This window comes from Streptomyces sp. NPDC001843, from assembly GCF_042891955.1.
Classification (GTDB): Bacteria; Actinomycetota; Actinomycetes; order Streptomycetales; family Streptomycetaceae; genus Streptomyces.
The window spans coordinates 112,313-169,983 of record NZ_JBIATQ010000016.1 but is presented as its reverse complement, the minus strand read 5'-3'; the positions used below and the strand labels follow the sequence as shown (position 1 = coordinate 169,983).

The following is a 57,671-nucleotide window of genomic DNA, read 5'->3' as shown; positions in this document are numbered from 1 at the left end:
TTTCTTGGTGGTGGGGGCGGACATGAGGCTCACCTCGCCGCGAAGAGGGATGATTGCGGACCGTTCGTTACCGACCAGTGCTACTGGATCGTTGGTACCCGAAACGGGCCGTCCCCACCAGTCCTGGCGCGTCCGTTCGGCCCATACCCGTGCCGCGCGGCTCCGCCGGTTCGACGAGTTGGGCCGGCCCCCGCGGGAGGGGTGCAGGGCGTACGTCTCCTCGCCCCCGCCGCCCCTACCCTTCCCGACCCCCAGGGGCTCCGCCCCTTCAACCCCACCGGGGGCACGCCCCCGAGCCCCCGCGGGGCTCCGCCCCTGCACCCCGTCGATGCTGCCGCACCCCGGACCTACGCGAGGCTCCGCCCCCTGCACCCCACCGGAGCCACCACACCCCGGACTCCCGCAGGTCTCCGCTCCTACAACCCCACCAGCCCCCCGAGGCCGAGCCCCCGCACCCCACCGGGGTGTGGTCCGCGGGGTTGCATCCGGGGTTCTTGCAGGGGGACGGTGCGTGTACCGCCCCCGGGAGGGGCCGCTCGGACGGAAGGTTGCCGTCACTGCTGCCCGCATGCCTGCCCGCGTCGGGCCACAAATCGGTGTCGAAGCGCTTCGACGGACTATGGACACCCACTCCCGCTGGAGCTACTGTCGATACACCCTCACTCGCCCTTGTCAACCACGCGCACTGTCGAAGCGCTTCACAAAGCTTGGAGAGCTGGATGGTCACCCTCGCCGAGGTCGCCCAGCACGCCGGAGTCTCGGCGAGCACGGTGAGCTATGTCCTCAGCGGCAAGCGGTCCATCTCCGCCACCACCCGGCAGCGGGTCGAGCAGAGCATCCGGGAGCTCGGGTACCACCCGAACGCGGGCGCCCGCGCCCTGGCCAGCAGCAGGTCGAACATCATCGCGCTGATGATCCCGCTGCGCACCGACATGTACGTACCGGTGATGATGGAGATCGCCATCGCGGTGGCGACCACCGCCCGCACCCACGGCTACGACGTCCTGCTGCTCACCGGCGAGGAGGGCCCCGACGCGGTGCGCCGGGTCACCGGCAGCGGGCTGGCCGACGCGATGATCCTGATGGACGTCGAGCTGGACGACGAGCGGCTGCCGCTGCTGCGCCAGACCGACCAGCCCTGCGTCCTCATCGGGCTGCCCGCCGACACCTCCGGCCTGACCTGCGTCGACCTGGACTTCGCGGCGACCGGCGCGCTGTGCGTGGAGCATCTGGCGAAGCTCGGCCACCGTGATGTCGCGGTCATCGGCGAGGCCCCCGCGGTCTACGAACGGCACACCGGTTTCGCCGAGCGCACCCTCGACGGCCTGCGCACCCGCGCCCGGGAGCTGGGCGTGCGGATACTGCACCGCCCGTGCGAGGGCGGGTACGACGCGATGGCCGTCACCCTCGCCCGCATCCTCGACGAGCGCCCGGGCACCACCGGGTTCGTGGTGCAGAACGAGTCCGCCGTCGAGCCGCTGCTCGCCCTGCTGCGCCAGCAGGGCCGGGCGGTGCCCGAGGACGTGTCGGTGGTCGGGATCTGCCCGGAGCAGGTCGCCGTCCAGGCCTCGGTGCGCCTGACGTCGGTCGCCATCCCCGCCCAGGAGATGGGCCGGTACGCCGTGGAGCACCTGGTGGCCAAGCTCGACGGCCGCGGCAGCGACGAAGTCGTGCTGATCGCACCCGAGTTGACCCCCCGGGCCAGCTCCGGCCCGGCGCCGTCCGGTTCCTGATCCACCGGACTTCCCCCACAACGTCCCGCGAGCCCAGGCACCCCCATGCCCGCATGCCCGTCGGCATGCCCGTCCGCATCCCAGGAGCCAGCCCTGTGAACCAGCCTGCCGAAAACCAGCCTGCCGCAGCGCGTCCCAAGGTCAGCCTCGCGCAGTCCTCCCCCACCGTCGGCACGTTCCGCGAGCGGGACGGGGCGCTGGAGTGGAGCGGCCGCCAGGAGACGGTGCGCATCGAGCCCTGGGGCCCGGACGCGGTCCGGGTCCGCGCCCGGCTCGGCGGCCCCGTGCTCGACGCCCTGCCGGGCGCCCTGCTCTCGACGCCACCCGCCGCCGAGAGCACCGTGAAGATCGGGGACGGGGAGGCCCGCCTGACGGTCGGCGCGCTGACCGTGGAGGTCGACGCCGAGGGCCTGATCCGGTTCCTGCGTACGGACGACCTGTCCGAGCTGCTGGCCGAGGAGCGCGCCCACTTCTGGTGGCCGGGCTCCCGCCTGTACACGGCGGTCGGCAACGGCCACCACCGCCTCGAGCAGCGCTTCGCCGCGTACGGGGACGAGAAGCTGTTCGGCCTGGGCCAGCACCAGCACGGCCGCCTCGACCAGAAGGGCCTGGTCCTCGATCTGGTGCAGCGCAACGCCGAGGTCGGCATCCCGGTGCTGGCCTCCAGCCGCGGCTACACGCTGCTGTGGAACAACCCGGCGATCGGCCGGGTGGAGCTGGCGCACAACGGCACCCGCTGGGTGGCGGACTCCGCCCGCCAGATCGACTACTGGATCACCGCGGGCACCCCGGCCGACGGCCAGCGCCGCTACAGCGCGGTGACCGGCCGCACCCCGATGCTGCCCGAGTGGGCGGCGGGCTTCTGGCAGTGCAAGCTGCGCTACCGCACCCAGGGTGAACTCCTCGCCGTGGCACGCGAGTACAAGCGCCGGGGCCTGCCGCTGTCGGCGATCGTCTGCGACTTCTTCCACTGGACCCACCTGGGCGAGTGGAAGTTCGACCCGAAGGAGTGGCCTGACCCGGCGGCGATGGTCCGTGAACTGGAGGAGATGGGCGTCAAACTGGTGGTGTCCGTGTGGCCGTCGGTGTCCCCGCTGTCGGAGAACCACCCGGTGATGGAGCAGCGCGGCTACTTCATCGGCACCCAGTACGGTCCGATGGCGCACGCCGACTGGCCGGACAAGGAGGTCGCCTCCACCGTCCAGGTTGCCTTCTACGACGCCACCAACCCCGAGGCCCGGGAGTTCGTCTGGTCCCGCGTGAAGGAGAACTACCTGGATCCCTACGGCATCACGGCCTTCTGGCTGGACGCCTGCGAGCCCGAGCTGAAGCCGGGCTTCGCGGAGAACCTGCGCTACTGGGCGGGCCCCGGCCTGGAGGTCGGCAACATCTACCCGGCCGAGAACGCCCGCGCCTTCCACGAGGGTCTGCTGGCGTCCGGCGAGGACGAGGTGATCACCCTCAACCGCTCGGCGTGGGCGGGCAGTCAGCGGTACGGCGCCGCCCTGTGGTCCGGTGACATCGGCACCGACTTCCCGACCCTGCGCCGTCAGATCGCGGCCGGTCTCAACACCGCGCTGTCCGGCATCCCCTGGTGGAACACCGACATCGGCGGCTTCCACGGCGGCGACCCTGACGACCCGGCGTACCGCGAGGTCATGGTCCGCTGGTTCCAGTTCGGAGCGCTGTCCCCGCTGATGCGCCTGCACGGGTTCCGCGACCCGGGCATGGAGCTGGGGCCGGAGATGACCGGCGGCCCGAACGAGGTGTGGTCGTACGGGGAGGAGGCCGGCGCGATCCTGGAGCGGTACCTGCGGCTGCGCGAGCGCCTGAAGCCGTACGTCCTGCGGGTCATGAGGGAGGCCCACGAGGAGGGGCTGCCGGTGATGCGGCCGCTGTTCCTGGAGTTCCCGGACGACCGGACGGCCTGGTCGGTGGACGACGCCTACCTCTTCGGCCGGGACCTGCTCGTCGCCCCGGTGCTGACGGCCGGCGCCACCTCCCGCACGACGTACCTCCCGGCGGGCACCCGCTGGACGGACGCGTGGACCGGTGAGTCTTACGACGGCGGTACGACCGTGACGGTCGACGCCCCCCTGGACCGCATCCCGCTGTTCCTGCGGGACGGGGCGACACTGCCCATCGTGGAGCAGGAGCAGGAGCAGGAGCAGACGCAGGAGTAGCGGCCCCGGGCGGAATTGTCTCAACTCCGCTGGGTCGCACGGCGGTTACCGGGGGTAGGTTCGCTGCCCCCGGTCCCACGTGACAGGAGTCCGCCCCCATGTCCTCCGGTCCCCTCGCCCTCGGCCTGGCCAATCTGCTGCTCCGGCCCGGCGCCCGTTCCCGCCGTACGCCCGACCGCGCGTTCGACCGACTGCTGGCCGAGGCCGGGCAGGCGGACGGCGACGAGCAGTTCGTCGACGACTTCCGGTTCCTGCTGCGATGTTGGGCGGACGCCGAGGACCTCACACCGGTGGGCTGGCTGTCCGCTCGGGGACACGTCGGCAGACACCTCGCCGCCCGGGCCCGGATCCGGCGGCTGATCGCCGAGAACCCGGCGATCGAGGAGGAGCCGATCCAACGGCCGGTGTTCGTCGTGGGTCTGCCCCGTACCGCCACCACGCTCACCCACGGCGTGCTGTCGCTCTCGGGCGAACACCGCTGCCCGCTGCTCTGGGAACTGCTCGCGCCCGGCCTGTACCGGGGGCCCGGCGAGCGGGAGCGGGCGATCACGGCGGCACGCCGGCTGGTGGGCTCCATCGACCTGTTCGCGCCGCACTTCCGCGACATCCACCGGCTGCTCCCCGAGGGCCCCGAGGAGTGCACCTTCGCCCTGCCGCACACCGTGATGCCGCTGTCCCAGGCGCGTGTCCCCGGGTATCTGGCCTGGCACGGCGCACGGGACTTCGTGCCCGACTACCGCCACCTCAAGCAGGTCTACCAGGTGCTCCAGTACGGGCGTCCCCGCCGCCGCTGGGTTGTGAAGTCGCCCCTGCACCTGGAGAACCTGGACGCGCTGCGCACGGTCTTCCCGGACGCCACGATCGTGTGGACGCACCGCGACCCGGAGACCGTCGTGGCGTCGTTCTGCAGCCTGGTGGAACACGGCATGGCCGTCAGCACCAGCCCTGTCGACCTGCACTGGATCGGCGCGACCTGGCTGGAGCTGCTGAGCCGCAGCGCGGCCCGCGGCCTCGCCTCCCGTGCCGCCATCCCTCCAGAGGCCCTGGTGGACGTGCCCTACGCATGGCTCGCCGGCGATCCGGCCACGGGCGCCCCCAAGCTCTACGCGGCCGTCGGTGCCTCGTGGACCGACTCCGAGGCGGCCCGGCTGCCCGCGGTCACCGCCCGCCCCAGGAGCGCCCGACCGCACCGGTACGACCTCGCCCGGTACGGTCTGACCCGCGACGACGTCGCGGCGGCCTTCGCGGACTACGACGCCCTCCGGGCGGAGGTCGACCGTGCCTGAGGGATCAGCTGCTGCTGACACTCTCGCTGTTGGTGGTGAAGTTCAGGCCACCGGACGAGGACGTGATCTCGAAGCCGAACTGCAGGTCACCTATGGTGACGTTGCCGAACCAGCCCTTGGTGTCCTTGATCCACTTGAGGATCGGCAGGATGTTGACGGTGCCGGAGGACGAGTTGGACGTCCGGACGAACGAGAAGACGTCGTTGGCCGTGTTGTTGCCCTTGTAGACGTTCCAGGTGGAGCCGCCGAGGGTCACGGTGCCCTGCGAGGTGCCGAGCGGGCCGACGGCTCCGGTCTTGTTGACCCAGAGCATGATCTCGTAGGCGTGGTTGGTGTCCCAGATGTCGTAGGAGGTGTTGTACGAACCGGACGACGGGACGGTGACGTTGTAGCTGCTGGTCAGCGAGGACAGGGAGGTGATCGACTTGTTGATCACCTTCTTGGCGTTCGGGTAGGACTTGATGCCGCCCGTGTTCGGGTGGTTGGCCCAGACGCCCCAGTTGGTGCCGGAGTTGGCCCAGATGCACTGGCTGCCCGCACCCGAACCCCAGATGTCGTTGTAGAGCGTGTAGCCGTTCAGGCTGGTGTTGCCGTACTGCTCGCAGGAGTTCCAGACGGCGGCCGAGGCGGGGGCGGAGGCGAGGCCGACGGTGGCGCCGAGGGCGAGGACGGGGGCCAGCAGGGCCTTGGCGGCCCTGCTCAGCGTGCGTGTTGCCATGGTGTCCCTTCCATGGGTGGGGGGAGGTTGGTTACCGCGCCCCCAGGGTGAGGACGCGGTCTTCTCCGGCGACCAGGTCGAGCGGCCGAGCGCTGGAGGAAGTCCTGAGTTCGATGCGGTGGGTGCGGGTGGGGCGCACCACCGCGGTGGCCGTTTCGCGGTTCCATGTGAGGTCGAGCTCGGCTCCGAACCGTGTGCGGACGCCCCGGAGTTCTCCCTCGGGACAGGCCGCCGGGAGCGCGGGAAGCAGGACGAGCCGGTCGGGGGTCGACTGCACGAGCATCTCGATCAGTACGGCGGGCAGGGTGTGTGCGGCGTCCGCGTTGTAGACGTGGCGGTTCGGGTAGTGCGCGCTCATCAGGGAGGCGTGGAAGAAGTCGCCCTCCAGCACGGCGGCGAGCGCGCGGGCGACGCGTTCGCCGTCGCGGAGCCGGGCCGCGATCAGGGCGTGGTGGAGATGGCCGTGGGCGGAGTCGTTCTCGGCGCCGCGCAGTTCGAGGGCGCGGTGGGCGGCGTCCGCCAGCCGCGGGGTGTCGTAGGGGGTGATCTCGTCGAGGGGCCAGACGCCGTAGAGGTGGCTGAGGTGGCGGTGGTCGTAGCTGTCGTCCAGGCCCGGCCAGGCCCATTCGGCGAGGGCGCCGTCGGTGTTGATCCGGTGGGGCGGGAGACGTTCGGCGAGGGCGTGCCAGCGGTCGGCGTCGGGTGATCCCCGGTGGTAGTCGGCCGCCGTCAGCAGGGCGTGCCGGGCCGCCGAGAGGTCCATGGCCGCGTTGATCGCGCCCCAGCTCGCGTTCGCCGGCCGGTTCTCGGGCGAGTAGGAGGGGACGACGACGAGCCGGCCGTCGTCGTCGGTGCGGGTGAGGAAGTCCTCGTAGAAGCCGGCGACTTCGGCGAGGACGGCCGCGGTGCGCGGGTCGCGTTCGCCTCGGATCTCGTCGTGGTCGACGAGGGGTTTGAGCAGCCAGTCGGCGCCGGCGGTCCACAGGTGCAGCGGGTACTCGCGGTCGAAGTGGTACGTCAGCCCGGACTCGCCGTCGGTGTGCGCGGGGGCGACGGCACCGCGGGCGCCGAAGACGGCCCTGGCGTTCTCCCGCCAGTCGGGCAGTTGCCGCTGGATGAGGCCGGCCAGCGCTTCCGTCACCTCCGGCAGAGCGGCGGACGGTGCGCAGGCGGTCTGGAGGTTGACGTTGGCGTCGTTGGTGAACGCCCCGGACCAGGCGGTGTCCCAGTCGCCGGTCCACAGTCCGGTGAGCCGGGGCGGGTTCATGCCGGAGGCGGACAGCAGGTGGTAACGGCCGGCCGCGAACAGCCGCTCGAGGAGGGCGGTGCTGCCCGGCCGCCTGAGCAGCTCCGAGCCGGGCAGCGCGCGTTCGGCGGGGTCGGCGGCGAGGTCGAGGGTGACGCGGTCGTAGGCGGTGCGGTGCAGGGGGAGGTGGCGGGCCAGGAGGGCGTCGTAGGTCTGCCCGCCCCACACGTCCCTGAGCTCCTGGGCCTCGGCCGCGGTGTCCGGCTCCCCCGTGTGGCGGTGGACCCGGGTGAGGAGCAGGACCGATGCGGCGCCCGTGACCCGCACGCCGGTCGGGGCGAGGGCCGTCGTGCCGCCCGTGACGGCGACGAGGGCCAGTCCCGTGTAGGCCCGGTCGCTGTCCGGGTAGCGGACGCGCAGGGTGAGCAGGGCGCCCTCGGCGGTGAGGAGGGCGCCGTCGTCGACGACCAGTCCGGCGGGCGCGTTCGGCAGCCGCGGGTCCAGGCTGATGTCGAGGGTGCCGCCGGGCGCCGTGACGCACTGGACGACGAGGTCGTCGGCGCGGGAGACGAAGACACGGCTGGTCCGGTCCGCGTGGACGGCCGTCGTCTCGCCGGTGGTGAAGTCCACGGAGCGCCGGTAACCGGTGCGGTCGTCGGCGTGCTCGTCGGTGGTCCGCAGCCGGGTCTGGAAGGCGGGATGGAAGGGCTGCACCCATAGCAGTGGGCGGCCGTCGGTGAAGTCCTCCGCCGCGGTGAGGTCACCGGCGAGCAACCTGTCCCGCAGGGCGGGGAGTTCCGCGGCGAGCCGGGGCGGGCGGGCGTGTTCGCTCCCGTTGGGGCGGACCAGGGTGTGATGGGTGACGACGACCCGGTCGTCGTCCAGGTCGCCGAACACAAGAGCGCCGTGGTGGCCGTTGCCGCTGAGGAAGCCGTCCTCCCAGCGGGCGGCCGGGAGGGGTTCCCAGGTTCCGTGCACGGGTTCGTGGGTCATGGTCGCAGCACCGCCGTTCCGTAGCGTCCGAGTGTGATCCGGTCGCTGATCGTCCCACCACTGAGCAGGTCGTGGTGGGTGCCGGGCACCTCGACGCTCACCGGGTCACGCCGGTGGTTGAGCAGGAACAGCAACTCGCCGCGCCGCACGGCCTCCACCCCTTCGGGCAGACCGTCGAGGACCGGGCGGACCCCTGCCTCGGCCGTGATCCGGGCGAGCAGGGCGCGCAGCGCCTCTGGCTCCGGCAGCGTGGAGACGTACCAGGCACGGCCCCTGCGCAGTACGGCTGGCAGTCCGTCGAGTTCGCCGCCCTGGTACGGAATCGTCTCTTCGGCGGTGCCGGCGGCCTCGATCTCCTCCGACCACAGCGTTCCGCGGAAGCCCTCGCACTCGACGCTCTCCCCCGCGTCCAGCGGCCACCACTCGTGCAGCGTGCGGATGCCGAACAGTTCGCGCAGCCGGGCGTCCATGCCGCCGGGGCGCACCCGGTCGTCCTCGTCGGCGACCGCGGTGTGGAAGCCGCAGACGAGGGTGCCGCCGCCGCGGACGTAGGCGAGGAGGTTGTCGATGGCCGCGTCGTTGAGGAGGTACAGCTGCGGCAGAGCGACGCACTTGTAGCCGGACAGGTCGTGCTCGGGGTGGGCGAAGTCCGTGGTGAGGCCGGACTCCCACAGGGCGCGGTGCCAGGCGTGCAGGACGGCCGGGTGGTCGACCTCACAGGACGGCCGGCCGTCCTGGGCGACGGCCCACCAGGCGTGCCAGTCGTGCAGGATCGCGACGTCCGCCCGGATGGCGGTGCCGGACACGTACTCGCCGATGCGGGCGAGGTCGGCGCCGAGTCGCTTGACCTCCTGGAAGGTACGGCCCTCCTCCCCCGCGTGGCTGATCATCCCGGAGTGGAACTTCTCCGCGCCCTGCCGGGACTGGCGCCACTGGAAGTAGCAGACGGCGTCCGCGCCCCGGGCGACGGCCTGCAGGGACCAGAGCCGGTTGAGTCCCCTGGGCTTGGGGTGGTTCACGCCCCGCCAGTTGACCGGTCCCGCCGCCTGCTCCATGAGCATCCAGGGGCCGCGGGCCTGCGAGCGGGTCATGTCCTGCACCAGCGCGCCGTGCTGGGCGCCGAGCGGGTCGCGCGGGTCGGGGTAGAGGTCGACGGAGACGACGTCCTCCTCCTCGGCCCAGCGCCAGGCGTCCTGCCCGAACCACAGCGGCATGAAGTTGGTGGTGACCGGGATGTGCGGGCTGTGCCGGCGGACGATGTCCCGCTCGGCGACATAGCACTCCAGGAGCATGTCGGAGGTGAAGCGCCGGAAGTCCAGCACCTGGGCGGGATTCTTCATGTAGTGGGGCTGCCGGGCCGGCAGGACGCCGTCCCAGCTGTCGTAGCCCTGACTCCAGAAGGCCGTGCCCCAGGCGGTGTTGAGCGCGTCGAGCGTGCCGTACTTCTCCCGCAGCCAGCGGCGGAAGGCCGCCGCCGCCTCGTCGCCGTGGTCGATGGTGCAGTACTCGTTGTTGATGTGCCACATCCTGAGGGCCGGGTGGCCGCCGTAGCGGGCGGCCAGGTCCTCGGCGATCGCGGCGGCGTAGCGGCGGTAGGTGGCGCTGGAGTGCGAGAAGTGCTGGCGGCCGCCCCACCACTCGGTGCGGCCGTCCTCGGTGCGGGGCAGGGTGTCGGGGTGCAGCCGGCCCATCCAGGGCGGGGGCGAGGACGTGGGGGTGGCGAGGACGACGCCGATGCCGCTGTCGTGCATCAGGTCCATCAGTGTGTCCAGCCACCCGAACTCCCTTGCTCCCGGGTGCGGTTCGAGCTTCGCCCAGGAGAAGACACCGAGGGTCACGGAGTTGACCCCGGCGTCCTTCATCAGGCGGATGTCCTCGTGCCAGGTCTCCTCCGGCCACTGTTCCGGGTTGTAGTCGCCGCCGAAGAGGATCCGCCCTCCGGTGACGGCACCGAGGTCCGGCATCAGGCCGGCTCCCCGTACTGGATGCCGCGCCCGTTCGTGGCCAGGTAGACGCGGCCGTGGACGCGCGGGTCACCGGTGATGGCGTCGCCGGTGAAGCCCCACTGGTGGGCGTCGTCGTTGATCCGTACCCATGTCTTCGCCTCGTCGTCGGAGCGCAGGACCGCGGTGCTGTCGCCGGTGGCGCCGACCTGGTAGATCGCCGGGTAGCCGGCATCGTCGGCGGCCTTGCCGAACCCGAGGACGTACGAGGCCCGGCAACTGCCGACCTTGGTGAAGGCGGCGCCGCCGTCGGTGGAGCGGTAGAGCCCGTTCCCCTTGGTGCTCAGCCACAGGTCACCGGAGCGTCCGGGCGCGGCGGCCAGCTTGAACTGGCTGTCCCCGGACGGAAGTCCGGCGGCGCCCCTGCTGAACGTAAGGCCGCTGTCGGAGCTGGTGTACACCGTGCCCGTGTCGGTGTCGAACGTGTAGAAGCGCGTCGGGTCGGCTGGGTCGGCGACCGGTGTGGCGCCCTTGGGAAAGGTGGAGATCTCGGCCCAGGTCGCACCGTTGTCCGTCGAGCGCTGCGCCGGGTACTTGGTGCCGTCCCAGTGCACGAAGGTCCACAGCAGCACGCTGCCGTCGGCGTTGACGGCGATCGGTCCCGGAGCGTCCTTGGCGATGGCGGGCTGGGCCGCGAAGGGGGCCCAGGTCTTCCCGCCGTCGTCGGAGAAGGCGCCGTTGCCGTGGTCGCCCCAGCCCGTGCGGACGACGTACGACGGCTTCCGCGCGGCCTGCGCGAGCCCGGTCGCCGTCCCGAACACAGGATTGGTCGCCATGCCGCGCGACGGGGACGCGGTGAGCCGCTCGTGGTACAGCACGCCGATGTCCCCCGACCCGCTGATCAGATGCGCCGTCCCGGTCGGCGGCGAGATCAGCTGGCGCACGGACGTCTCCTCCAGACCGCGGGTCCGCGGCGCCCAGTGCTTCAGGTCGCGGGTGCCGTAGAGGGCGGCGCCGGTGCCGTACACGACGTGCTTCGAGTCGTACGGGTCGACGGCGACCGCCTGGATCCACCAGCCGAACTTCGGCTCGTCCGCGCCGAACGTCAGGAAAGGGGTCTCGGAGACGTCGAGGACGGCCCTGTCCTTGAGGGACTCCCAGGTACGGCCGCCGTCCGTGGTGCGGAACAGGGTGTCCACGGCCGACCAGCGGTTGTTGGTGGAGACCACGACGGTGCCGGCACGGCGGGCGTCGACGGCGACCCCGCCGTAGCCGAAGGTGTCCGCACCCTGGGGCTTCACCGGGGTGACCTCGGTCCACGTGTCTTTGGTGGTGTCCAGCTTGTGCACGCCGCCGTCGGTCTGCCCGTTGGGTCCGGGGGCGTCGGCGTACGTCACGTACAGCTCACGGGCGTGCCGGTCGTACGCGGCCCGGATCGGCACGCCGGCGGACGTGCCGGAGGGCTGTCCGGGGACCGCCTCCCAGGCCGTGCCGTTGGTCGTGCGGTACAGGCTGGCGGTGGTGCCGCCGCCGTCACCCCAGCCGGCGTAGACGGCCCGCCCCGCGGCGACCAGGAAGGTGACGCCCTGCCCGGAGGGGATCGGGGTCGCCGGGAAGCCCCCGGCCGCCGCCCAAGTGGCGCCCCGGTCCGCCGACTTGAGCAGTCCGTCGTGCCGGGTGCCCAGCCACAGGGTGTCGCTGTCGCGTGGGTCGACGAGCAGCCGCTCGCCCGCTCCCCTGCCGTCCTCGTTGGCGCCCAGCTTCACCGACAGGTCGGTGCGGGTCCAGGTGGCACCGCGGTCCTCGGAACGCAGGACGGCGCCGTTGCCCGCCCAGGACTGGGTGTAGGTGCCGAGGGCGAGGTACAGCCGGTCGGGGTGTGCGGGGTCCACCGCCATGGCCTCGACGCCGAGCAGGTTCCAGTCGTCCCAGCCGATGTGGTCGATGAGCGGGATCCAGCGGGAGCGGCGGTCGTCCCAGCGGTAGGCGCCGCCGATGTCGGTACGGGCGTAGGCGAGGCCGCGGACGGTGGGGTGGAAGAGGACGCCGGTGATGAATCCGGTGCCGCCTATCACTGCGTTGCGCCAGCGGTATGCGGGCCGCTTGGCTTCGGCGGCGTGGGCGTGGAGGGGCAGGGCGGTCATCGCTGCGGCGGCTGCCGTTCCGGCCAGTACGGCTCGGCGGCTGAGGGGGGAGGCGGGCATGGCGGGACCTCGTTGTGTTCGTTGGGCGGGTGGATGCTGGGGCGGGGGGGGGACGCGCAGCCCGGCGCTTACGGGGTGCCGCTGCGCCCACCCGTGCAGCCCTGGGGGTCCCCCCAGGCCCTTGAGGCACTGGGGGAGGCACGACTGCCCGCAGCTGAGGCATGCGCGGCAAGCGCAACGCCCAAGGGGCGCGGGGCGGTGTCGATTTGCGGCTCCGCCGCGTGGGCGCGACCAGCCACGACGGCGCTGTGGACAACACCCGGCGCGAACTAGCCCTTCACGGCCCCCGTCAGCATGCCCTTCTTGAAGTGCTTCTGGACGAAGGGCGACAGGACAGCGACAGGCAGCAGCGCCATCACCATGACCGCCATCTGGACGGCCAGCCCCGACAACTGGCCGGTCCTGATGGCCTGGCCGAGACCGACCGGCTGCTGCTGCCGCTGCACGAGCTGGATCATGACGTTCTGCAACGGCATCTTGTCCTGGTCGTTCAGGTAGATCGAGGCGTTGAACCAGGCGCTCCAGTACCCGACGGCGTAGAACAGCGTGATCACCGCGACGACGGCGCGCGACAGCGGCATGACGATCTGCCAGAGGATCCGGAAGTCACCGGCGCCGTCGATGCGCGCGCTGTCGGTGAGTTCCGGCGAGATCCCCATGAAGAAGCCGCGCAGCACCAGGATGTTGAAGACGCTCACCGCGCTCGGCAGGATCAGCGCGAGGTAGTTGTCCGACAGGCCGAGGGACTGCACCAGGAGATAGGTGGGGATGAGCCCGGCGCTGAAGAACATGGTCGCCATCAGCGTCATCAGGATCCAGCGGTGGGCGAGCGAGCCGCTGCGGGACAGGCCGTAGGCGCACAGGACGGACACCGTCATCGAGAACAGCGTGCCGACCAGGGTGACGAGGATGCTGACGACCGTGGCCCGGGTGACCTGACCGCCGCTGAGCAACTCCTTGTAGGCGATGAAGGTGATGCCCTTGGGCACGATCACCAGGCCGCCCGCCTCGTCGATGGTCTTCCGCGAGGAGAGGCTGGTGACAACCACGATCCACAGCGGGAAGAGGACCGCGAGGCAGGCGAACGACAGGGCCAGGCCCTTGCCCGCGAGGCCGGCCTTCGAGGGCTCTTCCTCCCACGCCGGGCGTTCGGGCGCTGCCCACCGGTGCGGCCTGCTCGCCGGTTCGTCGATGACGCTGGTCACTTCTTGTACACCCCCTGCTCGCCCATGAGATGGGCCACCTTGTTCGCGGTGAGGACCAGGCCGATGCTGACCACGCCCTTGATGAGACCGGCGGCGGCCGCGTAGCCGAAGTCCTGGTTGCGCACGCCGTTCCACCACACGAAGGTGTCGAGGATCTCCCCGGCGTCCGGTCCGACGGCGTCGCGTTGCAGCAGGATCTGTTCGAACCCGACGGTCAGGGCGTCACCGACGCGCAGCACGAGGAGCAGGGCGATCACCGGGCGCAGAGCGGGGAGCGTGACGTGCCACATGCGGCGCCAGCGGCTCGCGCCGTCCATCGCGGCGGCTTCGTAGAGGTCCTGGGGGACCGAGGCCAGCGCGGCGAGGAAGACGATGATCCCCCACCCGGCGTCCTTCCACACGGTCTGCGCGGTGACCAGGAAGGGGAAGGTGTGCGGGTCGGTCATGATGTCGAAGCCGTCGTACCCGTGCTGCCGCAGCAACTGGGCGAGCATGCCCGCGCCGCCGAACATCTGCTGGAAGACGGCGATGACCAGCACCCAGGAGAAGAAGTGCGGCAGGTAGAGAACGGCCTGCGCGACGGCCCGCACCCGGGGCCGCACCACGCTGTTGATGAGCAGCGCGAGCAGGATCGGGATCGGGAAGAACAGCACGAGCTGGAGGAAGAACAGCACCAGTGTGTTCCGCACCGCGCTCCAGAAGTCGGGGTCCTGGAAGATCCGCTGGAAGTTGTCCAGGCCGACGAAAGGGCTGTGCAGGATGGAGACGATGCCGTTGTCGCTGATGTAGGGGTCGTAGTCCTGGAAGGCGACCACGTTGCCGAGGATCGGCAGGTAGTTGAAGACCACCAGCAGCAGGACGGCCGGCAGCGTCATGAGGATCAGGACGCGGTCGCGTCGGAACCTGAGCCGGAAGTCCAGCTTGCCCGAGCCGCGTCGCTCCCGGGTGCCGGTGGTGTCGGCGGACGCCACCGGGGTCTTCGCCGGCGTGCTGGCCTCGGCGCTGCTCCGAGGCACCGTGCTGTGGGACACGGTTGTTCTCCTAGCCTCAGAGCCTGGTCAGCTCGCCGCCGAGCCGTTCTCGTCGAGCAGCTTCTTGTACCAGTCGCGCAGCTTGTCCCCGCCCTTCCGCTTCCAGTCGGCGATGGCCTGCTGCATGTCGCTGATCTTCTTGTGGCCGCGGACGATGTCGTCCTCGAGCTGCTCGAAGTTGTCGGCGAGGTTGGTGTAGCGGGAGGGCTCGGTGACCTGCAGGCCCCAGAAGGACGACTTCTTGGTGAAGGAGCCGACCCGCTGCTGCCACTCCACCATTCCCTTGGTGTAGTCCGGGAGGTCGGGGTGCGCGATGGTCGATTGGTTGAGACTCGCGACCATCGTGAAGGCGTTGACGACCTCGTTGTTGCCCTTGTCGTTCTTGACGGGCAGACCGTCCTTGAGCGTGTAGTGCGTGCCCTCGACGCCGTAGTTGGTCATCATCCACTCCTTGGTGCCGTACGGCGCCGAGGTGACGTTGGCGACCGCCAGCACGTCGCGGATGACGGACTCGGAGGCCTTCTTGCTGACGAAGGTGAAGATCGAGGCCGGGTTCGCGGCCCAGAACGTCGGGTCACCGCCGTCGTGGGCCCACAGGTCCATGCCCCAGACCTTGAAGTCGGGGTTCTGTGTCATCTGGGCGGCCTGTCGCCCGTACCAGTTGGAGATGTCGTCGTTCCAGATCAGGAACTCGCCGGCGGTGAACTTCGGGGTGGGGTCGCCGATCTGGCTCTTGCCCAGCCTGAACTGGGGGTGGACGTAGCCGGCGGCCATCAGCTTGCGTGTCCACTCCAGCGCTTCCAGGTACTCCGGGGTCTCGATGCGGTTGATCATCTTGCCGTCGACCACGGTCCAGCCGAGCGACTTCTCCCCACCGCTGATCACGCCGAAGGTGTTGAACGCGGTCCACTTCATGTCGCCGCAGGCCCACCGCTTGGACTTGGGACTGGTGATCTCCTTGCACAGGGCCGTGAACTCGTCGGCTGACTTCGGGACCTTGTACCCCTCCTTGTCGAAGATGTCCTGGCGGTAGAGAGGCACGATGTTCTGGACGTACGGGGCGGGCATCGGCAGGCCCAGCAGCTTGCCGCCGAAGATGGAGCGCTGCCAGGCGGCGCTGGGGAAAGCCGCGAGGTTCGCGTACTCCTTGACCTTGTCCCCCGACAGGTAGGGGCCGAGGTCGGCGAACTTGCCGATGATGGCGCTGGGTATCCGGCCGGTCATGTTCCAGCCGGGGATCACCACCACGTCCGGGATGTCACTGGAGGCGAGGACCGCCCCGAGCTTCTGGTCGTAGGTGTTGCCGTCCTGGTTCCGCCACTGGACGTCGACGCCGGTCAGGTCGTTCATCGCCGCGTAGTAGGCGTTGTTCTGCTTGGGCGGCGAGCCCCAGAACGGCGCCATGACGGTGACCTTGCCGCCCTTGCCGAGCTTCTTCGGCACCGAGGTCTTGAGGGTGTCGACATCGAGCTTGGCGGTGAAGCCCATCGCCGAGCCGTTCTTGGACGGGATGTCCGGCTGCACCGCGCTGCTGGCGACGTAGGCGGGCAGGATCTTCTTCGCGGCCTTGCCCGACGTGGTCCCGTCCCGCGACCCGCTGTCCGACCCGCCGCAGGCGGCCAGCAACGGCATCCCTCCGGTCACCGCTGCGGCGGCGACCGCCGTGGAGGCGAGGAAGCTTCTCCGGTTGGGTCCGGAGGAGGCGGAGGCGGCGTTCGGCGTCATTGCGTCAACCCTTCATGGCGCACCAGGACACCCGGCGGGAGGCCGTCGGCTGCGGTGTCTCGAGTGGAACTGGCTGAGCTGAAGCGGCTCGCGGCGGTTCAGCGTTCGTCGAAGCGCTTCGATGTTGCTGCGAGGTTAAGTGAAGCCCTGAGGGCGCACAAGGGTCGTCTCCAAGATTCCTGCGGGTGCGAACGGAACCTCTGAGCCTCGTGCCCGCTCTGAAATATCGGTGCGGAATCCGACTTGTTGTGCCGAGGTGTCTTGACACCTCCGGGGTTGTCGAATGAGCATCGAAGCGCTTCGAAAGCGCCTCGTCGCTCCATCGCAAGGGGACCTGCCCGTGACCGACCGCCTCCCATCCGCGCCGCCTTTCCGCGATCCGCAACTGCCGTTCGCGAAGCGCATCGACGACCTGCTGGCACGGCTCACGCTGGACGAGAAGATCGCGTTCCTGCACCAGTTCGTGCCCGCCGTGGAGCGGCTCGGCATCGACGCGTTCCGCACCGGCCAGGAGGCGCTGCACGGCGTGGCCTGGATGGGCCCGGCGACGGTGTTCCCGCAGGCGGTCGGCCTGGGCGCGACCTGGAACCCGGACCTGGTCCGCCGGGTCGGCGAGGCGGTGTCCAAGGAGGTCCGGGCGATGCGCGCCCGCGACGAGCGGGTCGGCCTCAACGTGTGGTCCCCGACCGTCAACCTGCTGCGCCATCCGCTGTGGGGCCGTAACGAGGAGGGCTACTCGGAGGATCCGAAGCTGACCTCGGCGATCGCCACGGCGTACACGCACGGCCTGCGCGGAGACCATCCGACGTACTGGCGCACCGCACCGGTCCTCAAGCACTGGCTGGCACACAACAACGAGACCGACCGGGCCACCTCCTCGGCCTCCGTCCGTCCGCGCGTGCTGCACGAGTACGACCTTCGGGCCTTCAAGGAGACGGTGGAAGCGGGTGCGGTGGCCGGGGTGATGCCCGCCTACAACCTGGTCAACGGGCGCCCCAACCACGTCTCCCCGTATCTGCGCGAGCACCTGCGCGCCTGGACCGACGAGGATCTCCTGGTCTGCTCGGACGCGGGCGCGCCGTCCAACCTGGTCGACTTCGAGCACTACTTCGACACCCACGAGGAGGCCACCGCGGCCGCCCTGCTGGCCGGCGTCGACAGCTTCACCGACCACGGCACGGACAGCTCTCAGATCGTCGCCCGGGTGCGCGGGGCCCTCGACCGGGGCCTGCTGACCGAGTCGGACGTCGACACCGCCGTCCGCCGCCAACTGTCGGTGCGTTTCCGGCTCGGCGAGTTCGACCCGCACTACGATCCCCACCTGAGCACCGGCGAGTTCGACACCCCGGGACACCGGGCGCTCGCCCAGGAGGCGGCCGAGCAGGCGGTGGTGCTGCTCAAGAACGACGACGACCTGCTGCCCCTCGCCCCGGACACCCGTATCGCCGTCGTCGGCCTGCTCGCCGACGAGTGCAAGCTCGACTGGTACAGCGGCACCCTCCTGCACCGGTCCACTCCGCTGGAAGGCCTGTACGAGCGGTTCGGCGCGCAGCGGGTGGAGTTCGCGGAGGGGGTGGACCGGGTCCTGCTGAAGACCGCCGCCGGCACGTTCCTGCACGCGGCGCCCGCCCCCGAGGCCCCCGACGAGGTCCGTGGCGCCGAGGGGGCGCTGGACCCGGCCCTGCTCGCCGGCCGCACCGATCTCCCCCCGCTCACCACCGACGCCAGAGGCACCGAGTTCGCGCTCGTCGACTGGGGCGAGGGCGTCCTCACCCTCCGCGCCCCCGACGGCCGCTATCTGTCGGTCGCCGACGACGGCTACCTCCGCGCCTCCGCCGACCAGCCGGGCGGCTGGGTCGTCCAGGAGACGTTCCGCCTCGAACCCCACCCGAACGGTCACCTCCTGAAACACCTCGGTACGGGTCGCCACGTCTGTGTGGCCGCCGACGGCGTGAAGGTTGCCGCGGAGGACGGGGAAGGAGGGGAGGACGGCGAGGTCTTCGAGGTCGTGTTCGCCGAGCGGGGCGAGGACGCGGTGACCCGGGTGGCCGCGGAGGCCGACGTGGTCGTGGTGGTGGCGGGCAACGACCCGCACATCAACGGCCGTGAGACCGAGGACCGTACGACCCTCGCCCTGCCCACCCACCAGGAGCGGCTGGTGCGCGCGGCGCGGGCCGCGAACCCGAACACGGTGCTGGTGCTGGTCTCGGCGTACCCCTACGCCGTGGACGTCGCCCGGCTGCCCGCCGTGCTGTGGACCGCGCACGGCGGTCAGGCGGCGGGCACCGCCCTGGCCCGGGTGCTGGCCGGCGACGTCGCTCCCGCGGGCCGTCTGCCGCAGACCTGGTACGCGTCCGACGCCGAACTGCCCGACCTGCTCGACTACGACGTCATCGGGGCCCGCCAGACGTACCTCTACTACGAGGGCACGCCCCTCTTCCCCTTCGGCCACGGCCTGTCGTACGCGTCCTTCTCCTACGCCGACCTGGCGGTCCGGGTGGCGGACGACACGGTGCACGTGTCCTTCACGGTCACCAACACCGGCACCGTCGAGGCGGACGAGGTCGCCCAGGTCTACACGCGCGCGGTCGACCCGTCGGCCGTCCGGCCACGCCGTGAACTGGCCGCCCACCGCCGCGTCACGCTCGCCCCGGGCACCCGGACGGAATTGAGCTTCGAAGTCCCGTTGTCCGCCTTCGAGTTCTGGGACGTGACACGGGGTCAGTGGCTGATGGAGGAGGGACCGTACGACCTCCTCGTCGGCGCTTCCAGCGAGGACGTCCGGCTGCGCACGACCGTCCACCTCGACGGCGATGCCGCCGCGCCGCGCCCGGTCCTGCGGCACGGCCTGGAAGCGGCCGACTTCGACGAGCAGTCCCGCGTCGCTCTCGTGGACCGTACGAAGGTGTCGGGTGAAGCGGTGACACCCTCGAACGGCGGCGACGGCGGCACCGGTGAACTCGTCTACCGGGACTGCGACTTCGGTGACGGCGTGACGGAGGTGAGCGTGGAGGTGGCCGGTGAGGGCGAGGTCGAGCTGTCCCTGGACGGCGGTCCGGTGCTGGCGGTCCTGACGCCGGCGGAGCCCACGGCCGGCCCGTACGACTACACCTCGCTCGACGCCGGCATCGTCGCCGAGGGCGTGCACGACGTGCACCTCAGACTGCGCGGCCCGCTGCGGCTCGCGCGCGTCGGCTTCTCCGGTTGAGGGTCCGGACGAAGCCGCCACAGAGAAGGGGCCCGGCACCGGTGGGAAGCGGTGCCGGGCCCCTTCGGGAGTCTCGGGCGACTGGTCGGGGTGCCTAGAGCGCGAGTCCCGTGAGCACCAGCACCCGCTCGTAGGTGTAGTCCTCCATCGCGAACTTCACGCCCTCGCGGCCCACGCCGGACTGCTTGGCGCCGCCGTACGGCATCTGGTCGGCGCGGTAGGACGGGACGTCGCCGACGACCACGCCGCCGACCTCCAGGGCACGGTGGGCACGGAAGGCGGCCTGGAGGTCGTGGGTGAACACACCCGCCTGGAGGCCGTACTTGGACGCGTTGACGGCGGCGAACGCCTCGGCCTCGCCGTCCACCTTCTGCACCGTCAGGACGGGTCCGAAGACCTCCTCGCAGGAGATCGTGACATCGGCCGGTACGTCGGTGAGCACGGTCGGCGCGTAGGAGGCGCCGTCACGGTCACCACCGGTGAGGAGGGTGGCACCGGCCTCGACCGCCTCCTTCACCCACGACTCCACGCGCTTGGCGGCGTCCTCGCTGACCAGCGGGCCGACGTCGGTCTTGTCGTCGGCCGGGTCACCGGTGCCCTGGGCCTCCACGGCGGCGACGATGCGCGGCAGCAGCCGGTCGTACACGGAGGCGTCGGCTATCACGCGCTGCACGGAGATGCAGGACTGGCCGCCCTGGTAGTTGGAGAAGGTCGCGATACGGGTCGCGGCCCAGTCGAGGTCGGCGTCGGAGGCGTAGTCGCCGAGGACGACCGCGGCGCCGTTGCCGCCGAGCTCCAGGGTGCAGTGCTTGCGCGGCACCGAGTCCATGATCGCGTAACCGACCTTCTCGGACCCGGTGAAGGAGATCACCGGCAGGCGCTCGTCCTGGACGAGGGCGGGCATGCGGTCGTTGGAGACCGGGAGGATGCTCCAGGAGCCGGCCGGGAGGTCGGTCTCCGCGAGCAGGTCGCCGATGATCAGCCCGGAGAGGGGGGTGGCCGGGGCCGGCTTCAGGATGATCGGCGCGCCGGCGGCGATGGCCGGGGCCACCTTGTGGGCGCACAGGTTCAGCGGGAAGTTGAACGGCGCGATACCGAGTACGACGCCCTTGGGGAAGCGGCGGGTGAGCGCGAGGCGGCCCTGGCCGCCCGCGTCGGTGTCGAGGCGCTGCGCCTCGCCGCCGTTGAAGCGGCGGGCCTCCTCGGCGGCGAACCGGAACACGGAGACCGCGCGGCCGACCTCGCCGCGGGCCCACTTGATCGGCTTGCCGTTCTCGGCGGAGATCAGCTGGGCGATCTCCTCCGTGCGCTCGGCGAGGCGCTTGCTGACGTGGTCGAGGGCGGCGGCGCGGACGTGGGCCGGGGTGGCGGCGAAGTCCTCGCGGACGGCGTGGGCCGCGGCCACGGCCTCCTCCACCTGGGCGTCCGTCGGCACGCTGACCTTGCCGACCAGTCGGCCGTCCCACGGGGAGGTGACGTCGAAGGTGTCCTCGCCGGTGACCTGGCGGCCGGCGAGCCAGAAGGCGGTGGTGGAAGTCATGTGTGGTTCCGGCCCTTCCGTGGTGCGGGGTGTGCTTGCGTTCGGGTCCACGGTAGGGCGGGGGCGGCGGGATCGGACTTGTCCGAGTCGTAGTGGTGGCGGTTGGCGGTACGCCGTATTGGCGGGGTTGCGGTAGGGGAACCGCAGGGTTGTCTCGCCCCCGCCGCCCCTACCCTTCCCGCCCCCAGGGGCTCCGCCCCTTCGACCCCGACAGGGGGCTGCGCCCCCTGAACCCCCGCGGGGCTTCGCCCCTGCACCCCCAGACCCCGCTTCGGCCTGAACGGCCTCGCCCTCAAAGCTGGCGTTGCTGGAGGTGCGGTGGCCGGGCCTGTCCGTGTGCGCAGACTGACCGACCAGGAGGGGCAGAAGCTGCAGCAGATCGTGCGCCGCGGCAGCACCAGCTCGGTGCGCTACCGGCGCGCGGTGATGCTGCTGGCCTCCGCCGGCGGTAACCGAGTGCCGGCTCTCATGGGGTCATGCCCTGATGGCTCCCCCGGCCCTGGGGGGGATGACAATGCCCCGGCCCGTCACCGGACGGCTGGCCGGAGCTCAGGCAGGTCGCCGAGGATCACCGAAAAGTTCCGTCAGGCGCTTCGGCTCCGCATGCCCGCTGACGCGAGCACCACCGTCGGCACCGACACCAGGACCGCCCACCCCAGGCGGCGTGATTGGTAGGTGGAGCACATCGCCTCCACTCCGTCCTCCATCGACCCGTGGGCGGTGCTCCGGTCGTTGCCGAGGACGGAGTGGCATTCAGAGCGGGGGTAGGCCGAGCTGATGTCCGGCGCGCTGGTCAACAACCACAGGATCACGCCGACTCCGGCGCATGTCAGAAGCCACGCAATTGTTTTGTTCATGCCGTGACAGTATTCCTGCGGATGCCGGCCGCCTCAGGTATGCGCAAGGGGGCGGGCTGACCAGCGAACGGCGCGACGCACCACCGTGGCCAGCCGTCGCTTCGCCGACGCCGATGACTTGATCACTGCCGTCCGACGTGGCTAGGCCAGCTCCAGTACCGCCACGACGTACTCGACGGCTGCTTCACCGGCACCGAGCTCCGACGCCGGCCACCATGACGACATCACGCACGCAACGCAGCAATCGGCGAGCCCTTTCGGTACTCAGATGTGCTGCATCCAGATATTGGGCTCTACGTAGGTGCCCTGATCAGCGGAGCGGTCGAGCCGCAGCAAGCTCAACCCTTCAGGGATGACGTAGTCACCCGTTTCGGGGAACACCATGCCGGTCCACCGCTCCCACTCAGCGATCGTGCCGGTCATGGTTTGCGACTCGGGAGCCGCTGCCAGAATGCGGGCGCCCAGACGCTGGTGCGTCCGGATCCACGGATCGAGGGCCATACCGTCCTCACGGGTCCACCTCATGAAGGCCTCGATGGACGTCAGCGGGTAGCGGGCTTTCAAGGTCGGGCGGACCGGTGCGATGACGCGCGGCCATCCCACATCCTCGGCGAGCCGGCGCAGTGCTTTGAGCGTTTCCCCGGCAAGGCCACGTCCTTTGAGCGAGGGGGTGACGATTGCCCCGCAGATCACCAGGGTGTCGGGGATGACGCCTTGTTCTCGGCCCTCCACGGCGCGGATCGTGGCCTGGGTGTAGCCAGTGGGGAGTGTCTCCGTTCGCCCATCCCACCGGATCGGTATGCCCCAACCGGTCGCGACAGGCGTGCCATGGTCGTCCACCAGCGTGAGATCAAGGTCGGCGAACCACTCCCTGATCCTGCCGATGTACTGCTTGGCCAGCCGATCGGCTGTGATGAACTCCGGGAAGCCCTCGCTGAAGAGCTCCTGCATCTGCTCATCAGGCCAGGTGCGTGCGTCTGTTCGCTCAACGGTCAAGGTCACCGGCCCGTTTATAGCGCACCGACCACAGACGGAGCGACGGAACCGCCGGGGTCACGCCCCGCCGACCCTGACGACACCACGCTTTGAAGGTCAGTAGCCTCGATCGTTCATGAGTCCTCATCGGTGTGCTGACGGGGACTCTGTGTTTGCGAGGTGCGGTCTTTTCAGGTTTGGTGCAGGCTGAGGGCCCGGCTCTCGTGTCGGGTGCGCGCCGGGTTCCACTTCGCCGGGTGGTGGGGCGGATTGTCGGGACGGTCGAGTTGCGCAGCCAGCAGGACCCCAGACAACTCCCATCGTTGCAAGTCAGGAGCACTCTCCGCGTAGGGACGGGACTTGGCGGCGGCGCTCAGACCGCCCCGGGTATCACGAGCCCCGACTCGTACGCCACTATCACCAGCTGCGCCCGGTCACGTGCCCCCAACTTGCCCATGATCCGGCTGACATGGGTCTTCGCGGTGAGCGGGCTGAGCCCCAGCGCTTCGGCGATCTCGGTGTTGTTGAATCCGCGCGCGACCAGGGTGAGCACCTGCCGCTCCCGCTCGGACAGCCCGTCCGGGCCGCCCACCGCTGACATCAACGTGTCGGGTGCGCGCAGGAAACGGGCGATGAGCCGTGAGGTGGGTCCTGGTGAGAGCAGGGAGTCCCCGGCGGCCACGGTCCGGATGGCGTCGAGGAGTTCGGCCGGCCGGATGTCCTTCACCAGGAAGCCGGACGCCCCGGCCCGCAGCGCGTCGACGATGTGCTCGTCGGTGTCGTATGTCGTCAGGACGAGTACCTTCACGCCCGCCAAGTCCTCGTCGGCGGCGATGAGCCGGGTCGCCTCGATGCCGTCCAGGTCGGGCATGCGGATGTCCATCACGACGAGGTCGGCCCTCGCGGAACGGGCGAGGTCCACGGCCTGCCGCCCGGTGCCCGCTTCGGCGACGACCTCCATGTCCCCGGCGGACGCGACGAGCATCGCGAACGAGGCCCGTACGAGGGTCTGGTCGTCGGCGAGCAGTACGCGGATCGGCATCGGGGCCGTCACGAGGGTTCCTCCCGGGGCAGCGGCAGCTCGGCGGTCACTTCGAAGCCCACGGTGGGACCCGGTCCGGCGTCCAGTGTGCCGCCCACGCTACGGGCCCGCTCACGCATCCCGACGAGCCCGAACCCCGGCGTGCCGCCGACGGCTCCCTGTCCGTGCCCCACCCCGTTGCGCACCGCGCTACTCACCCCGTGGCTCTGCCCCGCCCCGTCGTCGGCGACGGTCACCCGCAGGGTGCCCTCCGCCGCCCGCAGTCCCACCCGGACGGTCAGGTCGTCGCGGCCCCCGTGGCGTACGGCGTTGGTGAGCGCCTCCTGCACGATCCGGTAGGCGGCTGCGCCCACCGAGGGCGGTACGCCGTCCGCGTGGACGGACAGTTCGACCTTGGCCCCGGCCACCCTGGCCGCCTCCGCGAGCGCGCCCAGCCCGTCGAGCCCGGGCAGCGGCCCGCGCCCGTCCGGAGAGCCGAGCCCGGAACCGGAACTCGATCCGGAGCCGGGTTCGGCCGCCCACTCCCGTTCCCCTCCGACACTCACGCCCACCTCGTTCGCCCGCAGCACCTCCAGCGTCGTACGCAACTCGCCCCGGGCCGTCCGGCAGGTCTCCGCGATGTCGTCGAGCGCCTGGGCGACCGCCTTGCGGTCGAGCCGGTCCGGATCCGCGGTGAGGACGTGGGCCGCCACGGACGTCCGCACACCGATCAGGGTGATGCTGTGCGCGAGCAGGTCGTGCAGGTCGCGGGCGATCCGCAGCCGCTCCTCGACGACCCGGCGCCGCGCCTCCTCCTCGCGGGTCCGTTCGGCCCGCTCGGCCCGCTCGACGATGGAGGCGACGTACTGGCGGTAGAAACGGGCGTCGACGCCGAAGAACAGGACCGCGATGACCCAGCCGGAGATCCGCAGGAGCTCCAGTGCCCCGTCAGGGTTGGTGAAGCTGTTGATGATCAGTGTCGGGCCGAGGACGACGACAGCGGTGAGCAGCGAGCGGCGTACCGTGCCGGTCGCCGCGACCGTGTAGAGCGCCAGGAGGGTCGCGGGGATCGGTACGGCGTGGTTGTAGTCGAGGACGTGGTACGGGGTGACGCAGGCCGCCACCGCGAGCAGCACGAGCAGCGGACGGCTGCGCCGCCACACGAGCGGCACATGGGCGCCGGCCAGCAGGGCCCAGCCGGGCGGACCGAGCGGGAGTCCGTCGTCGAGGAGCAACGCGAAGATGACGGCCAGCACGGCGACACCCACGGCGAGGAACGCGTCGTTGCGGGTGCGGTGCGGCGCGGTGAGCGGGTCCCGGTTGACGACCGCCATGACGCGCTCGATCCGGCGGGGCCGCGCGTCACCCCGTACGACGGTGGTTCTCAGGTCCCCTGCGGCTGAGGCCGCTCCCCGATCTTGCACGACTCCATCTTCCGTCATGGGGGCGCCCCTCCGGCAGAAGGCAGGAGAGGCGCCCGGTCGGCTGTGGTGAGCCCGGCAGGTCAGGGCGCGCCGACCTGTTCCGGCTGCCGTGGCGGCTCGGTCGGTTCGGACGGCCCGGCGCCGGGCGCGGGTTCGCGGGAGAGGCCGCCCGGCCACCACATCTTCCGGCGCAGGGCGACGCTGGCACTGGTCACCAGGTACGTCCGTACGAGGAAGGTGTCGAGGAGTACGCCGACGGCGATCACGAAGCCGAGTTCGACGAGTTGCACGAGCCCCATGTTCATCAGCACGGCGAAGGTCGCGGCGAGGACCAGGCCGGCCGAGGCGATGACGGCGCCTGTGCTCCGCAGGGCGGTGAGCGCGGCGGCGGCCGGTTCCGCGCCGGCCAGGGACTCCTCCCGCATCCGGTGCATGAGGAAGATGCCGTAGTCGACGCCGAGGGCGACGAGGAACACGAAGGACAGCAGCCCGAGCCCCGGATCGGTTCCCTTGATACCGAGGACCGGCCCGAGGACCAGCCCGGCGATCCCGAGGGCCGCGCCCCAGACCGCGACCACGGCGGCCACCAGGATGAGCGGCGCGACGAGACTGCGCAGCAGGACGAACAGGATGAGCAGCACCGAGACGAGGACCAGGGGTACGACGATCTTCGTGTCCCGGCTGTTGGTGTCCTCCAGGTCGATCTGCTCGGCGCTGTCCCCGCCGACGTACGAGCCCTTCAGCTCGCTGCGCAGGGACTTGATGGTGGCGGTCTCTCCCGCCGACTGGGGTGTGTCCTTCGCGATGACGGAGATCTCGGCCCAGCCGCCTCCGGTGCGGCTCTTCTCGGCGCTCTCGACTCCCCGGGTGGCCCGGATCGCCGCGAGGGTCCGGTCGACGCGGTCCGCCGGGGTGATCACGTCGATGGGCTGGGTGCCGCGCTCGGGGTAAGCCCGGGCGAGGGTCTCCATGGCGGTGACGGCCTCCGGCTTGGTGACGAAGGAGTCCTCCTGCTTGACCGGTCCCGACAGGTTGAGCGTGCCGAGGGCGAGTGCGCCGAGCAGGACGGCTCCGCTCGCGAGCACGGTCAGCGGCCTGCGTCCGGCGGAGTCGCCCATCGCGGCGAAGAGGCTCCGCCGCTGTTCGGGTTCGCTGCCGTAGGCCGGTACGAGCGGCCAGAAGACCCGCCGCCCGAGCAGTACGAGGACGGCGGGGAGCAGTGTCAGCATCGCGATCAGCGCGCACAGCACACCGACCGTGCCGAGCGGGCCCATGCCGCGGCTGCTGTTGAGATCGGCGGCGAGCAGACACAGCAGGCCGGCGGCGACGGTGCCGGAGGAGGCGAGCACGGCGGGCCCGCAGCCGCGCAGGGCGGCGACCATGGCCTCGTACGGGCGCTCGATGCGCCGCAGTTCCTCCCGGTAGCGGGAGACGAGGAGCAATGCGTAGTCGGTGCCCGCGCCGAACACGAGGATCGTCATCACGGCGGAGCTCTGGCCCGTGACGGTGGTACCGAAGGCCTGGTTGAGCCCGTACGCGACGCCCATCGACATGAGGTCGGCGATGCCGGCGACTACGAGCGGCACGAGCCACAGCACCGGACTGCGGTAGATCAGGATCAGCAGGAGGGCGACGACGGCGACGGTGGTGTAGAGCAGTGGCCCGCCGAGTGAGTCGTAGACCTTGCCGGCGTCGGTGCCGAGCGCTGCGGTGCCGCCCACCTCGACGCTCAGCCCGTCCTGGCTGCGGGCGATGCCCCGGACGTCCTCGACGAGCGCGTCCCGCAGCTTCTCGTCGCGCCCGGGCTCGTTGCTGACTACGGGGTACATGAGGGTCGTACCGTCGTCGGACGCAATCCCCTTGGGCGCCCCGCCGACCAGCTCATGCGCTGCGGCGATCTCCTCGACCTGCCCGGCCGCCACCCGCCGGTCGTCGGCGCTCAGCCCGCCGCCCCGGTGGTACACGATCACCATCTCGGTGCTCTCGCCCCCGGGCAGCGCGTCCTGTATCCGGGCCACTTGGGTCGAGTCGGCGCTGGAGGGCAGGTAGTCGGTGGCCCGGTCGTGCTGCACGTCGGCGAGCTTCGCCGCGAACGGGCCGACCAGCGCGAGCACGGCCACCCATAACCCGAGCAGCGCCCAGGGCACGGCCCGCCTGCGTCCCACGCCCTTCGTGGTTGTCTTCCCGACCGTCATGGGCAGATCTCCCTCGCTACGACGACTACCGTTTCAGCTGTCAGCCTTCCGGCACGGGGAGGGGTTTACGTCGGACGGGAGGGGGAGCCCGCGGGTACTGCCTGGGGTGGCGGGGGGTGCGGATTACTCCCCCGGGAGTAAGGAGCCGCGGGTGCGTGTTCGCCTGCGGGTGGGTGGGGGCTGGCCGCGCAGTTCCCCGCGCCCCTGGAAAGTCGAAGAACAAGCTGAGATGTCATTCCGGGGCCCCGGCACGCCGCCGAGGATCACCGAAGCCGGCGTCTACTCCGTCGACGTGGCCTTCAGCGCCAGCCACAGCTCCATGCGGACATCCGGGTCGTCCAGGGAGCGGCCGAGGATCTCCTCGACGCGCCGCATCCGGTAGCGCAGCGTATGGCGGTGGACCCCCAGGTCCGCTGCGGCCGCGTCCCACTGGCCGTGGCGGGAGAGCCACGCCCGGAGAGAGGCGACCAGGTCGCCGCGGCCCGTGGCGTCGTGTTCGTGCAGCGCGCGCAGCAACCCGTCCGCGAACGCCTTCACCGCGTCGTCGGCCAGCAGCGGCAGCACCGATCCCGCCGCCAGTTGCTCGTGCTCCACCATCACCCGGCCCCGCCGCCGCGCGACGGACAGCGCCTGCTCGGCCTGCTTGTAGGCGGCCGCGGCGGCGATCGGGCCGGCCGGCGCCGACATGCCCGCGACCAGCTCGTCCTCGTCGCCGACGGTCTGCTCCGGAGCGCTCCGCGCCGCCTCCAGCGCCGCAGCGTGCTCCGTGCAGGCGGCCACCGCCGCACCCTCGTCCGCGGCGAGCACCACCAGCCGCTCCCCCTCGGGCACGACCAGCACGGCCTCGCCCGAGCGGGCCGCGGCGGACTCCACCGACTCCGCCAGCGCGCCCAGCGGGTCCGCGCCGGCGTCGGTGGCGAGCGACGCGGCGACGATCACCCGGAACGGCGCGTCGAGCAGTCCGCCGTACAGATCCCCGGCGACGGCCCTGGCGTGGTCCGGATGGCCGGCGAGCAGCATCCGCAGCACGGCCGCTCCGACGCGCTGCTCGGCGGCCTGCAGCGACCGGGACCGTTCGGTGGTGAGGGTGAGCAGGGCGATGGCGGAGTGGACGGCGTACCGCTCGGCCGTGCCGAGGGCGGCTGCCGTGCCCACGGCGAGGGCCGCGCGCGGTCGCCGCCCGGTGCCCAGGGTGTGCAGCTCGACCCGGTCGTCGTGGTCGGGGAGGCCGACCACCGACGAGGCGGGCGCGGGCCGGTCCCGCAGCCGTTCCACGTCGGCGGTGAGCCGGGCGGCCCGCCGCCCCGCCCACTCCGGCGCGGTGGCGACCACGGCGCCCGAGGCGTCGTACAGCGCGGCCCAGCCGTCGACCTGTGCGGCGAGCGCGCCGAGCAGCCCCTCGGGGCCCGTGCTGAGCGCTTGCCTGGTCAGCTCCCGCTGGGCGGCGAATCCGGCGGTCACCGCCCGGTACTGGTCGGCGGCGATGGCCGCGGACACCGCCTTGCTGATGGCGAGGAAGGGGGTGCGGCGGGGCACCTCCAGCAGCGGCAGTCCCTCCTGCTCGGCGGCGTCGACGAGGGCCCCCGGGATCTCGTCGTAGTTGACCCCGACGGCGAAACCGAGCCCGACGACGCCCGCGCCGACCAGCCGCTTCACATAGCGCCGCATCGCCTCGGGGTCCTCGGCGTCCAGCTTCAGCGCGGTGATCAGCAGCAGTTCCCCGCCCTCCATGTACGGCACGGGGTCGGCGAGTTCACTGACGTGTGCCCATCGGACGGGCACGTCGAGACGGTCCTCGCCGGCGCGCACGGTGAGTTTGAGCGCGGAGTGGTGGACGAGCGAGGCGAGCGTCGGGGGCATGGGGCCTTCAGGTCTGGGGAGATCGGGTGATCGTTGTGATCATTTGGCCGCCGCGTATGAACGGCCTATGCCGATTCTGCCTCACTGTACGGTCTCCCGCTGGCCCTCTGTCTGCCCCTTTCGGAAGTCCCTAGCCGCGCAGATCCACCAGCAGCGGCGGGGCGTGCTCACCCTTCACGTCGGTCAGGGACAGCACCGCGTGGCCCGGGGGTACCTCGTGGGCCAGTTCGGAGGCCGACCAGCGCTCCCGCTCGACCTGCTTCACGGTCACGGCGTCCGTGGTCACGGCCTTCCCGGTGACGAGCTTGCGCAGCGCGTGGATGGCCCGGGTCATCGGCTGGTCGGCGAAGACGGTGTGCTTGGCGACCTCCTTGGTCTCCACCCACTCGGTTCCCCAGGCGTGCGCGAACCTGCTGCCGTCCCAGGTGGTCACGCCGGAGAAGGCCATACGGCAGCCGACGGCGCCCAGCAGCGGACCGTGCAACGCCTCGGGCACGTCGGCGATCGTGCGCAGGGCGAGGACGACTCCGGCGTTCAGGGAGCGCAGGCGCTGGATGCGGCGCACCGACTCCCCGGTGATCGTGCCGGTGGCGTCGTCCAGGACCAGGCAGGCGAAGTGCCCGGGCCGGTTCTCCCGTACGACGGTGCTGAACTGGGCGAGGACGAGCCGGGTGAGCAGGCGGGCGGCCTCCTCGTGGCCGCGCTCGGGGAGGTCGATGCGGACGCGCAGCGGATGGTGGGCGACCGCGCGCAGCGAGAAGGGGCGGATCTGGTCGCCGGCGCCGAAGAACTCGGCGAAGACGGGCCGGTCCAGTAGCGCGAGCCGGCCGGCGAGGACGGGGCCGACGTCGGCCGCGCCGCCGGTCTGCCGCATCCGGGCGTCGAGTTCGCGGCGCATCACGGCGTGCCCGTCGCCGCTGAGCGCGTCGCGCAGGGCGGCCAGCGCCCCCCGGTCGCCCTCCAGCAGGTCGCGCAGTGCCGGCAGCGGCGGGAAGTGTCCGTGCGCGGAGCGGTACGGGCCGAGCAACTGGGCCAGCGCGGTGGCGGCGCTCTGCGCGCTGACGGTGTCGAGGTCGCCCGCCAGGGCCTCGGCGAGGAAGGCGGCGGCCTCGTCGGGGTCTTCGGCCCCCGCGTACGGGTCGAGGTCGTGGACGGAGGCGGGGTCGCCGATCCGGACGACGACGTCGAACGCCGGGTCCGGGCCGGGCGCGGAGCCGGTGGTGCGGACCACGACCACCGCGCAGCGGCCGGTGAGCGCCTGCAGCGCCAGCGCCTCGGTCACCGGTTCGATCACATGCCGGGTCTTGCCCGCGCCCGGCGGTCCCACCAGCAGGAGGGAGGTGCCGAGGACCTTCGGGCCGACGGCCGCGCCCGCGCCGTGGTAGGCGCGTGGCGTCCGCTCCCCCGGCGCCCAACGCCCGATGCGCACCTGGCCGTCGAGCAGATCGTGGTGTGCGGTGCGGTGCGGGAGGTCGCGGGCCCCGGACGGGTGCGTCCAGGCCGCCGCGCCCTCCCGCAGCACGGTGTCCGTGAAGTGCGCGAGCCGCCCCCCGCTCCGGGCGTCGGCCCAGGCGCGTTCGATCCGGGCGCAGTCCACGTCGTTCATCCGGCCGCCGGCCACTTCGGCGGTGAGGACGTCGGCCGCCTGGTGCTGCCCGGCGTGGCGGAGTTCGGGCCACTGCGAGCGCGGCAGGTCCGGGGCCGGTGGCGCCGTCGGGTCGGCCGCGGCGCTGCGGCGGGCGGCGAGTTCCCTCCCGTACGCCCACCAGCCGCCGACGCGGGCGAAGGGCCACAGGACCAGCAGGGTGATCAGCGCGTACAGCCCGTCGGTGAGCAGTTGTGAGGTGAACACCTCGTAGCCGCCCGTGATCAGGACGATGAGGGAGAACAGCGGGTCGACGACCGGAAGGGCGTCCCAGCCGGCGCCGAAGGCGTCGGGGAAGACCAGGCTCAGCGCGGCGAGCCCGCCGAGGGCGGCGAGCAGGGCCCGCGCGGGTTGCGGGCGGCGGCCGACGACGTGCCGTACGACCTCGGGCCAGCCGCCCAGCCGGGCGACCCCGTAGACGAGGACGGCGAAGAAGACGCCGTCGTAGACCACGGCGGCCTCACGGCCCTGCATCCCCTTGGGGGAGGTGGTGCCGGCCCACCACCAGTCGTCCGGCGTGAACAGCCTCAGCAGTGCCCACTGGTAGGGAACGCCGCCGTGGCGCCACAGGGACCAGAGGAGCAGGGCCACGACCAGGGGGATCAGCAGGCCGACGACCGTGATCCCGGGAAGCCGGTCCGGTGACTGCGCCCCCTTGGGGGGACGGTACCCGAACCGCCAGATGCCGAGTCCGGTGTCCGGGCGCGGCTCGTCGAGCCATTCGGCGACGGCCGACCGCCGGGGGGCCTGCTGCTCGAAACCGTGGGAACCCGTCTGCTGCGGCGGCCTCGCGGGCCGCGGCGGCACCGTGGGCGCGTCCTGCGGCCGCGCCGGACGCGGCACGGGATTCGCATGCGTACCCTGCGCGTCCTGCGTCCCGTCGCTGTCCATCGCCGTTGCCCCCTGACCAGCCGTTCCGTCCACCATCAGCGAGTCAATCTAACGCCCAGCCCTGGGGAGTTCACCGCTTACGCGGCCGAGAGAGCGGACAGACGACTTTCGAGTGCCGGATCGAGCGGTTCCCGGGCCGCCATGTCCACCGCGGACAACAAGAATTCCCGACAACGCCCACATGGAGCATGCCCAGCCCCCTCTCCCCGCCCTAGCCTGCGAGAAAAGAAGGCAAGAGCCGTCAAGGCAAGTCAAGGCCGCAAAACCACCAGGAGCCCCTCATGAGCGCACTTCCGCAGGAGCGCCGCGTCGTCACCGCCATCCCCGGCCCGAAGTCGCAGGAACTGCAGGCCCGCCGCACCGCCGCGGTCGCGCAGGGTGTGGGCTCCGTGCTGCCCGTGTTCACCACGCGCGCGGGCGGCGGCATCATCGAGGACGTCGACGGGAACCGGCTCATCGACTTCGGTTCCGGCATCGCGGTGACCAGCGTCGGCGCGTCCGCCGAGGCCGTCGTACGCCGGGCCACAGCCCAGCTCGCCGACTTCACCCACACCTGTTTCATGGTCACCCCCTACGAGGGCTACGTGGCGGTGGCCGAGGCCCTCGCCGAGCTCACCCCGGGCGACCACGCGAAGAAGTCCGCGCTGTTCAACTCCGGCGCCGAGGCCGTCGAGAACGCCGTCAAGATCGCGCGTGCGTACACCAAGCGCCAGGCGGTCGTCGTGTTCGACCACGGCTACCACGGCCGTACCAACCTGACGATGGCGCTGACCGCGAAGAACATGCCGTACAAGCACGGCTTCGGCCCGTTCGCGCCCGAGGTCTACCGGGTGCCGGTGGCGTACGGCTACCGCTGGCCGACCGGTCCCGAGAACGCCGGCCCGGAGGCCGCGGCGCAGGCCATCGACCAGATCACCAAGCAGGTCGGCCCGGACAACGTGGCGGCGATCATCATCGAGCCGGTGCTCGGCGAGGGCGGCTTCATCGAGCCGGCCAAGGGCTTCCTGCCCGCGATCCGCGAGTTCGCCTCCGACAACGGCATCGTGTTCGTCGCCGACGAGATCCAGTCCGGCTTCTGCCGTACGGGCCAGTGGTTCGCGTGCGAGGACGAGGGCATCGTCCCCGACCTGATCACCACCGCCAAGGGCATCGCGGGCGGTCTGCCGCTCGCCGCCGTCACCGGCCGTGCCGAGATGATGGACGCCGCGCACGCCGGCGGCCTCGGCGGCACCTACGGCGGCAACCCGGTGGCCTGTGCCGGTGCGCTCGGCGCCATCGAGACCATGAAGGAGCTCGACCTCAACGCGAAGGCGAAGAGCATCGAGTCGGTCATGAAGTCCCGCCTGTCCGCCATGGCCGAGAAGTTCGAGGTCATCGGTGACGTGCGCGGCCGGGGCGCGATGATCGCGATCGAGCTGGTCAAGGACCGTACGACCAAGGAGCCGAACCCCGAGGCGACCGCCGCGCTCGCCAAGGCCTGCCACCAGGAGGGCCTGCTGGTCCTGACCTGTGGCACCTACGGCAACGTGCTGCGTTTCCTGCCGCCGCTGGTCATCGGCGAGGACCTGCTGAACGAGGGTCTCGACATCATCGAGCAGGCGTTCGCGCGCATCTGAGCGACGGGTCCGCACCCGTCACCGACAGCGAGGCCACGGGTACGGCAGGCCGTGTGAAGAACGTGTGCGAGGTGGATGTCGGGACGCGATTCCGTCTGTCCTGGCGCCACCCCCTGTCGTAGGTTCTATCCAGATGAGAGATACACCCCGCCCACAGGGGACTGTGGGCGACATCAGGCCGGGGCCTCCCCAGCTTCGACCTGGTCGTGCCCTCGCGCACACAACCGGTGCCTCCGGCTCCGGATCTCCTCACCGATCGGACGGTCGCTCGCCCCAAACCCCCCGGGGCGCGCGACATTCCGGTCCGGACGGCCGCCCCGGAACCACCCCCCCTGTTCCGGGGCGGCCGACCTCCTTTCTTCTCCTCCTTCTCCTGGGCCTGCCGGCCCTCTTTTTCGTGCTCATCACCTGGCAGGTCGTCACCGGCGGCCCGCTGGAGCGGCTCGACGAGCGTCTGAGCGGCGCCCTGGTCCACCCGGACGGCACCTCACAGTTCCTGGCCGATCTCGGCAACGCCCAGATCGCGGTGCCGGTGCTGGCGGTGGTCCTGGTCTACGCGGCCTGGCGGGCCCGTGCCACCGGTACGGACCGCTGGTGGCAGCCGTCGGCCGCCGCGGCGGCCCTGATGGCGCTGGTCCCGGCGGTCGTCGTACCGCTGAAGGAGTGGACCGCCCGCCCCGGCACCCCCGTCGTGCCGCCGGGCGTCGGCTACTACCCGTCCGGGCACACGGCCACGGCGGCGATCGCGTACGGCTCGGCGGCCCTGCTGCTCCTCCCCCGGGTCCGTTCGCCGCTGGGGCGCCGCGCACTCCTCGCCGCCGGTGCCGCCCTGGTGCTCGGCGTCTCCTTCGGCCTGGTCCGGCACGGCTACCACTGGCCACTGGACGTGGTGGCCAGTTGGTGCCTGTGCACGGTGCTGCTCGCCTCCATGCATCTGGTGGCCGGCCGGGGCTCTTAGAGCCGGGTCAGCTGTCGAAGCCCAGTCCCAGCCGGTCCATGGTCTTCAGCCACAGGTTGCGTCTGCCGCCCTGGGCGTCCGCGCGGGCCAGGGACCACTTGGTGAGGGCGATGCCGGTCCAGGCGAACGGTTCGGGCGGGAAGGGCAGGGGCTTCTTGCGGACCATCTCCAGCTCCGTCCGCTCGGTGCGTTCCCCGTCCAGCAGGTCCAGCATCACGTCGGCGCCGAACCGGGTGGCACCGACACCGAGGCCCGTGTAGCCCGCCGCGTAGGCCACCTTCCCCTGGTGGGCGGTGCCGAAGAACGCCGAGAAACGTGAGCAGGTGTCGATGGCGCCGCCCCACGCGTGCGTGAAGCGGACGCCTTCGAGCTGCGGGAAGCAGGTGAAGAAGTGCCCGGCGAGCTTGGCGTAGGTCTCCGGGCGGTCGTCGTACTCGGCGCGAACGCGGCGGCCGTAGTGGTGGACCGCGTCGTAGCCGCCCCACAGGATCCGGTTGTCGGCGGACAGCCGGAAGTAGTGGAACTGGTTCGCCGAGTCGCCGAGGCCCTGTCTGTTCTTCCAGCCGATCGCCGCCAGCCGGTCGGCGGACAGCGGCTCCGTCATCAGCGCGTAGTCGTAGACCGGGACGGTGTAGGAGCGGACGCGCCGCAGGAGGTTCGGGAAGATGTTCGTGCCGAGGGCCACCTTGCGGGCACGGACCGAGCCGTAAGGGGTGCGTACGGCCATGCCGGCGCCGTACGGCTTGAGGGTGAGGGCGGGCGTGTGCTCGTAGACCCGCACGCCCAGGCGGGCGCAGGCCCGCTTGAGGCCCCAGGCGAGTTTGGCCGGGTGGAGCATGGCCACGCCCCGGCGGTCGTACAGACCCGCCTCGAAGGTCGGCGAGTTCACCTGCTCGCGCACCGCGTCGGCGTCCAGGAACTCGATGCCGTCGGCGAGGCCCTTGTCCTGCAGCTCCTTGTGCCAGTCGCGCAGTTCCCACGCCTGGTAGGTCTCGGTGGCGACGTCGATCTCGCCGGTGCGTTCGAAGTCGCAGTCGATGCCGTGCCGGGCGATCGCGGCCTCGATCTCGTCGAGGTTGCGATCGCCCAGCTTCTGCAGGGTGTGGATCTCGTCCGGCCAGCGGGCCAGGCCGTTGGGCAGTCCGTGCGTGAGGGAGGCGGCGCAGAAGCCGCCGTTGCGGCCCGAGGCGGCCCAGCCCACCTCACGGCCCTCCAGCAGCACCACGTCCCGCTGCGGGTCGCGCTCCTTGGCGTTCAGCGCGGTCCACAGTCCGCTGTAACCGCCGCCGACGACCAGCAGGTCGCAGGTCTCGGTGCCGGTGAGGGCGGCCTCGGGGTGGGGCTTGCCGGGGTCTTCGAGCCAGTACGGGACCGGCTGTGCTTCGGAGAGAGACGTGATCCAACGGGTCATGGCGCTCGGGGCCATGATTTCAACTCCCTACAGAGGTCTTCCGATTCTTGGGGTCATGCCTTGTGCCGGTTGCGGCGGTCGGTGATGACCATCGAGGCCAGCACGAGCAGGACGGCGACCAGGAACATGGCCGTACCGATGACATTGATCTGGACGGGCGTTCCGCGCTGCGCCGAGCCCCACACGAACATGGGGAAGGTGACGGTCGAGCCCGCGTTGAAGTTGGTGATGATGAAATCGTCGAAGGAGAGCGCGAAGGACAGCAGCGCGCCCGCGGCGATCCCGGGCGCCGCGATGGGCAGGGTGACCCGCAGGAACGTCTGTGCCGGGGAGGCGTACAGGTCCCGGGCCGCCTCCTCCAGGCGCGGGTCCATCGACATCACGCGGGCCTTGACCGCGACGACGACGAAGCTCAGGCAGAACATGATGTGCGCGATCAGGATCGTCCAGAACCCCAGCTGAGCGCCCATGTTGAGGAACAGGGTGAGCAGCGAGGCCGCCATGACGACCTCGGGCATGGCCATCGGCAGGAAGATCAGCGAGTTCACGGCGGACCGCGCGCGGAAGCGGTAGCGGACCAGCGCGAAGGCGATCATCGTGCCGAGCAGCGTCGCGCCGACCGTCGCCCAGACGGCGATCTGGAGGCTGACGGACAGCGAGCCGCACATGTCGGCGACGCCGCACGGGTCCTTCCAGGCGTCCAGGGAGAACTGCTGCCACGCGTAGTTGAAGCGCCCCTTCGGCTTGTTGAAGGAGAACACCGTTACGACGACGTTCGGCAGCAGCAGGTAGGCGAGCGTGAGCAGTCCGGCGATGACGACGAGATGGCGCTTGAGCCAGGTGACGAGTGGCATTTAGAGCAGGTCCTCCGTCCCGGACCGGCGGATGTAGACCGTGACCATGAGCAGGATCGCGGCCATGAGGATGAAGGAGAGGGCGGCGGCCGTCGGGTAGTCCAGGATCCGCAGGAACTGCGTCTGGATGACGTTGCCGATCATGCGGGTGTCGGTGGAGCCGAGGAGTTCGGCGTTGACGTAGTCGCCGGCCGCCGGGATGAAGGTCAGCAGCGTGCCGGAGACCACACCGGGCATCGACAGCGGGAAGGTGACCTTGCGGAAGGTGGTCCAGGGCCTGGCGTACAGGTCGCCGGCCGCCTCGTGCAGCCGGCCGTCGATCCGCTCCAGCGAGGTGTACAGCGGCAGGATCATGAACGGCAGGAAGTTGTACGTGAGGCCGCACACCACGGCCAGCGGCGTGGCCAGCACACGGTCGCCCGCCGTCCAGCCGAGCCAGTCGGTGAGGTCCAGGACGTGCAGGGCGCCCAGGGCGCCGACGACCGGGCCGCCGTCCGCGAGGATGGTCTTCCAGGCGAGGGTGCGGATCAGGAAGCTGGTGAAGAACGGCGCGATCACCAGGACCATGATGAGGTTCCGCCAGCGGCCCGCGCGGAAGGCGATCAGATAGGCCAGGGGGTAGCCGAGCACCAGGCACAGCACGGTCGCGGCGGCGGCGTAGAGGACCGAGCGCAGGAACTGCGGCCAGTACTCGGCCAGCGCGTCCCAGTAGGTCGCGAAGTGCCAGGTGACCTTGTAGCCCTCCTCCAGGGAGCCCGTCTGCACGGAGGTGGACGCCTGGTAGATCATCGGCAGGGCGAAGAAGACGATCAACCAGAGGATGCCGGGCAGCAGCAGCCAGTACGGGGTGAGGCGGCCGCGTCGGCGCGGGGGCTTCTTCGCCGGCTCGGCGGGGGCGAGGGGCGGGGGCGCCTCGGTGAGCGTCGACATCAGGCGGCGACCTCTTCCTCGGTGCCGGCACCTATGTCCTGCGCCGCGTCCAGCCCGAAGGTATGCGCCGGATTCCAGTGCAGGACGACATCGGTGCCGGGCACCAGACGGGCGTCACGGTCGATGTTCTGGGCGTAGACCTCGAACTCGGGGCAGACCGGGCTGTCGATCACGTACTGCGTGGAGACGCCGATGAAACTGGAGTCCGCGATCTTCCCGGAGATGCGGTTGCGGCCCTGAGGGATCTCCCCCGCGTCGTCGGCGTGCGTGAGGGAGATCTTCTCCGGGCGGATGCCCACCAGCACCCTGCCGCCTGCCGTCGCCGGGGCGGAGCACCGCGCCCGGGGCAGCACCAGCTTGCCCCCGCCCGCCTTCAGGACGATGTCGTCCCCGCTGCCGGAGTCGACCTCGGCCTCGATCAGGTTGGAGGTGCCGAGGAAGTTCGCGACGAACGTGGTCCGCGGGTTCTCGTACAGGTCGGTGGGCGAGCCGAGCTGTTCGACGCGGCCCGCGTTCATCACGGCGACCGTGTCGGCCATCGTCATGGCCTCCTCCTGGTCGTGCGTGACGTGGACGAAGGTGATGCCCACCTCGGTCTGGATCCGCTTGAGCTCCAGCTGCATCTGCCGGCGCAGCTTGAGGTCGAGGGCGCCGAGCGGCTCGTCGAGGAGGAGCACCTTGGGATGGTTGATGAGCGCGCGGGCGACCGCGACGCGCTGCTGCTGGCCGCCGGAGAGCTGGTGCGGCTTCTTGCGCGCCTGCTCGCCGAGCTGTACGAGCTCCAGCATCTCCTCGACCTGCTTCTTCACGCTCTTGATGCCGCGCCGGCGCAGGCCGAAGGCGACGTTCTCGAAGATGTCGAGGTGCGGGAAGAGGGCGTACGACTGGAAGACCGTGTTGACCGGCCGCTTGTACGGCGGCAGGTGGGTCACGTCCTGGTCACCGAGGTGCACGGTGCCGCAGGAAGGTTCCTCCAGGCCGGCGATCATGCGCAGGGTGGTGGTCTTGCCGCAGCCCGAGGCGCCGAGCAGGGCGAAGAAGGAGCCCTGCGGGACGGTCAGGTCCAGCGGGTGCACGGCGGTGAAGGAGCCGTAGGTCTTGCCGATCCCCGAGAGGTGGACGTCGCCGCTCGAGTCCGTCGTCTCTGTCGTCCTCATCGTCGTCACGCCCCTGTCAGCTTCGCGAACTTCTCTTCGTAGGCCGTCTCTTCCTTCTGGCTCAGTGACCGGAAGGCGTGGGACCTGGCCTGCATGGCCTTGTCGGGAATGATCAGCGGGTTGTCCGCCGCACCCTTGTCGATCTTCGCAAGGTAGGGCTTCACACCGTCGACCGGCGTCACGTAGTTGATGTAGGCGGCGAGCGCGGCGGCCTGCTGGGGCTCGTAGTAGAAGTCCATGAGCAGCTCGGCGTTGGTCTTGTGGCGGGCCCTGTTGGGGATCAGCATGTTGTCGGTCGACGTCATGTAGCCACTGTCGGGGATGACGAAGTCGACGTCCGGGCTGTCCGCCTTGAGCTGGACGACGTCACCGGCCCAGGCGACGCATGCCGCGAAGTCGCCCTTGGTGAGGTCGGAGGTGTAGTCGTTGCCGGTGAAGCGGCGGATCTGGCCCTTGTCGACGGCTCTTTGGAGGCGGGCGATCACCGCGTCGTAGTCGTCGTCGGTGAACTTGCCGGGGTCCTTGCCCATGTCGAGCATCGTCATGCCGACGGTGTCGCGCATCTCGGAGAGGAAGCCGACGCGGCCCTTCAGCCTGGGGTTGTCGAGAAGGTCGGAGACCGACCTCACCTCGATGCCGTCGAGCGCCTTCTTGTTGTAGGCGATGACGGTCGAGATGCCCTGCCACGGGTACGAGTAGGCGCGGCCCGGGTCCCAGTCGGGGTCGCGGAACTGCGCCGACAGGTTGGTGTAGGCGTGCGGCAGGTGGGAGGGGTCCAGTTTCTGCACCCAGCCCAGGCGGATCAGCCGGGCGGCGAGCCAGTCGGTGAGGACGATGATGTCGCGGCCGGTGTCCTGGCCGGCGGCGAGCTGCGGCTTGATCTTGCCGAAGAACTCGTCGTTGTCGTTGATGTCCTCGGTGTACCTGACCTGGATGCCGGTCCGCCTGCGGAACGTCTCCAGCGTCGGGTGGTGCTTGCCGCTGTCGTCGACGTCGATGTACTCGGTCCAGTTGGAGAAGTCGACGACCTTCTCCTCGGCCGAGTGGTCCTCGGCGGACGTTCCGCCCTGGGTCTTGCCGGCCGCGGGGATCCCGCAGGCGCTCAGCGCCCCTAGACCGCCCACGGTGAGCGCGCCGCCCGCGGAGGCCCGCAGCAGCGAACGGCGGGTCATGGCCGCGCGGCCACTTCGGAGGCTGCGCCGTATCGCGGCCACTTGGACCGGAGACAGGCGGTCGGGCTCGTACTGCTCCATGCGCGTGGTTGCCCTTTCGGGAGGATGGGTTCGGCCCGCCGTGGTCGCGGCGGTGGCCGGTCTTCGCTATCGGTCCCCGAAGATCGTGCGGTGCCAGTCCTTGCGGACCACCGCCGTGTTGTCGAACATGACGTGCTTGACCTGGGTGTATTCCTCGAACGAGTACGCCGACATGTCCTTGCCGAAGCCGGACTGCTTGAAGCCGCCGTGCGGCATCTCGCTGATGATCGGGATGTGGTCGTTGACCCAGACGCAGCCCGCCTTGATCTCGCGGGTCGCGCGGCCCGCGCGGTAGACGTCCCGGGTCCACGCGGAGGCGGCGAGGCCGTACTGGGTGTCGTTGGCCAGCCGGATGCCCTCGGCGTCACCGTCGAAGGGGAGGACGACCAGCACCGGGCCGAAGATCTCCGCCTGGACGACCTCACTGTCCTGCGGCGCGTCGGCGATCAGGGTGGGCCGGTAGTAGGCGCCGTTCGCGAGTTCCCCCTGCGGCGCCTGGCCGCCGGCCACCACGCGCGCGTAGCCCCGCGCCCGGTCGACGAAGGCGGCGACCCGGTCGCGCTGGGCGTGCGAGACGAGCGGGCCGAGGTCGGTGCCGGGGGCGAAGGGGTCGCCGAGCCGGACGCTCTCCATGAGGGCGGCGGTCTGCTCGACGAACGCCTCGTAGAGCGGGCGCTGCACGTACGCGCGCGTGGCGGCGGTGCAGTCCTGTCCGGTGTTGATGAGGGCGCCCGCGACGGCGCCGTGGACGGCCGCCTCCAGGTCGGCGTCGTCGAAGACCACGAACGGTGCCTTGCCGCCGAGCTCCAGGTGGAGGCGCTTGACGGTGGCGGTGGCGATCTCGGCGACCCGTCTGCCGACGGCGGTGGATCCGGTGAACGAGGTCATGGCCACGTCGGGGTGACCGACGAGGTGCTCGCCGGCCTCCCTGCCGGTGCCGGTGACGATGTTGATCACCCCGTCGGGGATGCCGGCGTCGGTCGCCGCCTGCGCGAAGAGCAGCGAGGTCAGGGGGGTGAGCTCGGCGGGCTTGAGCACGATGGTGTTGCCCGCGGCGATCGCCGGGAGGATCTTCCAGGCGGCCATCTGGAGGGGGTAGTTCCAGGGTGCGATCGAGCCGACGACGCCTATGGGCTCGCGGCGGACGTACGAGGTGTGGTCGCCGGAGTACTCGGCGGCGGCCTGTCCCTGCAGGTGCCGGGCGGCGCCCGCGAAGAAGGCGGTGTTGTCGATGGTCCCGGGGACGTCGAACTCGCGGGTGAGCTTGAGCGGCTTGCCGCACTGGAGGGACTCGGCGCGGGCGAAGTCCTCGGCGCGGTCGGCGACGACGGCGGCGAAGCGGTGCAGGGCGTCGGAGCGCTCGCCCGGGGTGGCGGCGGACCAGCCCGGGAAGGCCTCGCGGGCGGCCGCCACGGCCGCGTCGACGTCGTCCGTTCCGGCCAGCTCGTACGTGTACGCCTCCTTGCCGGTGGCCGGGTCGACCACGGCGTGCGTGCGGCCGGAGGTGCCCTCGGTCAGGCGTCCGGCGACGAACTGCGCGCCGTCCGCGAGGCGCTCCTGCGCGGGGAATCGCTCCGGGGTGGCGGTACCCGGTTTGTGCATGTCGCTCTCCTCCGCCGTCACCCCGTCCTGGAGGCGGGTGGCGTAGCTCCAGCTCGAATTGAGTGCCGATCCTGACAGAGGGAAGGCACTCCAACAAGTGATTCCGTTGTTGCCTTTTGGTTACGCAACGGAATCTGTCGACCAGGTGTCGAGTGGGGCCGGAAATGCCAGGACGGAGTGTCAGTGGTGCGTGCCAGACTCGCGTGCATGGGGAAGATCGACGGCGTGGACGCGCTGATCACGGAGGTCCGGGCAGGGGCGAGGGTGAAGTTCCTGCACTTCTGGGGGCACCGGCCGCGGCCGGACGGGCGGGTCGGCGCGAGCTGTCTGAGCCAGTGGTGGCCGTCGCCGTTCGTGGTCGACGGGGTGGAGTACGCGACGGCGGAGCACTGGATGATGGCCGGTAAGGCGCGGCTCTTCGAGGACGCGGAGGCGGAGCGCAAGGTGCTGGCGGCGGGGCACCCCTCGCAGGCCAAGAAGGCCGGACGGCTGGTGCGCGGCTTCGACGAGGCGATATGGGAGCGCGAGCGCTTCCGGATCGTGGTCGAGGGCAGCGTCCACAAGTTCTCCGGCCACCCGGAGCTGCGGGAGTTCCTGCTGAACACCGGTGACCGGGTCCTGGTGGAGGCGAGCCCCGTGGACCGGGTCTGGGGCATCGGCCTCGCGGCGGACGACGAGGCGGCGTCGGACCCGGAGCGGTGGCGGGGGCCGAACCTGCTCGGCTTCGCGCTGATGGTGGCGCGGGAGCGGCTGGCGCAGGGGGCCTGAGGGGGTCCGGACCCCGGGGGTCAGGACGTCGTGATGAAGAGGACGGTCGCGAGCAGGCCGAGGACGATGCCGGCGACGCCGCAGATGAGGCCGGCCAGGGACTGACCGCCGTTGGTCGCCTCACCGCGGCGGGCCTTGCCGCGGCCGATCACACCGAAGACAACCGCGAGTACGCCGAGCACGATGGCCAGCGGCCACAGCCAGAAGCAGAGGGCGGCCAGGATGCCCAGCGACAGCGCCGCCGTACCCATCCCGTTGCTCGGCATCGGCTGCGTCCCGGGCCAGCCGTAGCCGTGCCCGGCCGGATAGCCCTGACCTGGCCCGCCCGGGTAGCCGTAACCCGGCTGGCCCGGGTAGCCGTACGGGAGCTGTCCGGGGCCGTCGGGAGATATGGGGGGCGGCGGGACGGGGGCGTACTGGGGCTGCGGGGCGGCCACCGCGGGCGGGGCGAAGGGGTTGGCCCAGGCCGGGGGCGGTGCGGGGGCGCCATGCGGGCCTGGGTGGACGACCGGTGGCGCCCAGGGACCGGGGTCGGCCCGAGGGGCATCGGCCGGTGCGGGCGCGGCCCAGGGAGAAGCGGGCGCGGGTCCCGGAGCGGGCGCAGGTCCCGGAGCGGGCGCCGGCCCCTCCGGGGCTCCCGGCTTGTCCAGGGTCGCCCGGGGCCCTGGGTCGCCGGGTGCGTGATCCGCAGGCGGGCGATCGGCGGGCGGCGCCCACGGATCCCGTGCGGTGTCGTCCGCGCCCTGCCCCCGGACGGACCCCGGCTGCGGCTCCTCGTCGGACATGGTGCGCGGTCCCCTTCCCCTGGCGTCCCGTCATGCTACGGCCGGGCCACGCTCGGCACGGGCCCGGGCCTACGATGATCCCCGAGTCATCGATCAGCCGATCACCCGCGCCACGGGCCACGGTCCGTGGGCGCCGTTCCGGGGAGGAACCTTGACCGACCAGACCGCCGTACCCGCCGCCGGCACGGCCGACCGCGATCTGCGGGCGTTCATCGCCGGACTGCCCAAGGCCGAACTGCACGTCCACCACGTCGGCTCCGCCTCCCCCCGCATCGTCTCCGAACTGGCCGCCCGCCACCCCGACTCCAAGGTCCCCACCGACCCCGAGGCCCTGGTCGACTACTTCAGCTTCACGGACTTCGCGCACTTCATCGAGGTGTACCTGTCGGTCGTCGACCTGATCCGGACCCCGGAGGACGTCCGGCTGCTGACGTACGAGGTGGCCCGCGACCTGGCCCGGCAGCGGGTGCGGTACGCCGAGCTGACCATCACCCCGTTCTCCTCGACCCGGCGTGGCATCGACGAGGCTGCGTTCATGGACGCCATCGAGGACGCGCGCAAGGCGGCCGAGGCCGAGTTCGGGACCGTGCTGCGCTGGTGCTTCGACATCCCCGGAGAGGCGGGCCTGGTGTCGGCGGAGGAGACGGCCCGGCTGGCCACGGACGACCGGCTGCGTCCGGAGGGGCTGGTCTCCTTCGGGCTCGGCGGCCCGGAGATCGGCGTGCCCCGGCCGCAGTTCAAGCCGTACTTCGACCGGGCGATCGCGGCCGGCCTGCACTCGGTGCCGCACGCGGGCGAGACCACCGGCCCGCAGACGGTGTGGGACGCCCTCACCGAGCTGGGCGCCGAGCGCATCGGGCACGGCACCAGCTCCGCGCAGGACCCGAAGCTGCTCGCCCACCTCGCCGAGCACCGCATCCCGCTGGAGGTCTGCCCGACCTCCAACATAGCCACCCGTGCGGTCCGCACCCTCGACGAGCACCCGATCCGGCAGTTCGTGGAGGCCGGGGTCCTGGTCACCGTCAACTCCGACGACCCGCCCATGTTCGGCACCGACCTCAACAACGAGTACGCGGTGGCCGCCCGCCTCCTCGACCTGGACGAGCACGGCCTGGCCGACCTCGCGAAGAACGCCGTCGAGGCCTCCTTCCTGGACGCGGCGGGCAAGGTCCGGATCGCACAGGAGATCGACACCTACACCGCCGCGTGGACGGCCTCCTGACAGCCGCCCCGACGGGCGCCGCCACAATGGGCGCATGCAGACCGTGACCGCCGTGGCCCACCGCGGCGACCCCTACCGCTTCCGCGAGAACACCCTCGACTCCCTGCGGTCCGCGCTCGAACAGGGCGCGGACGCCGTCGAGATCGACGTACGGCTCACCCGTGACGGCGTTCCCGTGCTGCTGCACGACGAGACGCTGAAGCGGCTCTGGGAACACGACCGGCCGCTGCGCTCGCTGTCGGGCGACGAGGTGCGTGGACTGACGGCGGGCGGGGTGCCGACGCTGGTGGACGCGCTGGCCGCGACGGACGGCGCCCGGGTGATGATCGACCTGCCCGGGCGGGCCGACGCCCGGGCGGTGCGCGGGATCGTCGGCGTCGTACGCGACTGCGGGGCGCAGGACCGCGTCTACTACTGCGCCGGCGCCGAGATGATGCTGGCGGTGCGGGCCGCCGATCCGTCCGCCGAGATCGCCCTCACCTGGACGACACTCGCGCCGCCCCGGGCCGGGCTGCTCGACGCGGTGCGCCCGCGCTGGCTGAACTACCGCTTCGGGCTGGTCGACCGCGCCGTCGCGGCCCGCGTCCACCGCGACGGCCTGCTGCTGTCCGTGTGGACCCCCGACACCCGCCGCTCTCTGCGCCGCCTCCTCGGCCTCGGCGTCGACTCGATCACGACGAACCGCATCGACCTGCTGTGCGCCCTGCGCACCCCCTAGCGGCCGGCGAACTCCACCGGGGGCGCGATCGCCTGGGCGTCCGCCCCCTCCCCCACCCACAGGCGGATGAACAGCGCGGCCGTCGCCTCCAGCAGCCCGGCCCGGTCCAGCCCGCCGGCGACCTCCAGCCACCACAGCGACAGCAGTTGCCGGTCCTCCGGGTCCAGCCAGCGCACCGCCTCGGCGACCTCGCGCCGCTGCCCCTCCAGTTGGAGCTCCAGCACGGTGAGCCCGGCGAAGTCGGCGGCGTCCCCGGGTACGTTCTCCTCCAGCCGCCGCACCGGCCTGCGGCGTGCCCGGTCCCGTATCTGGTGCATGGCGATGGCCATCAGCCAGGACCGGAAGCTGTCCGGGTCGCGCAGGGTGCCGAGGTCGCCGACGGCCCGCAGCATCGTCTCCAGGACGACGTCGTCGACGTCGGCGTGGCCGTTCAGCGCCCGGCCGACGACGTTGTACACCAGCGGCAGCCAGCCCTCGACCAGCTCGTCCATCGCCCGCCGGTCGCCCTCCTGCGCGGCGGCGATGGTCGAGCGCCACTGCCGCCCGGCCTGGTCGCCGGTGTACGTCCTCATGCGCGCACCTTCTCTCCGGGCCCGGGGTGTCGACAACGCCGGGGATCACATCTGCGGAGACGGTGTGGAGGGCTCCGGACAACAGTTCTTCCGCTCCCTAGGGACCAACCCCGACAACCTCCGGGCAGGGAAGGGCAGTTGGTGGGGGTCGGGCCAGGGTTTACGCCCTCCTCGACGACGATTCGGGGGGCCGCGGCACGACGCGAGGATGATCACACAGTTCTCGTCCGGCCACCTCAGGAGCACTCGATGCGCGTACGCAGCCGCACCACCGCACTCACCGCCGCCCTCGTCCTGGCCCTGGCGGCGGGCCCGCTGGCCTTACCCGCACTCGCCGCGTCCGCACCGGCCGCTTCCGCACACCCCGCGCCCACCGCACACCCCGCGTCCACCGTGGACGCCGACGCGCTGCGCGCCGCGATCACGGGCCTGCCCGACGCGGACGCGACCGCCGCGCTGGTCAGGGTCGGCGGCACCGACGGCACCTGGCGGGGCAGCGCGGGGGTGCACGACCTGGCGAGCGGCCGGGCGGCGGACCCGGACGCCCGCTTCCGGGCGGGGTCGACCACGAAGGTGGTGACGGCGGCGGCCGTGCTGAAGCTCGCCGCCGAGGGCCGCGTCGACCTGAACGCCTCGATCGAGCGCTACCTTCCGGGACTGCTCGGGCCGAAGTTCCACCAACCGGTCACCGTACGGCAGTTGCTGAACCACACCAGCGGCATCCAGGCCGGTGACGGCTGGGGCGACTCCTTCGAGGACCAGTACGCGCACCGCTTCGACACCCTCACCCCGGCCCAGGTCGTGAAGTCGGCGGTGGTTAAGGGGCCGGAGTTCCGCCCGGGGAAGAGGCAGGACTATCTCAACATCAACTACACGATCCTGGGCATGCTGATCGAGAAGGTGACCGGGCGCTCGTACGCCTCAGAGGCCACCCGTCTGGTGCTGCGCCCGGCCGGCATGCGTGACACGTACTTCCCGGGCACCGATCCGCTGATCCGCGGACCGCACAACCACGGCTACCAGAAGGTGACGAAGGCCGACGGGACGACGGAGTTCGTCGACGTGACGGAGTGGAACCAGGCGGACCGCTGGGCGGCCGGCGACATGATCTCCACGACCGCCGACCTGGAGCGGCTCGTCGACGCGCTGTTCAGCGGCCGGATCGTGCCCGGGCCACAGTTGCGGGAGATGTTCACCGTCCCGGCCGGCATCGAGGGGGCGACCTACAGTGCCGGGCTGCAGCGCTTCGAGTACGAGGGCCGGGAGTACTGGATGAAGTCCGGGGGCCGGTACGGCTACAACACCGTGATCGCCGCGACCCCGAACCTCAGCCGTACCCTCGTCTACTCGGTCGGCTCGACGGACGCCAAGGGCGAGGAGATGAACCCGGTGGCCCAGCGGATCGCCCTGGCCGCGCTCAAGCAGCGGCAGCCGGAGCCGGGTTCGACGGATTCGACGGGTTCGACGGACTGAGTGCCTCCAGCCGCTTGATCTTCTGCCGCACGACGTACAGCGGGACGACCCCGAACACCCCGAACGACATGTCGATCACCGACCACCAGAAGGGAATCCCCCGGATCGGCCCGCAGATCAGGGCGAGCGGGATGATTCCGGCGCAGGCGATCATCCCGAACTCGACGACCCAGATGTTGCGGACGGGGTCGCGGTACGGCCCGTAGAAGGCGACCGCGATGACCAGGTGGGCGAAGGCCAGCCAGTCCGTGCCGTACAGCAGGAAGGGGTATTCGGCGTCGGCGGTGTCCACGCCCTGCCGCACGCGCGAGATCCAGTCCGTGAGCCCCGGGAGGTGGTCGGGCACGGACAGCCACCGCAGCAGGTCCTCCGTCCAGCGCAGTTCGTGGACGAGCGGGAAGGCGGTGGCTCCGCTGAGCACGAGGCACACGACGAAGCAGACCAGCCAGACGCGGATGCCCTTGAGTTGGGCGGCTCTGTCGCTCATGGCAGGAGCGTACGCCTGGAGTTGAACGTGTTCAAAACTGGGGTGGCGGTGGCTGTCCCCGTCACCTCCCCCGCACCGAGGGCTCGGCGGCGGGCACGGTCGGTGTCACCAACCGGGCCCTGCCGGGCGCGGCCGACGGGGCCTTCTCGGCCGTCCCGCGACCGCCGGTCCGGCTCGCTCCGGAGGGACGCGGAGTGGGGCGGTCACTGGGAGCGGTGGTCTGGCCGCGGCCGGGCGGGGTCGACGGTGACGGCACGAGCGACGGGGTCGGCACGGCCGGCGGGCTGCTCGAGGTCGCCGGGCCCAGCGGGACCACCGGGGAGGCGGGCGGTTCGTGGGACGTCCGCAGCAGCGGCAGCGCCAGGACCGCGGCGACCGCGCACGAGGCGCCGACCCCGGCGACCGCGCGGAGCAGCCTGCGGCGGGCCGCGCCCCGGCGGATCTCCTCGAACCGGCCGGGGGGCGGGGCGAGATGCGCGGAGGCGGGCCGCAGGATGACGGCAAGGGGGTCGTCGGGGTCGAAGTCCGGACCGTCGTCAGAGTGTGTGATCAAGACTTCTCCTCAGGTGGGCGCGCAGCAGTTCGCGGGCCGCGTGCAGGTCGGCCTTGACGGTTCCTTCCTTCCGCCCGGTCAGCACGGCCACCTCCCGGATCGGCATGTCAGCGTAGTAGTGCAGCAGGATCGGCGTGCGCAGCCGTTCCGGCAGCGCCTGCACGAGCAGCCGGACCGAGGGGTCGGCCTGCTCGGCGGGCGGACGGACGGCCGCTTCGACCCCGGCCCGGCGCACGGCCCTGCGCTCCCGCTCGAGGCCCCGCCAGTGGTCCCTCACGAGGTTGGCCGCGGTGACGTAGAGGAATCCCCTGGGCTCCGCCACGGACGTCCAGCGGGCCCAGAGCCGGGTGAACGCCTCCGACGCGATCTCGTGGGCGGTCCCGTCGTCGTCGACCAGACGGCGGCACCAGCCGGCCAGGCGGGGGTAGAGGGCGGCGAACAGCTCGGCTGCTGCCTTCTCACGGGACCGTTTCAACGCTCTCCATCGGGGGTTGGGCACTCGTGGGGGAAGACCCCGGGCCGCCGGTGTGCGTTGCGCCGGCCCGGGATCGGGGTGGTGTCCGGCCGGGCGGGGTCAGCGGCTCGCGCTCAGCGCGGCGAAGACGATGACGTTGTCGAGGTAGCCGTCCCCGGTGCGCGGCCCGCCGCACGTGATGAGCCGCAACTCCGGCCGGTCCACGTCGCCGTACACCTCCTTGGTCGGGAAGTCGGCCTTCGCGACGGTCCGTACGCGGGTGACGTCGAACCGGGCCGAGGTGCCGTTCTCCAGGCGCGTCACGATCCGGTCCCCCGGGCGCAGCCGGTCGAGGTGCCGGAACACGCCGTCCCCGTAGGCGCCGACCGTCACATGACCGAGGATCACCGACGGCCCCGTCTGGCCGGGCGTCGGCGAGTGCCGGTACCAGCCGGCCCGGTCGTGGGCCGTGACCGGGGGGACCTGCACGGTGCCGTCGGGGGCGAGCCCCAGCCGCAGCAGCGGGGTGTCGACCCCGATGGCCGGGATCCGCAGCCGCACCGGGACCGAACGGGCCGCCGCGCGGACCGGACGGGTCGAGGGTCGCCCGGGCGTGTGCGTGCCGGCGGGGCGGTCCGCCTCCGGCCGGGCCGGCGAGTGCGGGCCACCGCAGCCGGTGAGCAGTGCGGCGGCTGCCGCGCCGGCGAACGCACGCCTGGAGAGCCGGTTCACGCCCCGGTGACCCGTCGGCGGCGGATCATCAGGAACGCCGCACCACCCACGGCGACGGCTCCGGCGACGCCCCCGCCGATCAGCGTTCCGTCACTTCCGGAGCTGTCGGACCCGGAGGCCACACCGGTGTCCGCCGCGCCCCTGGGGACGACGGCCACCTGCCCGCCGTCTCGCACCTTGCTCGGGACGGCGCTCGGCCGGGTGGCCGGTGCCTGAGTGCCGGCGCTGCGCTCGCTCGGGACCGGCGACGGTGCCTTGGTGGCGCCCGGGCGGGTGGACGGGACGGGGCTCGGGGTCGCGTCCGCGAACGCGGGCACCGTGCTCGCCAGCACGGCCACGCAGGCGAGTGCCGCGGCACTGAGGACGGTTCGGCGCATGAATCACTCTCTTTCGTCGGTCGGCCCGCCCGGTGAGCGGGCGGGCCGTGTCACGGATCGAGCAGAGAGACGAGGGAGCCGCGGGGCGGGTTGTAAAGAGATGGCAAAGCCGTGGTGGCCGCCTAAGTCCGAGCTGTGTCGTCCGAGACCGCCGGACGAACGACGGGGCGTACCCCCGGTGCCTACTTCCGGGCCGTGCGGACACCCCCGGCATCGCCCTGACCGTCACGGAGCGCCTCCCGCAGCTCACCCCGTCGCCGTATCCCCAACTTCTTGTACGCGTTGGTGAGGTGGGTCTCCACGGTGCGCCGGGCCAGGTGCAGCAGGGCGGCTATCTCGGTGTTCGTGCGGCCGTCGGCGGCGAGTTGGGCGATGCGGCGCTCGCTGCCGGTGAGGGAACCGGATCCGGTGCGGGCGGTGCCGGTACGGCGGGCGCCACTCTCCCGCAGGGCCTCCTCGGCGAGCCTGCGCAGTCGCGGTACGCCCAGGCGTTCGGCGCGTTCGGCCGCCTCCCGCAGACCCTCCCGGGCCCGGGCCCGCTCCCCGGCGGCGGTCAGCTGCCGGCCTCGCGCGACGAGCGCGGCGACCAGTTCCGGCTCCGTGCCGGACCGGGCCTCGCGCAGCAGCCGTACGGCGTCCTCGGCGAGCTCCAGACCGCGCCGGCCGCCGGTGACCGTGCCGAGCACCCGCAGGGCGCGGCCCACCGTCCGGGGCGTCCCCCACACCCGGGCCAGGCGCAACTCCTCCTCGGCGAGCGCCAGCGCCTCCCGGGGGCTACCGAGGGCGAGCCGGCACTCGGCGGCGGCCGAGCGCCACGGGGTGACGACCGGGCTGACCACCTCGCGGGCCGACTGGCGGCGGCCGCACTCCAGGAAGTCGTGCAGCGCCCCGGCCGGGTCGCCCGCGGCGGCCCGTTGCACGCCCCGCGCGTACAGGAACCGGTTCAGCTCCCACGAGTCGGGCGCCGCCCGCAGGTCGAAGCCGTCCGCGAACCGCCGTGCCTCGTCCGCGCGGCCCAGTTCCACGAGCGCGATCAGGGTGTGGGCGTGTGCGTTGGCGGGTCCGGCGTCCGCGCTCACGGACGCCTCGGCCGGCAGCCGCCCGTACTCGCCGCGGGCCGCCGCGATGTCGTCGCGTACGTTGAGCAGCGCCTGGTGCATCGGGTGCAGCAGGTCGGGCCGCTGGCCGGCCAGGCCGCGGTCGACGAGCCGGTCCGCCTCGTCGAGTTCGTCGGCCCACTGGGCGACCGCGGCGGCGGTGCCCAACAGGAACGGCTCGGTCAGCGGGTCGGCGGGCTCGGCGAGCAGGGTGCGCACCTGCCGCATCGCGTCGTCCGCCGAGGCCAGCCCGGCGGTCGCCGCGCGCCGTACCAGCAGGGCCCTGGCGGCCGGGCCGACCTGCTCGGGCGAGCGCTCGGCGGTGTCGCTCAGCCGCTGGTACACATCGCGGCGCACGGTCTGGTCCTGGTCGGACAGCAGGGCGGACGCGCTGTGCACGAGGCCCGCGAGGTCGGGGCGGCCGCTGAGCTGGCCGTCCACCGTGCGCAGCACCTCCACGGCGACGCGGGCCTTGCCGCGTCCGGCCAGCGCGGTGCCGAGGGCGACGGCCGCCCGCACCCGGTCCTGCGGTGTGCCGGGCAGCCGCATGGCCTCGGTGAGCCGGGAGATCCCGGACGCGGCGCCCGGGCCGGCGCACTCCAGGGAGCCGAGCCCGGTCAGCAGCCGCTGCCGGCGCTCGTCGGGCAGTGGTTCGTCGAGGGCCCGGCGCAGGAAGGCGACGGCGTCGTCGGCGCGGCCGTCGCGCAGGGCGTGGGCGGCGGCGTCCTGGAGCACGCCGGACGCCCACGGCTCGCCCACCGGGCCGGAGCGCAGCAGTTGCCGGGCGACCGCGTCGGTGGGGGCGCCGCGGTGCAGCATCGTCTCGGCGGCCTGCCGGTGCGCCGCGCGCCGCCGGGCCGCTGGCACGCCGGTGAGCACCGCGTCCCGCAGCAGGGGGTGCGCGTACCGGGGGCCGCCGTCCGGGCCGGGCCGCAGTACCCCCAGGCCGGTCATCGCGGTGAGCCAGCCCGTCACCCGGGCCGGGTCCGCGCCCGCCAGGTCGGCGAGCAGCCCGCCCAGCCCCTCGGCGGAGCAGCCCGGGCCCGCGCCGGCTCCCCCGTCCCAGCCCTCCTCCAGGGCGGCGAGCGCCCGCGCGACCTCGGCCGTGCCGGCGCCGGCGCTGTCCAGCCACCAGGACACGGCCGCCTGGTACGCGCCCGGGTACAGCGCGGCGGACGTGTCCGGCACGTCCGGGTGCCGGTCCGGGCCGCCGAGGTCGTCGAGGAGGGCGCGCAGCAGCATCGGGATGCCCGCGCCGGCCCGCGCACAACTGTCGGCCCACTCTTCGGTGGCGGCCGGGAACCGGGTGCGCACCAGTGCGGCGGCCGCTTCCGCGGTGAGCGGCGCGAGGGTGTGGGTGTGGACCAGGGCGGGCGACAGGGTGTGGGTGAAGCCCGGGCCGGACGGGTCGACGTCGTACTGGCTGCGTTCGGTGACCGCCAGCAGGATCGGCAGCCGTAAGCGGTCCACGTGCCGGGCGGACTCCACCAGCCAGCGGTACGAGGGGGCGTCGGCGAGGTGGACGTCGTCCACGGCGATCAGCAGCGGCGACTCGGCGGCGTATCCGCGCAGCACCCGCCACAGCAGCAGACCCTGCTCGCGCTCGCCGCCGCTGCCCTCGGGCTGCCCGAACCACTGGACGGGGCCGAGCAGTTGCAGCACGGCGGCGAACGGCACGGTGGCGTCGCCGGGTGAGCAGCGGGCCCGCAGCACCCGCATGCCCTGGTCGGCGGCGTGCTCGGCGGCAGCCTCCAGGGCGGTGGTCCGGCCGGTGCCGGTGGCCCCGCGCAGCAGCACCAGGCCGCCCGCGCCGGCCCGGGCGCGTGCCAGGCCGGCGTCGAGCAGTGCGGCGGCCTCGCGGTGTTCGCGCGGCGGATCACCCTGCGGTCGGGACATCCCTGCCTCCTTGCTCGGACGAGTCACCGTCGTGGACGTCGTGTTCGTCGTCGTGGACGTCGTGGACGTCGTGTTCGTCGTCGTGGACGTCGTGGACGTCGTGGACGTCGTGGTCACCGTCATAGACGTCGTGGTCCTCGTGGACGTCGCAGAGAACGTGGAGTGTCGCGGAGATCGCGCACCTCGCGGGGGTCGTGCACGTCACCCACGTCGTGGGCGTCGTACCGCCGATCTCGTGGTGCCGCTCGTGGTGCTCCACGATTGCGCGGGCCCCTCCGGCCCATGAGTGTGAGGAACACACGCCCGCCACCGATCCCGCAGAGATGGCGGGCACGTGGACTTGGGGGAGACGGTTGCTCAGCTCATCGCGGACCACACGCCCCGGTACGGCCGGCTCAGCCGACCGGATACCGGTCGTGGTGCACGCCCCGGACCCGATCCTGCGCGAGGGTGTGCTGGGCCAGTTGCGCCGGTATCCGGAGGTCGAGCTCCGGGAGGAGAGCGCGTCGGGGCCCGGAACGGTGGCACTGCTCGTCGACGACGTGCTCGACGAGGCGGCGCTGACCCGGCTGCGCCGGCTGGTGCGCAGTGAGGGGGCGCGGGCGGTGCTCGTGGTGAAATCCCTGCGGGAGGCCGAGCTGCTCGACGTGATCGAGTGCGGGGTGGGCGCCATCGTGTGGCGCCACGAGGCCACCGCGCCCCGTCTGGCGCAGGCCGTCCTCGCTGCGGCCCGCGGCGACGGCGACCTGCCGGCCGACCTGCTCGGCCGGCTGATCAACCAGGTGGGCACCCTGCACCGCAGCGCGTCCGGCCGCTCGGGCGCGCCCGCCTCGGGCCTGACCCCGCGTGAGGTGGACGTACTGCGGCTGGTCGCCGAGGGGTTCGACACCGGAGAGATCGCCGGCAAGCTGTCCTACTCCGAACGGACCGTCAAGAACGTGATGCACGGGCTGACCACCCGGCTGCATCTGCGCAACCGGGCGCACGCCGTGGCGCATGCCCTGCGGGAAGGCTACATCTGATCGAACGGGCATGCGATACCCGTCCGTTGGGCCTTCCCGCCCGCATCAGCCCTGCGCGGCCTGGATGTAGGCGACCGCGTCGCCCACCTTGACGAAGCGGGCGGCGGCGGCGGGCGGCACCGGGACCCGGAACTTGGTGGCGACCTGCTCGATGATCACAGCCATCAGCGACTGGTCGATGGACAGATCATCGGCGAATCGCTTTCCCAACCGGATGGAGCCTGTGTCGAGGCCGGTCTCCTCATTGATGATCTCGGCAAGGCCGTCGAGAATCTCACGCTCGCTCACCGCCATTGCGATGCACTCCTTCCGTGTCATGCAAAAACCGTAGTCCCGGCGGTTTCTACCGCTGAGAACTGTCCGGTGTCATGCTGGGAACCGTGACTGCCCGTATGCGTGGATCTGTGATTTCCATCGGGATAAACTATCTTGGCAGCCCCCACCCCCTCCTACCGGCCGCCGTCGACGACGCCGCCAGGTTGCGGCAATTCTTCACCGACTGGGGCTTCGCGGCGCACGAAGCGTCCCGGGATCTGTCCTCCGCCTCCGCTCGCGGCATCGTGGACGAATTGGAGGCATGGGCGGACTCGGCCCGGCAGGGGGGCAAGGCGGTCGGGGCCGTCGTCTACCTGGCGGGACACGGGAGGCTGTCCAGTGGGCGGCACTACGTACTGACGGTGACCAGCCCGGCGAACGGCCCCTACTTCGCCAGCAAGGCGATAAGCGCCGAGGAGTTGGTCCAGGCCGTCCTCGCCAGCGGCGCGGCCACCGGACTGATCCTGCTGGACGCCTGCTACTCGGGGTTCGCCGCCCACGAAATCCAGCAGGCCGTGGATCGCGCGGCACTCTCGCAAGGGGGGCCGGGAATGGATCTGGCGGTACTCGTCCCTTCGCTCCACCATCAGAAGTCGTACAGCGGACTGTTCGTCGAGAACATGCTGGAGTCGCTGCACAGCGGCTCGAAAGGCGGCCATTGGAAGGATGGCGACGAATACGTGACTCTGTTCGAGCTGCGGGAAGAGCTGAGGCTTCGTCTTGACGACGAGCAATGCGCCTATGTGGCGGGCCGCGACGGTCTGAAGATCGTGCCCAACCCACGCTACCGGGCCGACGCGGCCGACCGGGCCGTCGAAATGGACGCGCTCCTCGACCGGCTCACGGACGAGGACCGTGAACACTTCCTGCGCAAAGCGGCCAGCACCGACGCCGGGGACATGGGCTGGTTCTTCACCGGTCGGCACGCGCTGTCCCACGAGGTGGTGCAGTGGATCGACCGTCAGGACCAGGGAGTCCTGGTCGTCACCGGCGCTCCGGGCACCGGCAAGTCGGCCTTCCTCGGGCGGCTGGCCGTGCTCGCCGACCCCGGGTCGCAAGCGGCCTGTCGGGTACTGGGACTGCTCGACGAGGCGGGCGGCGCCCGGCCCCCCGTAGGCGCGTTCGACGCGGTCGTGCATCTCAAGAACCGCCGGGCGGACGACGTGGCCCGGGACATCGCCGGTCAACTGGGCATCGACCTCACCACTTCGACGAGCCCGCCGCGCGATCTCGTGCTGGCCCTTCATGACAGCGGCCGCTCGGTGACCGTGCTGGCCGACGCGCTCGACGAGGCGGAGCAGGGCGAGGAGATGTACATCGCCCGGGATGTGCTGCGGGCCATCGCCGGTCTCCCCGGCTGCAGGCTGGTCGTGGGAACCCGCAGGGACCGTGACGGCCGAGCTGCTCCGGCCGGCCCCCTGACCGGCCAGGAGAGGGACTCAGGCCCGTTGATCGAGTCCCTCCGTCCCCGCCGCGGGGTCTTCCGGGTGATCGACCTCGACGATGACGAGGACGCGGACGCGGACATCGAGACCTACGTCGAGGCGCGTCTGGCGGCGGCCACCGACGGAGGCTCACCGGGCAGCGCCCGCTGGCCCACGCGGGAGCGCAGGCGCATGGCGGCGCACGAAGTGGCCCGTCAGGCGGACCGGGTGTTCCTGTACGCCCGTTTCGCCGTACGTGCCCTGGAAAATCTTCGAGAGGAAATGGTCGACAGGCCTCTGTGGCAGCACGAGCTGCCGACGGCCGTGGGAGAAGCGGGTCTGCATCAGGTGTTCATCCAGGACCTCCGGCGGTTCGACGACACCGTGCTGATCACCGAGGTGCTGACCCCGCTGGCCTTCGCACGCGGCAAGGGCCTGCCGCGCCGTCAGATCTGGCCCGAGCTGGCGAGCGCGCTGTCCGAACACCGCTCGGGGCGCGCCTACAGCGCCGCGGACGTCTCACGGGCGATCCGAGAAGCCGGTTCCTATCTCATCGAGGGCACCGAGGACGGACAAGCCGTCTTCCGCCTCTACCACCAGTCCATCAGCGACTTCTTCCGGAGCGAGGTAACCGGTGCGAGAAGAGCCTGAGATCGAGGCCGTGATCGTACGGCGGTTACGGGCGTTGGCAGGCGTGGACAACTGGGAACGGGTGAACCCCTACACAGCGCGCTACCTGGCGGCCCATGCGCGGGCGGCCGGCGGCCTCGCCGCGCTGGTGGACGACGCGGCCTATCTGGTGGTCGCCGACCCGGAGATCCTTTCGGCGGCCCTGGGGACGGGTCTGGACCACGGTCTGCCGGAATTGGCCCGGCTGTATCTGCGCTGTGCACACCTGTTGCGTGGGCTGAGTCCCGACGAGCGGGCCGCCATCCTCGCCCTGACCGCTGCCCAGCAGGGCGAGCCGATCTCGCTCGCCGTTCCGCCGAACGCCCCGTGGTGGCCCAAGTGGGCGCGTTTTCCGGCCACTCCGTACCACCGCGTGCTGGAGGGCCACGACGGCCCGGTGCGGTGCGTGGCGGCAGCGGTGCTCGACTCCGGAGCCGTTGCCGTCACCGGTGGTGAGGACCAGACTGTGCGGGTGTGGGACCTGACCGTGGGTGCCACCGTCCGGATCCTCGAAGGACACTCGGGGACCGTGCGCGCGGTCGCGACGACCACGCTCGACGGGCGACCGCTCGCGGTCACCGCGAGCGATGACGCGACGGTGCGGGTGTGGGATCTGACCAGTGGCCGCCCGCTGCGGGTGCTGGAAGGCCACGACCGATGGGTGGGGGCCGTCGCCGTGGGGAGGACAGCGGCAGGCACGCCGGTGGTCGTCAGTGGTGGCGCCGACCGCAAGGTACGCATCTGGGATCTCGCGGACGGAACGCCGGTCGGAGCGTTGGAAGGACACACTCGCAGCGTGCGTTCGGTGGCGACCGCCGAGCTGGACGGACGACCGCTGGTGATCAGCGGCGGCGCCGACCATGTCCTGCGCTGCTGGGATCTTTCCGACGGATCCCCGTCACGGCTGCTGGAAGGTCACACGGGCTGGGTCCTGGGCGTCAGGGCCGGTCGGGTCGGGGGACGTCCGCTGGCGGTCAGCACGGGCGACGACCACAGTGTGCGCGTGTGGGATCTGACGGGCGAGTCCCGGCCTCAGGTGCTCGACGGGCATACGGGATGGGGGCGTTCGGTGGCTCTCATGGCGGACCGGGCTCTGGCGGTGACCGCCGGTGCGGACCGTACCGCCCGGGTGTGGGACCTCACCGACGGGACACAGCAGCAGGTCCTGAGCGGACATCTCACGGGCCTGCACGGGGTCGAGGCGACCGTCGTGGACGACCGGCCGGTGGCCGTCACGACGGGGGCTGACGCCACAGTGCGGATCTGGGACCTGGCAGGTGCGGCCCGGCACTCCCAGGACGCGACGATCCACGCCGACCGTGTCCTGTCCGTCGCCACCGCCGTGCTCGGCGAGCGCCCGGTCGCCGTGTCGGGTGCCACCGACCGTACGGTCCGGCTGTGGGACCTGACGGACGGGACGCCGCTGGGAGTACTCGAGGGGCA

The 57,671-nt window shown here is 71.6% G+C and carries 44 protein-coding genes and 2 pseudogenes (2 of these 46 running past the window's edge); 14 read left to right on the top strand and 32 right to left on the bottom strand.

The genetic code is table 11. The features are described 5' to 3' along the window. Positions 1-24, bottom strand: partial view of an acyl-CoA dehydrogenase family protein gene (locus ACFYZQ_RS33470; RefSeq protein WP_389156030.1) — the beginning only. The gene continues 1,911 nt to the left of window position 1, outside the view; only the first 24 of its 1,935 coding nucleotides appear in the window; it begins with the start codon at positions 22-24; its stop codon lies off the left edge, out of view. Between the two features lie 695 nt (positions 25-719). Here ACFYZQ_RS33470 and ACFYZQ_RS33465 point away from each other — a divergent pair. The 3 genes from ACFYZQ_RS33465 to ACFYZQ_RS33455 all read left to right on the top strand — a co-directional run bounded on the left by ACFYZQ_RS33465 (position 720) and on the right by ACFYZQ_RS33455 (position 5,202). Then, positions 720-1,733, top strand: coding sequence for a LacI family DNA-binding transcriptional regulator (locus ACFYZQ_RS33465; RefSeq protein ID WP_389156028.1), 1,014 nt, complete (start codon positions 720-722; stop codon positions 1,731-1,733). A 95-nt stretch (positions 1,734-1,828) separates the two neighbouring features. Then, positions 1,829-3,916: a TIM-barrel domain-containing protein gene (locus ACFYZQ_RS33460; RefSeq protein WP_389156025.1), complete on the top strand. Its 2,088-nt coding sequence runs from the start codon at positions 1,829-1,831 to the stop codon at positions 3,914-3,916. Between the two features lie 98 nt (positions 3,917-4,014). Continuing rightward, positions 4,015-5,202, top strand: a complete 1,188-nt coding sequence (locus ACFYZQ_RS33455) for a sulfotransferase family protein (RefSeq protein ID WP_389156022.1) — start codon at positions 4,015-4,017, stop codon at positions 5,200-5,202. Positions 5,203-5,206: 4 nt separating this feature from the next. On the opposite strand, the gene ACFYZQ_RS33450 is transcribed toward ACFYZQ_RS33455, so the two are convergent. From ACFYZQ_RS33450 to ACFYZQ_RS33420, 7 genes are all read right to left on the bottom strand, one after another. Continuing rightward, positions 5,207-5,920 (bottom strand): hypothetical protein, encoded by a 714-nt coding sequence (locus ACFYZQ_RS33450; protein WP_389156020.1) that lies wholly within the window; start codon positions 5,918-5,920, stop codon positions 5,207-5,209. 31 nt (positions 5,921-5,951) lie between these two features. Continuing rightward, the gene (locus ACFYZQ_RS33445; protein ID WP_389156017.1) at positions 5,952-8,159 is read right to left on the bottom strand and encodes a glycoside hydrolase N-terminal domain-containing protein; all 2,208 of its coding nucleotides are present in this window, start codon (positions 8,157-8,159) and stop codon (positions 5,952-5,954) included. Then, positions 8,156-10,123 carry a beta-galactosidase gene (locus ACFYZQ_RS33440; protein ID WP_389156015.1) on the bottom strand — a complete coding sequence of 656 codons (1,968 nt, stop codon included), beginning with the start codon at positions 10,121-10,123 and terminating at the stop codon, positions 8,156-8,158. The genes ACFYZQ_RS33445 and ACFYZQ_RS33440 overlap by 4 nt, the downstream gene beginning before the upstream one ends. After that, the gene (locus ACFYZQ_RS33435; protein ID WP_389156012.1) at positions 10,123-12,306 is read right to left on the bottom strand and encodes a 1,4-beta-glucanase; all 2,184 of its coding nucleotides are present in this window, start codon (positions 12,304-12,306) and stop codon (positions 10,123-10,125) included. The genes ACFYZQ_RS33440 and ACFYZQ_RS33435 overlap by 1 nt, the downstream gene beginning before the upstream one ends. Before the next feature lie 269 nt (positions 12,307-12,575). Next, complete coding sequence (locus ACFYZQ_RS33430) at positions 12,576-13,511, bottom strand: carbohydrate ABC transporter permease (protein ID WP_389156009.1); 936 nt, start codon at positions 13,509-13,511, stop codon at positions 12,576-12,578. Further along, complete coding sequence (locus tag ACFYZQ_RS33425; protein WP_389156006.1) at positions 13,508-14,542, bottom strand: ABC transporter permease; 1,035 nt, start codon at positions 14,540-14,542, stop codon at positions 13,508-13,510. The genes ACFYZQ_RS33430 and ACFYZQ_RS33425 overlap by 4 nt, the downstream gene beginning before the upstream one ends. Positions 14,543-14,569: 27 nt before the next feature. Then, positions 14,570-16,267, bottom strand: a complete 1,698-nt coding sequence (locus ACFYZQ_RS33420) for an extracellular solute-binding protein (protein ID WP_389156003.1) — start codon at positions 16,265-16,267, stop codon at positions 14,570-14,572. A 283-nt stretch (positions 16,268-16,550) separates the two neighbouring features. Between ACFYZQ_RS33420 and ACFYZQ_RS33415 the strand changes: the two genes are divergently transcribed. Further along, positions 16,551-19,475, top strand: a complete 2,925-nt coding sequence (locus tag ACFYZQ_RS33415) for a glycoside hydrolase family 3 C-terminal domain-containing protein (protein ID WP_389156001.1) — start codon at positions 16,551-16,553, stop codon at positions 19,473-19,475. A 94-nt stretch (positions 19,476-19,569) separates the two neighbouring features. Here the strand turns inward: ACFYZQ_RS33415 and ACFYZQ_RS33410 are convergent, their stop codons facing one another. Next, positions 19,570-21,015 carry an aldehyde dehydrogenase family protein gene (locus ACFYZQ_RS33410; RefSeq protein ID WP_389155998.1) on the bottom strand — a complete coding sequence of 482 codons (1,446 nt, stop codon included), beginning with the start codon at positions 21,013-21,015 and terminating at the stop codon, positions 19,570-19,572. 318 nt (positions 21,016-21,333) lie between these two features. On the opposite strand from ACFYZQ_RS33410, the pseudogene ACFYZQ_RS33405 reads away from it, so the two are divergent. Continuing rightward, positions 21,334-21,483, top strand: a pseudogene (locus tag ACFYZQ_RS33405) (IS630 family transposase); the annotation flags it as partial. A 116-nt stretch (positions 21,484-21,599) separates the two neighbouring features. Here the strand turns inward: ACFYZQ_RS33405 and ACFYZQ_RS33400 are convergent. The 7 genes from ACFYZQ_RS33400 to ACFYZQ_RS33370 all read right to left on the bottom strand — a co-directional run bounded on the left by ACFYZQ_RS33400 (position 21,600) and on the right by ACFYZQ_RS33370 (position 31,883). Beyond that, on the bottom strand, positions 21,600-21,812 hold the full coding sequence (locus ACFYZQ_RS33400; protein WP_389156057.1) for a hypothetical protein: 213 nt from the start codon (positions 21,810-21,812) through the stop codon (positions 21,600-21,602). A 324-nt stretch (positions 21,813-22,136) separates the two neighbouring features. Then, positions 22,137-22,874 (bottom strand): hypothetical protein, encoded by a 738-nt coding sequence (locus ACFYZQ_RS33395; protein ID WP_389155995.1) that lies wholly within the window; start codon positions 22,872-22,874, stop codon positions 22,137-22,139. A 346-nt stretch (positions 22,875-23,220) separates the two neighbouring features. Continuing rightward, positions 23,221-23,889 (bottom strand): response regulator transcription factor, encoded by a 669-nt coding sequence (locus ACFYZQ_RS33390; protein WP_345666422.1) that lies wholly within the window; start codon positions 23,887-23,889, stop codon positions 23,221-23,223. Positions 23,890-23,897: 8 nt separating this feature from the next. Then, a complete protein-coding gene (locus ACFYZQ_RS33385) occupies positions 23,898-25,310 on the bottom strand; it encodes a sensor histidine kinase (protein WP_389155993.1) in 1,413 nt (470 codons plus the stop codon). A 62-nt stretch (positions 25,311-25,372) separates the two neighbouring features. Further along, a complete protein-coding gene (locus ACFYZQ_RS33380; RefSeq protein ID WP_389155990.1) occupies positions 25,373-27,487 on the bottom strand; it encodes an MMPL family transporter in 2,115 nt (704 codons plus the stop codon). A gap of 279 nt (positions 27,488-27,766) precedes the next feature. Beyond that, positions 27,767-29,347 carry a PucR family transcriptional regulator gene (locus tag ACFYZQ_RS33375; protein WP_389155987.1) on the bottom strand — a complete coding sequence of 527 codons (1,581 nt, stop codon included), beginning with the start codon at positions 29,345-29,347 and terminating at the stop codon, positions 27,767-27,769. A 130-nt stretch (positions 29,348-29,477) separates the two neighbouring features. After that, a complete protein-coding gene (locus ACFYZQ_RS33370; protein WP_389155985.1) occupies positions 29,478-31,883 on the bottom strand; it encodes an ATP/GTP-binding protein in 2,406 nt (801 codons plus the stop codon). A gap of 281 nt (positions 31,884-32,164) precedes the next feature. Between ACFYZQ_RS33370 and gabT the strand changes: the two genes are divergently transcribed. Then, positions 32,165-33,499, top strand: a complete 1,335-nt coding sequence (gabT, locus tag ACFYZQ_RS33365) for a 4-aminobutyrate--2-oxoglutarate transaminase (RefSeq protein WP_389155983.1) — start codon at positions 32,165-32,167, stop codon at positions 33,497-33,499. Positions 33,500-33,662: 163 nt separating this feature from the next. Next, positions 33,663-34,457, top strand: coding sequence for a phosphatase PAP2 family protein (locus tag ACFYZQ_RS33360; RefSeq protein ID WP_389156045.1), 795 nt, complete (start codon positions 33,663-33,665; stop codon positions 34,455-34,457). Positions 34,458-34,464: 7 nt separating this feature from the next. On the opposite strand, the gene ACFYZQ_RS33355 is transcribed toward ACFYZQ_RS33360, so the two are convergent. The 6 genes from ACFYZQ_RS33355 to ACFYZQ_RS33330 form a co-directional block, all read right to left on the bottom strand. Then, a complete protein-coding gene (locus ACFYZQ_RS33355; protein ID WP_389155980.1) occupies positions 34,465-35,883 on the bottom strand; it encodes an NAD(P)/FAD-dependent oxidoreductase in 1,419 nt (472 codons plus the stop codon). 38 nt (positions 35,884-35,921) lie between these two features. Further along, entirely contained in the window at positions 35,922-36,722 is an 801-nt protein-coding gene (locus ACFYZQ_RS33350; RefSeq protein ID WP_389155977.1) for an ABC transporter permease, read from the bottom strand. Beyond that, positions 36,723-37,652: an ABC transporter permease gene (locus ACFYZQ_RS33345; protein WP_389155975.1), complete on the bottom strand. Its 930-nt coding sequence runs from the start codon at positions 37,650-37,652 to the stop codon at positions 36,723-36,725. Next, complete coding sequence (locus ACFYZQ_RS33340; RefSeq protein WP_389155972.1) at positions 37,652-38,809, bottom strand: ABC transporter ATP-binding protein; 1,158 nt, start codon at positions 38,807-38,809, stop codon at positions 37,652-37,654. The genes ACFYZQ_RS33345 and ACFYZQ_RS33340 overlap by 1 nt, the downstream gene beginning before the upstream one ends. A 5-nt stretch (positions 38,810-38,814) precedes the next feature. Next, the gene (locus tag ACFYZQ_RS33335) at positions 38,815-40,062 is read right to left on the bottom strand and encodes a PotD/PotF family extracellular solute-binding protein (protein WP_389155969.1); all 1,248 of its coding nucleotides are present in this window, start codon (positions 40,060-40,062) and stop codon (positions 38,815-38,817) included. Positions 40,063-40,128: 66 nt separating this feature from the next. Beyond that, entirely contained in the window at positions 40,129-41,664 is a 1,536-nt protein-coding gene (locus ACFYZQ_RS33330; RefSeq protein ID WP_389155966.1) for a gamma-aminobutyraldehyde dehydrogenase, read from the bottom strand. Between the two features lie 207 nt (positions 41,665-41,871). Between ACFYZQ_RS33330 and ACFYZQ_RS33325 the strand changes: the two genes are divergently transcribed. Further along, positions 41,872-42,432, top strand: a complete 561-nt coding sequence (locus tag ACFYZQ_RS33325; protein WP_389155963.1) for an NADAR family protein — start codon at positions 41,872-41,874, stop codon at positions 42,430-42,432. Positions 42,433-42,452: 20 nt separating this feature from the next. Here ACFYZQ_RS33325 and ACFYZQ_RS33320 read toward each other — a convergent pair whose 3' ends face one another. Then, positions 42,453-43,217, bottom strand: a complete 765-nt coding sequence (locus ACFYZQ_RS33320; RefSeq protein ID WP_389155960.1) for a DUF4190 domain-containing protein — start codon at positions 43,215-43,217, stop codon at positions 42,453-42,455. A 151-nt stretch (positions 43,218-43,368) separates the two neighbouring features. On the opposite strand from ACFYZQ_RS33320, the gene ACFYZQ_RS33315 reads away from it, so the two are divergent. Beyond that, the gene (locus tag ACFYZQ_RS33315; protein ID WP_389155957.1) at positions 43,369-44,439 is read left to right on the top strand and encodes an adenosine deaminase; all 1,071 of its coding nucleotides are present in this window, start codon (positions 43,369-43,371) and stop codon (positions 44,437-44,439) included. 34 nt (positions 44,440-44,473) lie between these two features. Beyond that, positions 44,474-45,157 (top strand): glycerophosphodiester phosphodiesterase, encoded by a 684-nt coding sequence (locus ACFYZQ_RS33310; RefSeq protein WP_389155954.1) that lies wholly within the window; start codon positions 44,474-44,476, stop codon positions 45,155-45,157. Between the two features lie 83 nt (positions 45,158-45,240). Here the strand turns inward: ACFYZQ_RS33310 and ACFYZQ_RS33305 are convergent. Further along, positions 45,241-45,729, bottom strand: a pseudogene (locus ACFYZQ_RS33305) (RNA polymerase sigma factor); the annotation flags it as partial. Positions 45,730-45,978: 249 nt separating this feature from the next. On the opposite strand from ACFYZQ_RS33305, the gene ACFYZQ_RS33300 reads away from it, so the two are divergent. Continuing rightward, a complete protein-coding gene (locus ACFYZQ_RS33300; RefSeq protein WP_389155951.1) occupies positions 45,979-47,202 on the top strand; it encodes a serine hydrolase domain-containing protein in 1,224 nt (407 codons plus the stop codon). Here the strand turns inward: ACFYZQ_RS33300 and ACFYZQ_RS33295 are convergent. The 7 genes from ACFYZQ_RS33295 to ACFYZQ_RS33265 all read right to left on the bottom strand — a co-directional run bounded on the left by ACFYZQ_RS33295 (position 47,147) and on the right by ACFYZQ_RS33265 (position 53,057). Continuing rightward, on the bottom strand, positions 47,147-47,689 hold the full coding sequence (locus tag ACFYZQ_RS33295; protein ID WP_389155949.1) for a hypothetical protein: 543 nt from the start codon (positions 47,687-47,689) through the stop codon (positions 47,147-47,149). The genes ACFYZQ_RS33300 and ACFYZQ_RS33295 overlap by 56 nt on opposite strands. A gap of 61 nt (positions 47,690-47,750) precedes the next feature. Further along, on the bottom strand, positions 47,751-48,242 hold the full coding sequence (locus tag ACFYZQ_RS33290) for a hypothetical protein (RefSeq protein WP_389155946.1): 492 nt from the start codon (positions 48,240-48,242) through the stop codon (positions 47,751-47,753). Then, entirely contained in the window at positions 48,226-48,717 is a 492-nt protein-coding gene (locus ACFYZQ_RS33285) for an RNA polymerase sigma factor (RefSeq protein ID WP_389155943.1), read from the bottom strand. The genes ACFYZQ_RS33290 and ACFYZQ_RS33285 overlap by 17 nt, the downstream gene beginning before the upstream one ends. A gap of 99 nt (positions 48,718-48,816) precedes the next feature. Beyond that, a complete protein-coding gene (locus ACFYZQ_RS33280) occupies positions 48,817-49,428 on the bottom strand; it encodes a class F sortase (RefSeq protein WP_389155940.1) in 612 nt (203 codons plus the stop codon). Continuing rightward, complete coding sequence (locus tag ACFYZQ_RS33275) at positions 49,425-49,805, bottom strand: sortase-dependent protein (RefSeq protein ID WP_389155937.1); 381 nt, start codon at positions 49,803-49,805, stop codon at positions 49,425-49,427. Before ACFYZQ_RS33275 ends, ACFYZQ_RS33280 begins: the two co-directional genes overlap by 4 nt. A gap of 182 nt (positions 49,806-49,987) precedes the next feature. Beyond that, on the bottom strand, positions 49,988-52,798 hold the full coding sequence (locus ACFYZQ_RS33270) for a LuxR C-terminal-related transcriptional regulator (protein WP_389155934.1): 2,811 nt from the start codon (positions 52,796-52,798) through the stop codon (positions 49,988-49,990). Continuing rightward, positions 52,779-53,057, bottom strand: a complete 279-nt coding sequence (locus tag ACFYZQ_RS33265; RefSeq protein WP_389155931.1) for a hypothetical protein — start codon at positions 53,055-53,057, stop codon at positions 52,779-52,781. The genes ACFYZQ_RS33270 and ACFYZQ_RS33265 overlap by 20 nt, the downstream gene beginning before the upstream one ends. Positions 53,058-53,151: 94 nt before the next feature. Here ACFYZQ_RS33265 and ACFYZQ_RS33260 point away from each other — a divergent pair, with 94 nt between their 5' ends. Further along, positions 53,152-53,820 carry a LuxR C-terminal-related transcriptional regulator gene (locus ACFYZQ_RS33260; protein ID WP_389155929.1) on the top strand — a complete coding sequence of 223 codons (669 nt, stop codon included), beginning with the start codon at positions 53,152-53,154 and terminating at the stop codon, positions 53,818-53,820. Positions 53,821-53,865: 45 nt separating this feature from the next. On the opposite strand, the gene ACFYZQ_RS33255 is transcribed toward ACFYZQ_RS33260, so the two are convergent. Next, positions 53,866-54,114 (bottom strand): phosphopantetheine-binding protein, encoded by a 249-nt coding sequence (locus tag ACFYZQ_RS33255; protein WP_389155926.1) that lies wholly within the window; start codon positions 54,112-54,114, stop codon positions 53,866-53,868. A gap of 110 nt (positions 54,115-54,224) precedes the next feature. Between ACFYZQ_RS33255 and ACFYZQ_RS33250 the strand changes: the two genes are divergently transcribed. Both ACFYZQ_RS33250 and ACFYZQ_RS33245 read left to right on the top strand, forming a co-directional pair. Further along, positions 54,225-56,210 (top strand): caspase family protein, encoded by a 1,986-nt coding sequence (locus ACFYZQ_RS33250; protein ID WP_389155924.1) that lies wholly within the window; start codon positions 54,225-54,227, stop codon positions 56,208-56,210. Continuing rightward, positions 56,194-57,671, top strand: the 5' portion of a protein-coding gene (locus ACFYZQ_RS33245) for a WD40 repeat domain-containing protein (protein ID WP_389155921.1). It continues 745 nt past the right edge of the window; the window shows 1,478 of its 2,223 coding nt (coding positions 1-1,478); it begins with the start codon at positions 56,194-56,196; the stop codon falls past the right edge of the window. Before ACFYZQ_RS33250 ends, ACFYZQ_RS33245 begins: the two co-directional genes overlap by 17 nt.

Bases quoted from the DNA above. Each gene is read 5' to 3' on its own strand.
- ACFYZQ_RS33465 (WP_389156028.1), top strand. From the start codon at position 720: ATGGTCACCCTCGCCGAGGTCGCCCAGCACGCCGGAGTCTCGGCGAGC.
- ACFYZQ_RS33455 (WP_389156022.1), top strand. From the start codon at position 4,015: ATGTCCTCCGGTCCCCTCGCCCTCGGCCTGGCCAATCTGCTGCTCCGG.
- ACFYZQ_RS33450 (WP_389156020.1), bottom strand. From the start codon at position 5,920: ATGGCAACACGCACGCTGAGCAGGGCCGCCAAGGCCCTGCTGGCCCCC.
- ACFYZQ_RS33445 (WP_389156017.1), bottom strand. From the start codon at position 8,159: ATGACCCACGAACCCGTGCACGGAACCTGGGAACCCCTCCCGGCCGCC.
- ACFYZQ_RS33440 (WP_389156015.1), bottom strand. From the start codon at position 10,123: ATGCCGGACCTCGGTGCCGTCACCGGAGGGCGGATCCTCTTCGGCGGC.
- ACFYZQ_RS33435 (WP_389156012.1), bottom strand. From the start codon at position 12,306: ATGCCCGCCTCCCCCCTCAGCCGCCGAGCCGTACTGGCCGGAACGGCA.
- ACFYZQ_RS33420 (WP_389156003.1), bottom strand. From the start codon at position 16,267: ATGACGCCGAACGCCGCCTCCGCCTCCTCCGGACCCAACCGGAGAAGC.
- ACFYZQ_RS33415 (WP_389156001.1), top strand. From the start codon at position 16,551: ATGAGCATCGAAGCGCTTCGAAAGCGCCTCGTCGCTCCATCGCAAGGG.
- ACFYZQ_RS33410 (WP_389155998.1), bottom strand. From the start codon at position 21,015: ATGACTTCCACCACCGCCTTCTGGCTCGCCGGCCGCCAGGTCACCGGC.
- ACFYZQ_RS33390 (WP_345666422.1), bottom strand. From the start codon at position 23,889: ATGCCGATCCGCGTACTGCTCGCCGACGACCAGACCCTCGTACGGGCC.
- ACFYZQ_RS33385 (WP_389155993.1), bottom strand. From the start codon at position 25,310: ATGACGGAAGATGGAGTCGTGCAAGATCGGGGAGCGGCCTCAGCCGCA.
- ACFYZQ_RS33380 (WP_389155990.1), bottom strand. From the start codon at position 27,487: ATGACGGTCGGGAAGACAACCACGAAGGGCGTGGGACGCAGGCGGGCC.
- ACFYZQ_RS33375 (WP_389155987.1), bottom strand. From the start codon at position 29,347: ATGCCCCCGACGCTCGCCTCGCTCGTCCACCACTCCGCGCTCAAACTC.
- ACFYZQ_RS33370 (WP_389155985.1), bottom strand. From the start codon at position 31,883: ATGGACAGCGACGGGACGCAGGACGCGCAGGGTACGCATGCGAATCCC.
- gabT (WP_389155983.1), top strand. From the start codon at position 32,165: ATGAGCGCACTTCCGCAGGAGCGCCGCGTCGTCACCGCCATCCCCGGC.
- ACFYZQ_RS33355 (WP_389155980.1), bottom strand. From the start codon at position 35,883: ATGGCCCCGAGCGCCATGACCCGTTGGATCACGTCTCTCTCCGAAGCA.
- ACFYZQ_RS33350 (WP_389155977.1), bottom strand. From the start codon at position 36,722: ATGCCACTCGTCACCTGGCTCAAGCGCCATCTCGTCGTCATCGCCGGA.
- ACFYZQ_RS33345 (WP_389155975.1), bottom strand. From the start codon at position 37,652: ATGTCGACGCTCACCGAGGCGCCCCCGCCCCTCGCCCCCGCCGAGCCG.
- ACFYZQ_RS33340 (WP_389155972.1), bottom strand. From the start codon at position 38,809: ATGAGGACGACAGAGACGACGGACTCGAGCGGCGACGTCCACCTCTCG.
- ACFYZQ_RS33335 (WP_389155969.1), bottom strand. From the start codon at position 40,062: ATGGAGCAGTACGAGCCCGACCGCCTGTCTCCGGTCCAAGTGGCCGCG.
- ACFYZQ_RS33330 (WP_389155966.1), bottom strand. From the start codon at position 41,664: ATGCACAAACCGGGTACCGCCACCCCGGAGCGATTCCCCGCGCAGGAG.
- ACFYZQ_RS33325 (WP_389155963.1), top strand. From the start codon at position 41,872: ATGGGGAAGATCGACGGCGTGGACGCGCTGATCACGGAGGTCCGGGCA.
- ACFYZQ_RS33320 (WP_389155960.1), bottom strand. From the start codon at position 43,217: ATGTCCGACGAGGAGCCGCAGCCGGGGTCCGTCCGGGGGCAGGGCGCG.
- ACFYZQ_RS33310 (WP_389155954.1), top strand. From the start codon at position 44,474: ATGCAGACCGTGACCGCCGTGGCCCACCGCGGCGACCCCTACCGCTTC.
- ACFYZQ_RS33300 (WP_389155951.1), top strand. From the start codon at position 45,979: ATGCGCGTACGCAGCCGCACCACCGCACTCACCGCCGCCCTCGTCCTG.
- ACFYZQ_RS33295 (WP_389155949.1), bottom strand. From the start codon at position 47,689: ATGAGCGACAGAGCCGCCCAACTCAAGGGCATCCGCGTCTGGCTGGTC.
- ACFYZQ_RS33275 (WP_389155937.1), bottom strand. From the start codon at position 49,805: ATGCGCCGAACCGTCCTCAGTGCCGCGGCACTCGCCTGCGTGGCCGTG.
- ACFYZQ_RS33270 (WP_389155934.1), bottom strand. From the start codon at position 52,798: ATGTCCCGACCGCAGGGTGATCCGCCGCGCGAACACCGCGAGGCCGCC.
- ACFYZQ_RS33255 (WP_389155926.1), bottom strand. From the start codon at position 54,114: ATGGCGGTGAGCGAGCGTGAGATTCTCGACGGCCTTGCCGAGATCATC.